The sequence below is a fragment of the Cellulosimicrobium sp. XJ-DQ-B-000 genome, from assembly GCF_031119065.1.
Classification (GTDB): Bacteria; Actinomycetota; Actinomycetes; order Actinomycetales; family Cellulomonadaceae; genus Cellulosimicrobium; species Cellulosimicrobium funkei.
This window is the reverse complement of the sequence record NZ_JAVHYN010000010.1, coordinates 1-56,350: the sequence shown is the minus strand read 5'-3', so window position 1 is coordinate 56,350 and position 56,350 is coordinate 1. Positions and strand designations below refer to the sequence as shown.

Genomic DNA, 56,350 nt, shown 5'->3' with positions numbered 1-56,350 from the left:
AGAAGCCGAGCGCCGCCGTCCTGCACACGCGGCTCGCCTCGGCGGCGGACACGCAGGCCGCCGAGCACCTGGCCGACGCGGTCGCCGAGCGGCTCGGGCTGCACGCGATGCACGGGAAGGACGTCGTCGAGGTCGCGGTCGTCGAGACGTCGAAGGGCGAGGCGGTGGACCGGCTGCGGGACGTCGTCGGGCAGGACGCCGGGCGCCCCGACGCGCGCACGCGCGTGCTCTACGCGGGCGACGACACGACCGACGAGACGGCGTTCGCCGTGCTCGGCCCGGGCGACCTGGGCGTCAAGGTGGGCGACGGCGACACGCTCGCCGAGCAGCGCGTGCCCGACGCCGACGCGCTCGCCGCGGTGCTCGACCTCCTCGCGGACCTCCTGGAGCGCCGGGAGGCCTGATCCCGGGGCAGGCTCCGCCGGGCGCGCGTCCGGCGGGCCCTGCCGCCCGCACCGAACCGCTACCGGATCGTGACCGACGCTGTGACGAAGCACTCAGGACCGGGAGTAGGATCGGGTCCACGATGACGTCGGGTCCCCTGCCCGTTCCGGAGGGGGTCCGACTTCTTCTGTGTCGTCGAAGACACGCTCGTCCGCCATCGCGAACAGCTACGTCGACGTGGCACGTCACTGCACAACGGATCGTCCGGCACGTACCTGCCGGTGGAGGGATGTACCAGTCATGGCTACGGTCACCTACGACCACGCAACCCGCGTCTACCCCGGGACCGAGCGTCCTGCCGTGGACCAGCTCAACCTGCACATCGAGGACGGCGAGTTCCTCGTCCTCGTCGGCCCCTCGGGCTGTGGCAAGTCGACCTCGCTCCGCATGCTCGCGGGCCTCGAGGACGTCAACGGCGGACACATCTACATCGGCGACCGCGACGTCACGGACGTCCAGCCGAAGGACCGCGACATCGCGATGGTGTTCCAGAACTACGCGCTGTACCCGCACATGTCCGTCGCGGACAACATGGGCTTCGCGCTGAAGATCGCCGGCACGCCGAAGGCGGAGATCCGCCAGCGCGTCGAGGAGGCCGCGAAGATCCTCGACCTCACCGAGTACCTCGACCGCAAGCCGAAGGCGCTCTCCGGTGGTCAGCGCCAGCGCGTCGCGATGGGCCGTGCGATCGTCCGTCAGCCGCAGGTGTTCCTCATGGACGAGCCGCTGTCGAACCTCGACGCCAAGCTCCGCGTCCAGACGCGCACCCAGATCGCGTCGCTCCAGCGCCGCCTCGGTGTCACGACGGTCTACGTCACGCACGACCAGACCGAGGCCCTCACCATGGGCGACCGCATCGCGGTCCTCAAGGACGGCCTGCTCCAGCAGGTCGGCACGCCGCGCGAGATGTACGACACGCCGGCCAACGTCTTCGTCGCGGGCTTCATCGGCTCGCCGGCGATGAACATCGGCACGTTCGCGGTCAGCAACGGCGTCGCCGAGGTCGGCCCCGCGCGCATCGCGCTCGAGCGCGAGACGGCCGCCAAGATCACCGAGGCCGACAACGGCAAGGTGACGATCGGCTTCCGTCCCGAGGCCCTCGACGTCGTGTCGCAGGCCAACGAGGCTGCGTTCCCGGTCGAGGTCAACATCGTCGAGGAGCTCGGCTCCGACGCGTTCGTCTACGGCACGCTCAAGGGTGACCTGGCCTCGCAGGCCGACGTCCACTCGGGCGCCGGCGACAACCAGGTCATCGTCCGCGTCGACCCGCGCAACGTCCCGGCCAAGGGCGAGCGCATCTACGTGACGATCCGCCCGGGTCAGTCGCACGTCTTCGGTGCCGCCTCGGGTCAGCGCATCAGCTGACACCCCGCACCACCGCCGCAGGGCGGGCCCTCCCGGTCGGGAGGGCCCGCCCTGCGGCGTTCCGGGCTCGCGACGGCGAGGCGCGCCCTCCCGCCGACCCGCCGGGTCCGTGCCCTTGACAGGGTCATGGGGGACCTCAAGACTGCTTTTGCACACACGACGCCAAAAGTCGTCTGTTCGTCACCCAAATCGACAACGCTGTCAATTGGAGCCTCATGCAGATCCCGTCCCCCTCCCCGCGCGCCCGGCGCCTCGGCGCGGCGCTGGCCACCGGCGCGCTCGTCGCGACCGCGCTCGCCACCGCGCCGGCCGTCGCAGCGCCCGTCGGGCCCGCGCCGTCCGCGGGTCCGTCGACCACCGCCGCCGTCACGTGCGACGCGGACGACGGCCTCCCCGACTCCAAGATCTCGATCCAGCTCTACACGCACGTGGGCGAGCTCGGCGGCTCGGGGACCCCGTCACCGGAGACCCTCGACCGCGTGCTCGGCGAGGTGGCCGCGGCCGGGTTCACGAACGTCGAGCCGTACAACCAGCCCTACGCGATGCCGGTCGACGACTACCGGGCGATCCTCGACCGGCACGGCCTCCAGGTGTCGTCGAGCCACGGCAGCACGGACCGGGCCACGTGGCCCGCGACGGTCGCGTACGCCGTCGCGCTGGGCCAGGACTACATCGGGACCGGCGGCATGGCGGGCGGCTACGGCACCTACGACGAGGCGGTCGCCACCGCGGCGTACGTGAACGAGCTCGGGAAGTACGCGCACGAGAACGGCGCGAACAAGATCGTGCTGCACAACCACCAGAGCGAGTTCACCACGCGGTACACCCACCCGGGGACGGGCGAGACGGTCAGTGCCTGGGAGGTCATCGAGGAGAACACCGACCCGCGCTACGTCACGTTCGAGCTCGACGTCGGCTGGGCCGCCGACGCCGGCCTCGACGTCCCGGCGTGGATCGAGGAGCACGGGGACCGCATCGAGCTGCTCCACATCAAGGACGCCGTGAACGTCGACGCGCCGGGCGACATGCGGCAGGTCGCGCTCGGCCGCGGCGAGCTCGACCTCCCGGCGATCATCGCCGCGGCCGAGCCCTACGTCGAGTACTTCACCTACGAGTGGGACTGGGCACCGTCGTTCGAGACCTCCGCGGAGTCCTACCAGTACCTGCGCTGCTTCCGGTCCGACGACGGGGGCGGCGAGGAGGACGAGGACTCGCTCGCCCTGGGCCGGCCCGTGACGGCCTCCAGCATCGACGAGGCCGGCCACGAGCCCGAGAAGGCGGTCGACGGCAACGCCGGGACCCGCTGGAGCAGCGCGTGGAGCGAGCCCGAGTGGATCGCGGTGGACCTCGGCGCGAGCTACGACCTGAGCCGCGTCGTCGTCGACTGGGAGACGGCGTACGGGTCGGGCTACGAGGTCCAGACGTCCCCCGACGGCGAGACCTGGACCACGGTCCGCACCGTCACCGACGGTGACGGCGGGTTCGACGACCTGGAGATCACCGGGACGGGCCGGCACGTGCGGCTCTACCTCACCGAGCGCGCGACGCAGTGGGGCTTCTCCCTCTACGAGCTCGAGGTCTACGGCGCACCGGCCGGACAGCTCGACCTCGACGTCGAGGTGCAGGCCCGCTGCCTCGCCGGCCAGGCGTACGTCGCCGTCCGGGCGACGAACGGCGAGGACCAGCCCGTCGACGTGACGCTCGCGACGCCGTACGGCACCCGCGAGGTCGCCGACGTCGCCCCGGGCGCGAACGCGTACCAGTCGTTCGCGGTGCGCTCCACCTCCGTCGAGAACGGGTCGGTGACCGTCACCGGCACCGCGACGGTCGACGGCGAGGACGTCACGTCGACGGTCGAGGTCGACCACGACGCGGTCGCCTGCGCCTGACCTGCAGCACCTCGTCGCGGGGCGGGTCCGACCTCACGGGTCGGGCCCGCCCCGCCCGGGCCCCACGACCATGGACAATGGACCCGTGACGGTGCACAACCTGCAGATCACCGCGTCGGCCCCCGACCCGGCGCTCCTCGACCTGCCCTGGGACGTCCCGCTCGAGGAATGGCCGGCGGAGACGCTCGCCGCCCTCCCCCGCGGCATCTCGCGGCACATCGTGCGGTTCGTCCGCCTCTCCGGGCGGGTGATCGCGATCAAGGAGATCGGCGAGACGGTCGCGTACCGCGAGTACGAGCTGCTGCGGCAGCTCCGCCGGCTCGAGGTGCCGAGCGTCGTCCCGGTGGGCGTCATCACCGGACGCCAGGACGCGAACGGCGAGCGGCTCGAGGCCGTGCTCATCACCGAGCACCTCCAGTTCTCGCTCCCCTACCGCGCGCTGTTCAGCCAGTCGCTGCGGCCGGACACGGCCACGCGCCTCATCGACGCGCTCGCCGTCCTCCTCGTGCGCCTGCACCTCGTGGGCTTCTACTGGGGCGACGTGTCGCTGTCGAACACGCTGTTCCGGCGCGACGCGGAGACGTTCGCCGCCTTCCTCGTGGACGCCGAGACGGGTGACCTGCACCGCGAGCTCTCCCCCGGCCAGCGCTCGTACGACGTCGACCTCGCGCGCACGAACATCATCGGCGAGCTCATGGACCTCGCCGCCGGCGAGCTGCTCGACGAGGACGTGGACGAGGTCGCGATCGGCGACGCGCTCGTCGCGCGCTACGAGGAGCTGTGGGAGGCGCTGACGACGTCCGAGTCGTTCGACGCGAACGAGCGGTGGCGCGTCGCGGCCCGCATCGAGCACCTCAACAACCTCGGGTTCGACGTCGACGAGCTCGCGATCACGACCGACATCGACGGCACGACCGTGCAGATCCAGCCGAAGGTCGTGGACGCGGGGCACCACTCGCGACGCCTGCTGCGCCTCACCGGCCTCGACGTGCAGGAGAACCAGGCCCGCCGTCTGCTCAACGACCTGGACTCGTTCCGCGCGGCGGCCGAGCGGCAGAACGACGACGAGGAGTTCGTCGCGCACGACTGGCTGAGCGGCGTGTTCGAGCCCACGATCCAGGCCGTGCCGCGGAACCTGCGCCGCAAGCTCGAGCCGGCGCAGCTCTTCCACGAGATCCTCGACCACCGCTGGTTCATCTCGGAGCGCGCCGGTCGCGACGTGCCGATGGCGGAGGCGACGCAGTCGTACGTGGAGAACGTCCTGCGCCACCGCCCGGACGAGAAGGCGATCCTCGGCCTCGCGCCGGGCGAGAAGGACCCCGAGTACTACGGCTGACGGACGCGCGTCGCCCCGCCGTCCGAGGACCGGCGGGGCGACGCGTGACGGTGAGTGCTGCCGGGCGCGCCGGCGTCAGGCCTCGCGCCGCAGGCGCGCGACCTCGTAGAGCGAGATGCCCGTCGCGACGGCGGCGTTGAGCGACTCCGTGTCCGACCCGATGGGGATGGACGCGACGACGTCGCACGCCTCGCGCACGAGGCGGGACAGGCCCTTGCCCTCCGACCCCGCGACGACGACGAGCGGCTCGGTGGCGAGCTCGAGGTCGCCGATCGCCGTGGTGCCGCCCGCGTCGAGCCCGACGACGAAGCACCCCGCCTTCTTCAGCTCACCGAGCGCGCGCACGAGGTTGGTCGCCCGGGCGACCGGGACGCGCGCGGCGGCACCCGCCGAGACCTTCCACGCGGACGCGGTGACGCCCGCGGCGCGGCGCTCGGGCACGAGGACGCCGTGCGCGCCGAACGCGCCCGCGGAGCGGAGCACCGCGCCGAGGTTGCGCGGGTCCGTGACGCCGTCGAGCGCGACGACGAGCGGCGGCCGCCCCGACTCCTCGGCGGCGTCGAGCAGGTCGTCGACGTCCGCGTACTCGTACGGCGGGACCTTGATCGCGACGCCCTGGTGCACGGCCCCGTCGGTGAGACGGTCGAGCTCGGGCTTGCCCACCTCGAGGAGGTCGTAGCCGCGGCCCGCGACGATGTCGACGATCTCGCGCGTGCGGTCGTCGGCGTCGAGGCGCGACGCGAGGTAGACCACCTCGACGGGGATGCGCGCGCGCAGCGCCTCCAGGACCGAGTTGCGACCCGCGACGACCTCCTGGACCGACCCGCGGCCCTTGGGGCCGCCACCGCGCGAGGCCCCGCCGCGCGACGTGCCGGCACGCTCGGTGCCGCGCGCCGGGCCGCCGCGCCCGGTCGCGCGCTTCTCGTCGGCCACCTTGCGCTTGTGCGCCGCGTGGTAGACGCGGTCCTCGGCCTTCGGGGTCGGCCCGCGGCCCTCGAGGCCCTTGCGCCGCTGCCCGCCCGAGCCGACGGTCGCGCCCTTCTTGCTTCCGGGCTTGCGGGTCGCGCCGCGTCGTTGTGAGTTGCCAGCCATGGTGCACCGATCGTGTCGTCGTTCAGGTCAGTTCAGGTCAGTCCACGTCGGGTTCGGCGCCCGGCGTGCGTGTCTCGCTCCTGGGTCCAGTGTCCCCCAGACACCCCGCCGAGGGGGAACCGTGGTCGTCACCAGGGTTCTCCCGCGCGCTACCAGAGCTCTACCTCGCGTTACCGGAGCTCTATCTCGTGCTACCGGAGCTCTGTCTCGTGCGCCGGCGGGTGGTTCCCGGCCGTCGTCCGGTGGGCGTCAGGCGAGGGTCCAGCGCGCGCCGTCGGCCGAGTCCTCGACCGCGACGCCTGCCGCGGCGAGCCGGTCGCGGATCGCGTCGGCCGTCGCGAAGTCCCGCGACGCGCGCGCCTCGGCCCGCGCCGCGAGCTCCGCGCCCACGACGGCGTCGAGCACCGCCGCGTAGCGCGAGTCGCCGCGGTCGGCCCACTGCGCGTCGCCCGGGTCGAGCCCGAGCACGTCGAGCATCGCGCGCACCGCCACGAGGTGGTGGCGCGCGACGGCGTCCGCGGCCGTCGTCCGGTCCGCGAGCGCCGCGTTGCCCGCGCGCAGGTGCTCGTGCACGACGGCCAGCGCCGCCGGCACGTTGAGGTCGTCGTCCATCGCCGCGGTGAAGGCGGTCGGGAGCTCGGCGTCGCGCACGTCGTCGACCCCGCCCACCCGCTCGGTCGCCCGCTCGACGAAGCCCGCCAGCCGCTCCCACGTCGCCTCGGCCTCGACGACCGTGGCGGGCGTCCACTCGAGCATCGAGCGGTACTGCACGGACGCGAGCGCGTAGCGCAGCACGGCGGGGCTCGTGGTCGCGAGGACCTCGCGCACGAGCAGCCCGTTGCCGAGCGACTTGCTCATCTTGGCGCCGCCCTGCGTGACCCACGCGCTGTGCAGCCAGTGCTGCGCGAACCCGTAGCCCGCGGCGCGCGACTGGGCCTGCTCGTTCTCGTGGTGGGGGAAGCGCAGGTCGAGGCCGCCCCCGTGGAGGTCGAACGTGTCGCCGAGGTAGCGGCGCGCCATGGCGGAGCACTCGAGGTGCCAGCCCGGACGGCCGCGCCCGAACGGCGTGTCCCACGACGCGGTCTCCGGCTCGCCCGGCTTGGGGGCCTTCCAGAGCGCGAAGTCGCGCGGGTCGCGCTTGGCGGCGGCCTCCTCGGCGTCGGCGGGGACGTCGTCGGGCACGGGGTTGAGGTCCTCGAGGCGCTGGTTGGTGAGCGCGCCGTACTCGGGCCAGGACCGCACGTCGAACCACACGTCGCCGGGGCCCGTGGTGTAGGCGTGGCCGCGCTCGACTAGGCGCTGCATGAGCTCCACCATGTCCGGGACGTGGCCCGTCGCGCGCGGCTCGTACGTGGGGGGCAGCACGCCCAGGGCGTCGTACGCGGCGGTGAACGCGCGCTCGTACGTCGCGGCCCAGGCCCACCAGGGCTCGCCCGCGTCGGCGGACTTCGCGAGGATCTTGTCGTCGATGTCGGTGACGTTGCGGATGAGCGTCACCCGCGCGCCGCCGCGCCGGAGCCAGCGCACGAGGACGTCGAACGCGACGGCCGAGCGCATGTGCCCGATGTGGGGGGCGGCCTGGACGGTGGCGCCGCACAGGTAGATGCCGACCTCGCCCGGGGTCAGGGGGACGAAGTCGCGCACGTCCCGCGTGGCGGTGTCGAACAGGCGAAGGGTCACGCCGCAAGGGTACCGGGGACGCACCGTCGCGGCCGAAGCGGCGCCGTGGCGACTCCCGGTCCGTCCTCGCCGCGTCAGCCGAAGCTCTTGCCCTCGCCGCGGTACGTCGGGACCACGTCGACCACCTCGTCGCCGCGCACGAGGTGCACGCGGTCGAACCGCTCCATGGCCTCGCCGGCCTTGCCGTGGCGGAACCAGACGCGGTCTCCCACGCCCAGGTCGGGCGCCCCGGCGCCGCGCGACCGGTGCAGCGGCGTCTGCACCTCGCCCGCACCCTCGCGGCCCGTGAGCGACCATCCCGGCGTCACGACGCGCGGCAGCCGGCTGCGGGTCGCCGGGCCGGACGCGACGTACCCGCCGCCGAACGCCGTCGCCCAGCCCGGGCCCGGGACGCGCACGACGTCGAGGCCGAAGAACGCCGACGGCCGGGGCCGGAACGCGCGGTACTCGTCGAACAGGCCCGGGACGTACAGGCCCGACCCGGCCGTCACCTCGGTCACGACCGCGTCGGCGGACGACGTCTCGAGCGACCCCGTGCCGCCCGAGTTCACGAGCTCGAGGTCGTGCCCGACGACGTCCCGCACCGCCGCGACGACCTCGCCGCGCCGCTCGCCCAGCTCGAGCACCGAGAGCCGCTTGACCGCGCGGACGGCGAGGCTGGAGTCCGGCATCCCGGCGACCTGCGCCTCGTAGAACATGAGGCCCCGCAGCGCGAGACCGGGCGTCGAGACGACCCGGGCGGCGAGCGACGCGACGTCGCGCGCACCGTGCAGGGGCGAGCGGCGCGTGCCCAGGTGGACCGTCACGAGACCGAGGCCCACGCGCAGCGACGCGTCCACGTCGAGGCACACCCGCACGGGCGGCTCGTCCCCGGTGCCGGTCTCGGCGAGCGCGTGGCGCACGAGCTCCAGGTGCGCGGCGTCGTCGACCATGAGCGTGACCTCGCGCCGGCCGGCCTCGTGGCGGGCGAGCGCCGCGAGCGCCCCGCGGTCGACCGACGGGTAGCCCACGAGGACGTCGTGGACGCCCGACTCGACGAGCCACAGCGCCTCGCGCACCGAGTACGCCATGACGCCCTGGAAGCCCCGCTCGCCCGCACGCGCGACGAGGGAGCGCACCCGCACGGACTTCGACGCGACCCGCACGGGGACCCCGCCCGCGCGCGCGAGCAGCTCGTCGGCGTTGGCGTCGAACCGGTCGAGGTCGACGACGGCGAGCGGGCCGTCGAGCGTCGCGGTCGCGCGGGTCAGGCGGGCCAGGAGCGACGGCGTCGCGCCCCGCTCGTCACGGTCCTGCGGGCCCGCGCCCTGGTCCGCCCCCGGTGCCGTGTGGGTCGTCATGGGGAGAACGTACGCCACCCGTCGGGCGTGAGACAGTACGACCTGTGAGCAGCGACGACGCCCTCTCCTGGACCAACTGGGCCCGCACGGCCTCCGCGACGCCGCGCCGTCGGGCCTCGCCGCGCGACGAGGCGGAGCTGGGCGGCCTCGTCGCCCGCGCCGCGGCGGAGGGGATGCCCGTCCGCGCGGTGGGCGCCGGACACTCGTTCACCCCGGCCGCCGTGACGGACGGCCTGCTGCTCGACCTCGACCGGCTGAGCCTCGTCGAGCGCATCGCACGCGGCGGGGCGGACGGCACCGACGGCGACGCGATCCTCGTGACCGTCGGGGCGGGCATCCGCCTGCACCGGCTCAACGAGGCCCTCGCCGCCGCGGGGCTCGCGATGCGCAACCTCGGCGACATCGACAGGCAGTCGGTCGCGGGCGCGATCTCGACCGGCACGCACGGCACCGGGGCACGCCTCGGCGGCCTGGCGACGCAGGTGCGCGGCGTCCGCGTGGTCGGGGCCGACGGCGAGGTGCGCGAGGCGTCGCCCGGGCACGAGCCGGGCCTGTTCGAGGTCAGCCGGCTCGGGCTGGGGGTCACGGGCATCCTGTCCGCGGTGACGCTCGAGGTGGTCCCGGCGTTCCTCCTGCGCGCGCAGGAGGAGCCGTGGCCGCTCGACCGCGTGCTCGAGCGGCTCGGCACGCCAGACGACCCCGACGGGCTCGTCGGCGGCAACGACCACTTCGAGTTCTACTGGTTCCCCCACACGCGCCGGGCGCTGACCAAGCGCAACAACCGCCTCGCGCCCGACGAGGAGGCCGTCGAGCTGGAACGCCTGCGCACCACCGGACCCGGCCCGGTCGCGCGGGCGCGCACGTGGGTCGACGAGGAGCTCCTGTCGAACGGGGCGTTCGAGCTCGTGAACCGGCTCGCGACCGCGGTCCCGCGCGTCACGCCGCGCCTCAACGCGGTCTCCGCGCGGGCGCTCGCGCCGCGTACGTACGTCGCGCCGTCGCACCACGTGTTCGTCACGTCGCGCCGCGTCCGGTTCCGCGAGATGGAGTACGCCGTGCCGCGCGAGCACCTCGTCGACGTGCTGTCGAGCATCGACGCGTGGCTCGACCGGTCCGGCGAGCACGTGCCGTTCCCCGTCGAGGTCCGGTTCGCGGCGCCCGACGACGTGTGGCTCTCCACGGCCCACGGGCGCGAGACCGCCTACGTCGCCGTGCACCAGTACGCGCGCCTGCCGCACGAGCGGTACTTCGACGCCGTCGAGCGCATCGTCGCCGAGGTGGGTGGCCGCCCGCACTGGGGCAAGATGCACGGCCTGGCGGCGGACCGGTTCCGGGAGCTCTACCCGCGGTTCGACGACGCCGTCGCCGTCCGCGACGCGACGGACCCCGAGGGCGTGTTCGCGAACGGCTACACCGACCGCGTGCTCGGCCCGGCCCCGGCCGCGCGGCGCTGACCGGCGACGTCCCGGACCCGTCAGGGGACGGGACGTCGTCCGTCCGTCAGGGGACGGGCTCGGGACCGTGCTCCCGCACCGGCGAGCCGTCGGGCCGCACCATCATCGACAGCACGTACTCGGCGAGCGCGTGGAAGCTGCGGACCGCCGTCTCGTCGTCCTGCTCGACGAGCCACGCGATCTCGATCCCGTCGATGTACCCCGCGACGACCCGGGACAGGAACCCCATGTCCATCGTGTAGCTGACGTTCCCCCGCTCGGCCACGTTCTCGAGGAACCCGCGCGTCATCGCCCAGGTCTGCTCGAGGTGCGTGTGCGCGACGGAGCGCAGCGCGCGGCTGCGCACGCCCGCCGTCGCGAACTCGAACGTGAGGAGCCGCATGTGACGACGCGGCGTCAGCCCGCTCCACAGGCCGTCGGCGGCGGCGTGGGCGAGCGCCACGACGTCGCCGTCGACGTCGAGCGCGGACCGGACGGGCTCGGAGGCCACGAGCGCGAGGCTGTTGCCCATCGCCTGGAGGAGCTCGTCCTTGTCCTCGAAGCAGTAGTGCACGACGCCGAGCGAGACCCCGGCCTCGGCCGCGACGCCGCGGATGGTCACGGCCTCGACGCCCTCGCGGACGGCGATGGTCATCGCGGCGTCGACGAGCTGGGCTCGGCGTTCCTCGACGGACATTCGGTTCATGTGCGATTCATCCCATGTGTCGTTCTTGGGAAAGTCAAACACATCGATGCGCTTCCAGCGATCGTAGAGGCAGGTGGCGGGCCTGGCACGCCGGACGGGAGCGGGCGAGAATGACGAGCCGGACCAGCCCCGGCCCCACCCCCGACGAAGGACTCCCGTGCCCCGACCGCGCCTGCCCCGCTCCCCCTGGACGCTCGCCCTCACGGCGGCCGTCGCGCTCGCCCTCGCGGCCTGCGGCGGGCCCGAGGACGCCGCCGGCGGCACGGAGCCGGTCGTGCACGACGTCCCAGAGATCCCGGTCCAGGTGACCGCGCCCCCGGACTGGGAGCGCGGCACGCGCGACGGCGCGTTCCTGCTGCGCGCGCCGAGCGGCACGGGTTCCGAGGTCTTCCGGGCGAACGTCGTCGTCACCGGCAAGCAGTCGGCGCAGACCGTCGACGAGGCGGGCGCCGCGACGACGGCGGCGGTCGCCTCGATCCCCGGCTGGGTGCCCGATCCCGACGGGCAGGGCCCCACGACCCTCGCCGGGCTGCCCGCCTACCGCGTGGCCGGGACGTACGACGCCGCGGGCACCGCCGTCGCGCAGGAGATCGTGGCCGTGCGGACGGGCGACGGGCCGGACGCGTGGGTCGTCGACCTCACGGCGTCGTACGCCGTCGACGACGCCGACGGCGCCGCGCAGGCGCGCGCGATCCTCGAGAGCGTCCAGGTCGCGCCCGCGGGCTGACGTCAGGCGGGCGGCGCGACCCGGACCACGAGGGCCGTGGCGACCGCCGCGACGCCCTCGCCGCGCCCGGTGAGGCCCAGCCCGTCGGTCGTGGTCGCCGTGAGGGTCACCGGGGCGCCCGCGGCCGCCCCGAGCGCCGCCTCCGCCTCCGCGCGGCGCGGCCCGAGGCGCGGCCGGTTGCCGATCACCTGGACGGCCACGTTCCCGATCTCGAACCCCGCGGCCCGCACCCGGCGCGCGGCCTCCGCGAGCAGGCTCGCACCGCTCGCGCCCGCCCACTCGGGCGCGCTCGTGCCGAAGTTCGAGCCGAGGTCGCCGAGGCCGGTGGCCGAGAACAGCGCGTCCGCGGCGGCGTGCGCCGCGACGTCGGCGTCGGAGTGCCCGGCGAGCCCGCGCTCGCCCGGCCAGTGCAGACCGCCCAGCCACAGCGCTCGATCCTCGCCCTCGGTCGCGAACGCGTGGACGTCCACCCCGATGCCCGTGCGCGGGAGCGCCGGGACGGGGCCCGCGGCGGCCGGTGCGGTGGTGGGCGTCTCGGCCGGTGTCCCGGTGGAGCCTGCAGGGGTGGTCATCGGTCCTCCCGGAGCGTGAGCGCCGCGACCCGGAGGTCGTGCGCGGTGGTGATCTTGGCCGCCGCGGCGTCGCCGGGCACCACGTGGACCGGGACGCCGAGCGCCTCGACCAGCCCGGCGTCGTCGGTCGCGGCGACGGACTCGTCGTCCGCGCGGTGCGCCGCTGCCGCGTGCGCGCGGGCCAGGAGCTCGCCCTCGAACCCCTGCGGGGTCTGGACGGCGCGCAGCGCGCTCCGGTCGACCGTCTCGACCACGGGCTCCGCGCCGGACGCGTCTTCCGCGCCCGCGGGGGCGACGCGCTTGATCGTGTCCGTGACGGGGAGCCCCGGCACGACGGCCCCGTGGCCCGCGCGCACGGCCGCGACGACGCGGCGGACCAGCGACGGCGGCGCGAGGGGCCGTGCGGCGTCGTGGACGAGCACGACGTCGGCGGGCACGTCGCCCTCCGAGAGGTCGCGGCCGGCCCGGAGACCGGCCGCCACGGAGGCCTGACGGGTCCCCGCGCCCTCGACCACCCGGACCGGCCGGTCGACCGCGGGGTCGTCGGCCAGGAGCGTCGCGACGTGGTCGCGCAGCCCGGGCGGCGCGGTCACGACGAGCGCGTCCACGACCCCGGACGCACACAGCCGCCGGGCAGCGTGCGCCACGAGCGGGAGGCCGTCGAGCTCGACGAGGGCCTTGGGCAGGTCCAGCCCGAGGCGGGTCCCGGAGCCTGCGGCGGTGAGGACGGCGAGAGTCGGCACGCGCACACGCTACCGGGCACGACGACGGGGAGGGCGCCGTCCGTACGGACGGCGCCCTCCCCGGTGGTCTGTGGCGCTGACTGCGCGGGCCGCGGCCCGGGACGTCAGGAGGCGAGCACCTCGTCGAGGATCGCCTCGGCCTTGTCCTCCTCGGTGTGCTCGGCCAGCGCGAGCTCCGAGACGAGGATCTGCCGTGCCTTCGAGAGCATGCGCTTCTCGCCGGCGGACAGACCGCGGTCGGCGTCGCGGCGGGAGAGGTCGCGCACGACCTCGGCGACCTTGATCACGTCGCCCGACGCGAGCTTCTCGAGGTTCGCCTTGTACCGGCGCGACCAGTTGGTCGGCTCCTCGGTGTAGGGTGCACGAAGCACCTCGAACACGCGGTCGAGACCCTCCTGGCCGACGACGTCACGCACGCCGACGAGGTCGACGTTCTCGGCTGGGACTTCGATGGTCAGGTCGCCCTGCGCGACCTTGAGCTTGAGGTAGATCTTGTCCTCTCCGCGGATGGTGCGCGTCTTGATCTCCTCGATCAGTGCGGCTCCGTGGTGCGGGTAGACAACGGTCTCGCCTACTGTGAACGTCATCTGCAGATGTCCCCTTTCGCGGTGGTCCACCTTACCACGCGGAAGGGCGGAAATCCGAGCCCCTGCGCCCCTTGACAAGCCCGTCACCAGCACGTTCGCCCAGGTCAGAGCCGTGTCAGCGCGCCTGACGAATCTCGAGGAGGGGCCCCATCGGCCCCTGGCGAGCGCCCCGCGGGCCCTTTCAGGACCCCCACCTCGCACGACGACCACCGTCCCGGCGCCCCCGGAGCCACGTGACGCCGCTCACGCCACGGTCGCGAGCCGGCCGTTCCGGCCGCCCTCGCCCTCCCGACGCACTAGGCTGGGCGCGGAATCCCGTCCCCCTTCTTGCAGCCCTGGAGTGCACGTGACCCGCATCCCGACCCCCCGAGCCTCGACCCGTGCGGAGTCCCGAGCGACCGGCCGTGCGCGCGCCTGGGCCGTGCCCCTCCTGGTCGCCGGTGTGGCCCTCGCGTCCGCCTGCTCCCCCATCGAGACGAACCGCCCGTACTCCCCCTCCGACGGCCTGCGGGTCGACCTCACCAGCGAGCTGCGCGGGCTCAACCTGCTCGTCGTGAGCGCGGAGGACGGCGAGCCGGGCGCCCTCGTCGGGGCCTTCGCCAACGACTCGACGGAGGACGTGGAGTTCGACGTGACGCCCGAGGGCGGCGCGCCGGTGACGATCCCCGTCGCGGCCGGCGAGACGGTCTACCTCGGCGCCGAGGACGGCTTCGACGCGCAGATCGGCCGCGTCGACGCGGCCCCCGGCGCGATGCTGCCCGTCACGGTGAGCACGACGACGGGCGAGGAGCAGACCCTCTCCCTCCCCGTCCTCGACGGCACCCTCGAGGAGTACGCGCACCTCCTGCCGTGACCGCCCAGGTCGCGCCGGAAATCGGCTCGGCTCGTGTCACCGCCCGGCGCTAGCCTTCGCGTGCCGCCCCACCACCCTGGTCGGGGCCTCGTACCGAAGGAACCCTGGTGACCCTCCCCCGCTCCACCCGCCGGCCGCTCGTCCTCGTCGTGAGCGCCGTCGCCCTCGCCCTGACCGCGTCGGGCTGCGGCGCGATCCTCGACGAGATCTCCGGGCCCGCCGACGCCCAGCGCGACGAGCCCGGCGGCGAGGTGACCGAGGCGTCGGACGCCGACGTCTTCTCGGTCCAGGTCGGCGACTGCATCGTCTCCTCGAAGCTGGACGACGCGGACCTCGTCGAGTCCGTGCCCGTCGTGCCGTGCTCGGAGCCGCACGACGCCGAGGTCTACGCCGAGACCGAGCTCCCCGCGGGCGACTACCCCGGTGACGAGGCCGTGACCACGAGCGCCGAGGAGTTCTGCTACGGCGCGTTCGAGCCGTTCGTGGGGCTCCCCTACGAGGAGTCGGCGCACGAGTACTGGTACTTCACGCCGCGCGCGGACGGCTGGAACCGGCAGGGCGACCGCGTGGTCCAGTGCGTCCTCGACACGAACGGCACCGACGTCACGGGCTCGCTCCAGGGCAGCGCCACCTGATCCCCTGATCCGTCCCGCACGCCCGACGGCGCCCCTCCCCGCGTGGGGAGGAGCGCCGTCGGGCGTCGGGCCGGGGCCGTGACGGACGGGCTGAGGTCACCCGAAGCGGCCGGAGATGTAGTCCTCGGTGGCCTGCTGCGTGGGCGAGGAGAACATCGTCGCGGTGTCGTCCATCTCGATGAGGCGCCCGGGCTTGCCGGTGCCCGCGATGTTGAAGAACGCGGTGCGGTCGCTCACGCGCGCCGCCTGCTGCATGTTGTGCGTGACGATGACGATCGTGTACTCGTCCTTGAGCTCGGCGATGAGGTCCTCGATCGCGAGCGTGGAGATCGGGTCGAGCGCCGAGCACGGCTCGTCCATGAGGAGCACCTGGGGCTTGACGGCGATCGCGCGCGCGATGCACAGGCGCTGCTGCTGGCCGCCGGAGAGGCCCGAGCCCGGGCGGTCGAGGCGGTCCTTCACCTCGTTCCACAGGTTCGCGCCGCGCAGCGACGACTCGACGAGGTCCTCGGCGTCGGACTTCGAGATGCGCTTGTTGTTGAGCTTCACCCCCGCGAGCACGTTCTCCTTGATGGACATCGTGGGGAACGGGTTCGGCCGCTGGAAGACCATGCCGACCTGGCGGCGGACGGCGACCGGGTCGACGTCGTCGCCGTAGAGGTCGACGCCCTCCATCGCGACGGTCCCCTCGACGCGCGCGCCGGGGATCACCTCGTGCATGCGGTTGAGCGTCCGCAGGAACGTCGACTTGCCGCAGCCGGACGGGCCGATGAAGGCCGTCACGGACTGGGGTTCGATCGTCATGCCGACGTCCTGCACCGCGAGGAAGTCGCCGTAGTAGATGTTGAGGTCCTTGACGTCGATGCGCTGTGCCATCGGGGCTGTCCTGTTCTAGCGGAGGGTCTTGGGCGCGAACCAGCGGGTGACGAGTCGCCCGACGAGGTTGAGCAGCATGACGATGAGGATCAGCGTCAGGGCGGCCGCCCAGGCCCGGTCGTAGTTGATGTCGGGGAGGCACACGGCGTCGGTGACGTTGCTGCAGGGCACCAGGCCCTGGCTGTACTGCCGGTAGACGTACACCGGGAGCGTCATCATGCGGCCCTCGAAGAGGTTGCCGTTGATCGAGTCGACGACGCCGACCGTGATGAGGAGCGGCGCCGTCTCGCCGATCACGCGCGCGACGGCGAGCATGACGCCCGTCGTGATGCCGGCGATCGACGTGCGGAGCACGACCCGCACGACCGTGAGCCACTTGGGCACGCCGAGCGCGTAGGCGGCCTCGCGCAGCTCGTTCGGCACGAGCCGGAGCATCTCCTCGCACGAGCGCACGACGACCGGGATCATGAGGACGGACAGCGCGACCGAGCCGACGATGCCCATGCGCACCCCCGGCCCGAACAGCACCGCGAAGAGCGCGTACGCGAAGAGGCCCGCGACGATCGACGGGATGCCGGTCATGACGTCGACGAAGAACGTCACCGCGCGCGCGAGCGGCCCGCGCCCGTACTCGACGAGGTAGATCGCGGCGAGCAGGCCGATCGGCACCGAGATCACCGCGGCGCCGAGGGTGATGAGGAGCGTGCCGAGGATCGCGTGGTAGATGCCGCCCGCGTCCATGCCGCCGAAGACGCCGCGCATGGAGTGCGTGAGGAAGTAGACGTCGAACCGCTCCATGCCGTGCACGACGACGGTCCACGCGACGGACACGAGGGGCACCATCGCGAGGGCGAACGCGCCCCACATGAGGACCGTCATGGTGCGGTCCTTGCGGCGACGTCCGGCGTCCGCGCCGCGCAGGAGCGCGCGCACGGACGCGGTGCGCTCCGGGTCCGGTGCGGAGGCCCCGCGCGCGGGGCTGGTGCTGAGGGCGCTCATCAGTTGGCTCCCGAGAAGTCCTTGCGCCGCGCGACGATCGCGCGGGCGCCCATGTTGACGAGCAGGGTGATGACGAACAGCGCGAGGCCCGTCGCGATGAGGGCGCTCACCCCGAGCGGGTTCGCCTCGGGGAAGTCCGCCGCGATGTTCGCGGCGATCGTCTGCTGCTGCCCCGCCTGCAGGATCTTGAACGAGTAGAGGAGCCCGGGCGAGAGGATCATGAGCACGGCCATCGTCTCGCCGAGCGCGCGCCCGAGGCCGAGCATCGCGGCCGAGATGACGCCCGACCGCCCGAACGGGATGACCGCGGTGCGGATCATCTCCCAGCGCGTCGCACCGAGGGCGAGCGCGGCCTCCTCGTGGAGCTTCGGCGTCTGGAGGAACACCTCGCGGCTCACGGCCGTGATGATCGGCAGGATCATCACGGCGAGCACGAGCGCGACGGTGAGCAGGACGCGACCGGTCGGCGACGCCGGGCCGGCGAACAGCGGGAACCACCCGAGGGTGTCGGCGAGCCAGGACCACACCGGCACGACGACCGGCGGGAGGACGAGCGAGCCCCACAGGCCGTAGACGACGCTGGGGATCGCCGCGAGCAGGTCGACGACGTAGCCCAGGGTCGAGGCGAGCCGGCGGGGCGCGTAGTGGGAGATGAACAGCGCGATGCCCATCGCGACGGGCGTCGCGAGCACGAGCGAGAGCGCCGCCGCGAGCAGCGTGCCGAAGATCAGCGGCCCCACGAACGACAGCAGCGACGCGCCCTCGGGGAACCACGCGACCTGCTCGCTCAGCTCGGCCCCGCCCGCGCTGAGCGCGGGCCACGCCCGCAGCAGCAGGAAGATCGCGACCGCGGCCAGCACGGCGAGGATGAGCGCGCCGGCGCCCGTCGCGGTCCAGCGGAACGCGCGGTTCACACCACGGTCGCTGTTGCGGGCGCGGCGGCGCGAGGTGCCCGCGCGTCGCACGGGCTCGGACGAGCCGCCCGGCGCGGGGCCCGGCGTCGTGGGTGGGGCTGTGGTGGTCACTCTCGTGCTCCCGGTGTGCTGTCCTGCGGCGTACGGTCTGGTCGCGGGTCGGGGGCGACGGGGCCCGCAGGCCCCGCCGCCCCCCGGCGCCCGGCGGTCGTCAGCCGGCGGCGCCGACCGTGATGGCCTCGACGGCCGCGTGGACGTCCGTGCGCAGGTCCTCCGAGATCGGCGCGCTGCCCGCGGCCGACGCGGAGGCCGACTGGCCCTCCTCGCTCGAGACGTAGGTGAGGAACGCCTTGACGAGGTCGCCCGTCGCCTCGTCCTCGTAGTTGAGGCACGCCACCGCGTACGAGACGAGCACCAGCGGGTAGGCGCCGGCCTCGGTCGTGGTGCGGTCCAGCTCGACCGCGATGTCGTGCTCGTGCCGGCCCTCGACGCGCGGCGACGCGTCGACGACCTTGGCCGCGGCCTCCGGGGAGTAGGCGACCCACTCCTCGCCGACCTTGATCTTCGCGGTGCCGAGGTCGCCGGCCTTCGAGGCGTCGGCGTAGCCGATCGTGCCCTCGCCGCCCTGGACGGTCTGCACGACGCCGGACGTGCCCTGCGCGGACTCGCCGCCCTGCGTCGGCCAGTCGCCGCTCGGCTCGTGGCCCCACGCGTCGCCCGCGGTCGCGGCGAGGTACTCGGTGAAGTTCTCGGTGGTGCCCGACTCGTCGGAGCGGTGGACGGGCGTGATCGCCACGTCGGGGAGCGTCGCGTCGGGGTTGTCGGCGGCGATCTCCGGCGCGTTCCACTGCGTGATGGTGCCGTTGAAGATGCCCGCGATCGTGGCCGGGGCGAGGTTCAGCTCGGCGACGTCCGGCAGGTTGTAGATGATCGCGATCGGGCTGACGTAGACGGGGAGGTCGATCGCGCCGTCGGGGCCGCACACGGCCTGCGACTGGGTGATCTCCTCCTCCTTGAGCACCGCGTCGGAGCCGGCGAACGCGACGCCGCCCTCGAGGAACTGGGTGCGGCCGCCGCCGGAGCCGACCGGGTCGTAGTTGACCGTGACGTCGGGGTTCGCGCTCTGGAACCCGGCGCGCCACGCCTCCATCGCGGACTCCTGCGAGCTCGCGCCCGCACCGTTGAGCTCACCGCTGAGGTCGCTCGCGGTCTCGGACGAGCCCTCGGAGGAACCGCCGGTGGAGCCGTCGGCGCCGCCGACGGGGTCGTCCGACCCGCACGCGGCGAGGGTCAGGGCGAGCGCGCCGACCGCGACGGCGGATCCTGCACGGGAGAATCGGCTGAGCTTCACTCTTCGTTCCATCCTGTTCACGCGTCTCGTGCCACCAGCGAGCGCCGGTGACGATCCCGACGCTAGGAGCGCCGGGTGACGCGTTCCCCGAGAGCGGGTGAACGACGGATGAACAGTGCACAGACCTTCCGTGCCGGGCTGCCGGCTCGCGCGGCGGGCCCCGCGGCGTCGGACGACGACGGCCCCGGCGCGTCCGCGAGGGACGCGCCGGGGCCGTCGTCGTACCGGCAGCCGTGCCGGTCGTCCGCCGGTCGTCCGTGCCGGACGGGACCGCCGGGTCAGGCCTGCCCGACGCCGTCGGCGATCTTGTAGCCGAGGCCCCGCACCGTGAGGAGGTAGCGCGGGCTCGCGGGCTCGGGCTCGATCTTCGACCGGATGCGCTTGACGTGGACGTCGAGGGTCTTGGTGTCCCCCACGTAGTCCGTGCCCCACACCCGGTCGATGAGCTGCCCGCGCGTGAGCACGCGACCGGCGTTGCGCAGGAGCAGCTCGAGGAGCTCGAACTCCTTGAGCGGGAACGGCACGACCTCGCCGTCCACGCTCACGGTGTGCCGCTCGACGTCCATGCGGACGGGACCGACCTCGAGCGCGCTCTCCGCGACCGGTTCGGCGCCGGCCTCCCCGCCCTTGCGCCGCAGCACGGCGCGCACGCGCGCGAGCAGCTCGCGGAACGAGTACGGCTTGGTCACGTAGTCGTCCGCGCCCAGCTCCAGGCCCACGACCTTGTCGATCTCCGAGTCCTTCGCCGTGAGCATGATGACGGGGACGTCGCCGCGCTGGCGCAGCTCCCGGCACACCTCCGTGCCGCTCAGGCCGGGGAGCATGAGGTCGAGCAGGACGAGGTCCGCGCCGTCGGCGTCGTACCGCTCCAGCGCCTCCGTGCCCGTCGCCGCCTCGACGACGTCGAAGCCCTCGCGCCGCAGCTGGTACGTCAGCGGGTCGCGGTACGACTCCTCGTCCTCCACCACCAGGATGCGCGTCACGCGCCTACCTCCTTGTTCGGTGCGCCCGCGTCCGGGGCGCCGTCGTCCGACGCGTGCTCGTGCGGCACACGCTCGTGCTCGTCCGGTGCGCGACCCTCCGTCGCGTGCCCGTCGGGTGCCTGCTCCGCCACCCGGTCGGTCACCGCGCCGCGCGTCCGCGCGGCCGGGACGTTCGCCGCCGGGATGCGGAGCGTGAAGGTCGACCCGCGGCCCGGCTCGGACCACATCGTCACCTCGCCGCCGTGGTCGGCGGCGACGTGCTTGACGATGCTCAGCCCGAGGCCGGTGCCCCCGGTGTCGCGCGAGCGCGCCGGGTCGACGCGGTAGAACCGCTCGAAGACCCGCGCCTGCTCGTCGGCCGCGATCCCGATGCCCTGGTCCACGACGGCGATCTCGACGAGGTCGCCCGACCGCGTCACGCCGACGCCGACGCGCGTGTTCTCGCCCGAGTAGGCGACCGCGTTGTCGAGGAGGTTGCGCACCGCGGTGACGAGCAGGTTGTGGTCGCCGTAGACCGCGGCGTCCAGCTCGCCGCCCGTCGTGAGCACGATGCCCTTGCCCTGCGCGGTCGTGCGGGCGCGGTCGACGGCCTCCTCGACCACGCCGCGCACCGGCACGACCGTCACCTCCTGCAGGGCTCCCGCGACCTGGAGCCGCGACAGCTCGATGATCTCCTGGACGAGCGCGGACAGGCGCGTCGCCTCGGACTGCATGCGTGCGGCGAACCGGCGCACCGCCACCGGGTCGTCCGCGGCGTCCTGGACGGTCTCCGCGAGCAGCGCGAGCGCGCCCACCGGCGTCTTCAGCTCGTGGGACACGTTGACGACGAAGTCGCGGCGGATCGCCTCGACGCGCCGCGCCTCCGTCCGGTCCTCCGCGAGCACGAGCACGTGGTGCGGGCCCACCTGGGCCACGCGCACCTGGAGCATCACCGTGCCCCGGCCGACGGGGCCGCGCGGGAGCTCGAGCTCCTCGTCGCGGATCACGCCGTCCCGGCGCACGTCGTCGATCATGTCGCGGATCGCGGCGTGCGCGATCGCGTCGCCGCGCACGACCCCCAGCGCGTACGCGGGCGGGCTGGCACGCACGACCTCCCCCTCGCCGTCGAGCACGACGGCGGCGGACCGCAGCACGGCCAGCACCCGGACGAGTCCCTCGTCGAGCTCCGGCGCGGTCTCCTCGCGCGCGGCGCGCTGCTGCCGCTCGCTCACGCGGAACGCGATCGCGGCGATCACGCCGACGACGATGCCCACGACACCGGCGAGCAGCACGGTCACGCCCTCGATCAGACTCTCGGCTTGCACCCGTCCAGCGTACGGTCGCGCACGCTCCCTCCCGGCCCCACCGGACCTTGGGCGGGCCCGAGCCGCCAAGAGTTCACCTGACGGCGCACTGGTGTTCACCGGCCGGTCGACCACGCCTGCGAGCGTGTCAGGAGCCGACGGCGTGCCCGGGCGCCTCCCGGCGCGTCGGGGCGCACGCCGTCACGGACCGGACCGACCGGTCACGACGAGAGGGAAGCGATGCGGGAGATCTTCGAGGCCGAGCTGAAGCAGGTCGGCGACGACCTGGCCGAGATGAGCCGGCTGGTGGAGTCGGCCGTGAACCGCGCCGGGCAGGCGCTCCTCACGGCGGACCTGCAGCTCGCGCAGTCGGTGATCGGCGACGACCACACGATCGACGCCCTCGAGCGCGAGCTCGACGAGCGCTGCGTGCTGCTGCTCGCGCAGCAGCAGCCCGTCGCGACCGACCTGCGGGTCGTCGTCAGCGCGCTGCGCATGAGCGCCACCCTGGAGCGCATGGGCGACCTCGCGCGCCACATCGCGCAGGTCGCGCGCGGCCGCTACCCCGGCCGCGCGATCGAGCCGTCGCTGCACCGCACGTTCGAGCAGATGCACGACGCGGCCGTCCGCGTCGCGCGGCGCACGACCACGCTCCTCACGACGCGCGACCTCACCGTCGCCGCGAACATCGAGCGTGACGACGACCTGCTCGACAAGCTGCACCAGGACACGTTCAGCGCGCTGCTCGACGGCACGTGGACGGGCACGCCGCAGGAGACTGTCGACGTCACGCTCGTGGGCCGCTACTACGAGCGCTTCGGCGACCACGGGGTGTCGATCGCCAAGCGCGTGACGTACCTCGTGACCGGCGAGTTCGCCGACGACCGCGGTGCCCCGGCGGGCACGACGCGCGCGACCGCCTGACCCGCCGCCGGGAGCACCCGCTCGACCGACGCAGACGACCGTGGCCCGTCCGGATCTCCGGACGGGCCACGGTCGTGCGTGGGGTGGGGCCGGTCAGCGGCCCTGGTTCGCGACCGCCGCGGCGGCCTCGGCGGCGGCCTCGGGGTCGAGGTAGCGGCCGCCCTTCGTGACGGGCTTGAGGTCCTCGTCGAGCTCGTAGAGCAGCGGGATGCCGGTCGGGATGTTGAGCGCGGCGATGTCCTCGTCGGAGATGCCGTCGAGGTGCTTGACGATCGCGCGCAGCGAGTTGCCGTGCGCGGCGACCAGCACGGTCTTGCCCGCCTTGAGGTCGGGGACGACCTCGCCGTCCCAGTACGGCAGGGCGCGCTCGAGCACGTCCTTGAGGCACTCGGTGCGCACGACGGGGGCGTCGGCGTAGCGCGGGTCGGTGTCCTGCGAGAACTCGGAGCCGAGCTCGATCTCGGGCGGCGGGACGTCGTAGGAGCGGCGCCAGAGCATGAACTGCTCCTCGCCGAACTCCTCGAGCGTCTGCTTCTTGTTCTTGCCCTGGAGCGCACCGTAGTGCCGCTCGTTGAGGCGCCACGACCGCTTCACGGGGATCCAGTGGCGGTCGGCCGCGTCGAGCGCGAGGTTCGCCGTCGTGATGGCGCGGCGCAGGAGCGAGGTGTGCACGACGTCGGGCAGGACGCCGGCCTCCGTGAGGAGCTGACCGCCGCGCTTCGCCTCCTCGGTGCCCTTCTCCGACAGGGCGACGTCCACCCAGCCGGTGAACAGGTTCTTGGCGTTCCATTCGCTCTCGCCGTGGCGGAGCAGCACGAGGGTGTAGGTCATGCCTCCATCCTGCCGCACGGCCCGGCGCCGCGGCACGCGCGTCCCACGTGGTGGTGACCGTCGCCGCGCGGCGTGGGACGAAGGTCCGGCCGTCCCGGGCCGCCCGAGCAGCGCCGCGCCACGGCCGGGGGCGCGGCCGGGAATCAGCGCGCCGCCGCGCACGTTCTCTCCCGCATGCCGATCGACGGAGAGTACGCACCGAGCCCGAGCACCTGGTCCCGCGAGCAGGCGGAGGCCTACGAGTCGTCCGGCGGGACGCGCAGCACGACCATGAACGGGATGCCCGTCGTCGTCCTCACGACGCTCGGGCGCCGCAGCGGCAAGGTCCGCAAGACCCCGCTCATGCGGGTCGAGCACGACGGCGCGTACGCGGTCGTCGCGTCGCTCGGCGGCGCGCCGAAGCACCCGGTCTGGTACCTCAACGTGCTCGCGCACCCGCGGGTCGAGCTGCAGGACGGTCCCGAGCGCCACGACTACGTCGCGCGCGAGGTCCACGGCGAGGAGAAGGCGCTGTGGTGGGAGCGCGCGGTCGCGGCCTACCCGCCGTACGCCGACTACCAGGAGAAGACGTCGCGGGAGATCCCCGTCCTCGTGCTGGAGCGCGCGAGCGACTGACCCGCCGCGCGGCCCGTGCCGGTCCGCACGGTCAGCGCGCCGCGCGGACCTTGCGCGCCTGCGCGTAGACGTCGAGCATCCGGACCGCCGCGACGCCCCACCCGAACCGCTCCCCCGCGCGTCGGGCGCCCTCGCCGAGGGTCGCGAGGCGGGCGTCGTCGGCGAGCAGGTCCGCGAGGACGCGCGCCCAGGTCGCCGGGTCGTGGTCGGGCACGAGGGCGCCGGAGACCTGGTCCTCCACCACGGTCCGCAGCCCGCCGACGGCGGCCGCGACCACGGGCGTGCCGCTCGCCTCAGCCTCGGCCGCGACGAGCCCGAACGTCTCGTTGTGCGAGGGGACCGCGACGACGTCGGCCGCCCGGTACCAGCGCACGAGCTCGTCGCGCGGGACGGGCGGGCGCACCACGAGCCGGTCGCTCACGCCCACCTGGTAGGCGAGCGCCTCGAGCTCGCGGACGGCCGTCGGGCGGCCGCTGGGGCCGCCGAGCACGACGAGCGTCGGCACGGGCTCCCCGCGCGCGGCGAGGACGCCGAGCGCCCGGACGAGCACGTCCGGGCCCTTGAGCGGCTGCACGCGCCCGGCGAAGAGGACGAGGCCGCCGTCGGCGGGCAGACCCAGCTCGGCCCGCAGCGCGCGTCGCCGCTCGCGGCGCGCCCGGGCGTCGCCGGTCGTGGCGCCCGGCGCCGGGGAGAACAGATCGAGGTCGACGCCCGGCGGCACGACGTGCACGCGCGCCGGGTCGGCCGCGTAGTCGCGCACGAGGTCCTGCGCCTCCGCGTCCGTGCTCGCGACGAGCGCGTCCGCCTCCGCGACGACCTGCTCCTCGCCGATGATGCGCCCGAGCGGCTCGGGCGCGTCACCCGGCGCGAGCGCCGCGTTCTTCACGCGCGCGAGCGTGTGCATGGTGTGGACGAGCGGGACGTCCCAGCGATCGGCGGCGAGCCACCCGACCTGCCCCGAGAGCCAGTAGTGCGTGTGCACGACGTCGTACCAGCCCTCGCGATGCCGGGCCTCGGCCCGGAGCACCCCGGCCGTGAACGCGCAGAGCTGGCCCGGGAGGTCGTTCTTGTCGAGCCCCTCGAAGGGCCCGGCGGCGACGTGGCGCACCGTCACGCCGTCGGACACCTCGACCACGGGCGGCTGGCTCGACGCCGTCGCGCGCGTGAAGATCTCGACCTGCGTGCCGCGGCGCGCGAGCGCGTGCGCGAGCTCGGTCACGTACACGTTCATGCCGCCCGCGTCGCCGGTGCCCGGCTGGTCGAGCGGCGACGTGTGCACCGAGAGCATCGCGACCCGCAGCGGGTCCGACGGGGCGGGGGCGGTTCCGCCCGGCAGGTCGAGCGTCGTCACGGCGAGTCAGGCCTCCACGACGCACGCCGGGGCCGGGAGCGCGAGCACGTCGAGCACCTGGGCGGCGCCGTCCGAGCGGCGCACGCGCAGGAGCGCGAGGTTCGACGTCGGGGCGTCCGGGCCGGCCGCGGCGGGCCGCTCGACGAGCGGGTCGTCGTTCTGGTTCGCCACGACGACGAGGTCGTGCAGCGGCGCGTCGACGTCCCCCTGGTCGGTCTCGGCGGCCGACCCCGCGCCGGTCGCGGCCCCGAGGATCGCGAAGTGGCGCGGCCACGCGCCGCCCACGGGCGAGTCGGCGAGGTGGCGCAGCGTGGGCACGCCGCCGTCCGGCCCCGGCTCGACCGCGTGCACCGCGAGCACGTCGGCGCCGCGCACCGCGGCGAGGACACGCGTGCCGTCCGCGGTGACCGCGACGTGCGAGGGGTAGTTCCCGCCGTCGGCCGGAGCCGCGGCGTGCGTGACGTCGTAGCGCGCGACGACGTCGTACGTGCGCACGCCGTCCGGCCCGTCCACCGGGGAGAGCAGGAACAGCGCCGGGTCCAGCTCGCCGACGACGACGAGGTGCCCCGACGGCAGCGCCGCGAGGTGGCGCGGGCCCGTGCCGGGCGGGAAGGTCGCGACGACGCGGGCCGTCGAGCCGTCGGGCGCGGCCGGGTCGTGCCGGCGCAGCTCGTCGGTGCCGAGGTCGACGACGAGCACCGCGCCGCTGCCGTCGTCCGCCGCGCCGAGGTGCGCGAGGGGCGCGACGAAGTGCGCGTGCGGCCCCTCCTGGCGGTCGGCGACCGGGCCGGTCCCCGCGTGCCCCTGCCGGCGCGGGCCGGCGTCGGGCGCGGTCGCCTCGAACGCGCCGTCGTCCGTCGTCGGCACGACCGTGAGGACGCCGTCGCCGTAGTTGGCGACGAGCACGTCACCGCTCACGGCGACGTGGCACGGGTACGAGCCGCCCGTGGCGACCGGGCCACCCCGGGGGGTGAGGGCGCCGTCGGGCCCGACGGCGAACGCCGCGACCGAGCCGGTCTCCGTCTCCCCCACCGCGTAGAGCGTGTCGCCGTCGAGCGCCAGGAACGACGGCGCCCCCGACGCGGCGGCGAGCGTGCCGCCCCCGAAGGAGCCGGTGCCCGCGGCCGGGTCGACGTCGAGCTCGACGCGCCACACGCCCTCCGCGCCGCTCGGGTGCGGGTAGGTGCCGATCCAGAGGGCGCGGGTCGCGGAGGTCATGCCCCGAGCCTAGTTCTCCGCGCGGGCGGCTCGGCACGAGCGCCCCGGCGCACGAGAAGGGCGCCCGGCCGACGTGTCGTCGGCCGGGCGCCCCGGTGCTCGGTGAGACGACGCGTCAGTGCGCGGCGTCGTACGCGGTCTGGATCTCCTGGGAGATGCGCCCGCGGTCGTTGACCGTGTAGCCGTTGGCACGGGCCCACTCGCGGACCTCGGTCGCACGGGCCGAGCCGGACGAACGACCGCCGCCGCTGCGGCGGGCCGGCCGGGCCGAGCTCGTGCGGGACGAGACCTTGCGCGCGTTGCCGACCCACGAGGCAAAGGCGTCGCGCAGCTCTTGGGCATTCTTCGTGCTGAGGTCGATCTCGTAGGAGACGCCGTCGAGTGCGAACGTGACGGTCTCGTCGGCCGCACCCCCGTCGAGATCGTCGACGAGAATTACCTGGACTTTCTGGGCCACTGTGGTTTCCTCACGCTTCACAGGAATTGCTGTCGTCGTCAGGATGCCACCGCGAATGGCGAGGGTCAATTGAACACGCCGCGCCGACGGAACGTGCGCGCCGTACCTGACGGGCAATTCTTGGACGGCGGTCCATCATTTCGGGACGCCGCCCGACGGCCTTCCGCGGAGATCAGGAGTCGTGCGCGGGAGCAGCATTCCCGCGCGCGGCGGATTCCTGTTCCGCGTCCAGGCGCGCCAGCGCGGCGCGCTCGTTGCGGTCCGCGCGCACGATCGCGCGCATCGCGACATAGAAGAGCACGCCGACGCCGATCGACGGGATCAGCGCCGCGAGGGTGGGCCAGATGTCCATGCTGTCGGTCCTAGTTCTCGGCCGCGCTACTGCGCGGGCTTCACGAGCGGGAAGAGGATGGTCTCGCGGATGCCGAGACCGGTGAGCGCCATGAGCAGGCGGTCGATGCCCAGGCCCATCCCGCCGGACGGGGGCATCGCGTACTCCATCGCGGTGAGGAAGTCCTCGTCGATGCGCATGGCCTCCTCGTCACCGGCCGCGGCGAGCAGGGCCTGCGCCTCGAACCGCTGCCGCTGGACCACCGGGTCCACGAGCTCGGAGTACGCCGTCGCGAGCTCGACGCCGCGCACGTAGAGGTCCCACTTCTCGACCTGCCCGCGCACCGTGCGGTGGTCGCGCGTCAGCGGCGAGGTCTCGACCGGGAAGTCCCGCACGAACGTCGGTGCGACCAGATGGTCTCCCACGAGGTGCTCCCACAGGCCTTCGACGAGCTTTCCGTGATTGACGTTCTTCGGGTCGAAGGAGAGCTCGTGCTTGTCCGCGAACGCCCGCAGCGTCTCGACCGACGTCTCGGGGGTGATGTGCTCGCCCAGCGCGTCCGAGAGCGAGTCGTACATCTTCAGCTGGGTCCATTCCCCGCCGAGGTCGTACTCCGTGCCGTCGGCGAGCGTCACGAGCGTCGTGCCGAGAGCGTCCTGAGCCGCGCGCTGGACGAGGTTCTGGGTGAGCACGGCCATCGTGTCGTAGTCGCCGTAGGCCTCGTACGCCTCGAGCATCGCGAATTCCGGCGAGTGCGTGGAGTCCACGCCCTCGTTACGGAAGTTGCGGTTGATCTCGAACACCTTCTCGACGCCGCCGACGGCCGCGCGCTTGAGGAACAGCTCGGGCGCGATGCGCAGGAACAGGTCGATGTCGAACGCATTCATGTGCGTCTCGAACTGGCGCGCGGCGGCACCCTCCGGACGCGTCTGGAGCATCGGGGTCTCGACCTCGACGAAACCGCGCTCCCAGAAGTTCTCGCGGATCGAGCGCACGACGGCGGCGCGCAGGCGCACGGTGTCGCGTGCAGCCGGGCGGGCGATGAGGTCGACGTAGCGCTGGCGCACGCGCGCCTCCTCCGAGAGCTCCTTGTGGAGCACCGGGAGGGGACGCAGCGCCTTCGCGGCGATCTGCCACGCGTCCGCGAACACGCTCAGCTCGCCGCGGCGCGAGCTGATGACGCGGCCGTGCGCGAACAGGTGGTCGCCGAGGTCGACGTCGGACTTGAACGCCGCGAGCGACTCCTCCCCGACCACGGCCTGGCTGAGCATGACCTGCAGGCGGTTCCCCTCGCCGTCCTGCAGCGTGGCGAAGCACAGCTTGCCGGTGTTGCGCAGGTACACCACGCGGCCGGCGACGCCGACCTCGTCCTGCGTCTCCTCGCCCGTCTCCAGGTGCGCGTACGCGGCACGGACCTCGGCGATCGTGGTCGTGCGCGGCACCGAGACGGGGTAGGGCTCGTCGCCGCGCGCGAGGATCCGCTCGCGCTTCTCGCGGCGGACCTGCATCTGCTCGGGCACGTCGTCGACGTGGTCCTCGGGCTCGGGCACGGCAGGAGAGGGGGTTCCGGCGGGGGAGGTCACCCCTGGATTCTACCGACGCTCCCGCGTCCCCGAGATAGAGCCGTGGTCCGCCGGGGTAGAGCCGTGGTCGTGACCAGGGCTCTACCTCGCGGGACCGGGGCTCTACCTCGCGGGACCGGGGCTCTCCCTCGGCGGGAGGGTGGGGAGGAGGTCGAGCGCGAGGTCGAGGATCGGGGCCGAGTGGGTGAGCGCGCCGACGGACAGGTAGTCGACGCCCGTGCCCGCGACCTCGCGCGCGCGGTCCAGCGTGAGGTTGCCCGTCGCCTCGAGCTCCACCTTCGCCGGGACGCCGTCCGTCCCCTCGCGCGCCCGCACGGCCGCGACCGTGTCGGCGAGCACCGACGTCGGCATGTTGTCCAGGAGCAGGAAGTCGGCGCCCGCCGACAGCGCCTCGAGCGCCTGCGCCGTGGTGTCGGCCTCGACCTGCACGAGCACGTCGGGGAACGCGCTGCGGATCGCCTCGATCGCGGCGCTCACCGACCCCGCGGCCACGACGTGGTTGTCCTTGACCATCGCGACGTCGTACAGGCCCATGCGCTTGTTCGTGCCGCCGCCCGCGCGGACCGCGTACTTCTCCAGCGCGCGCAGCCCGGGGGTCGTCTTGCGGGTGTCGAGCACCTGGGCGCCGGTGCCGGCGAGCTCGCGCGCCCACGCGCGCGTCGCCGTCGCGACGCCCGACGCGCGGCTCGCGAGGTTGAGCAGCGTGCGCTCCGCCGTGAGCAGCACCTGGACGGGGCCGGTCAGCGCGGCGAGGACGCGGCCGCGGCCCACGGCCTCGCCGTCGGACGCGGCGAACGTCACCTCGACGGGCGGGAGGCCGAACCGCTGAGCGACCTGTCGCGTCACCTCCTCGACCACCACGAGGCCCGCGACGACCCCGTCCGCGCGCGCCACGAGGTGCGCGGTCCCGGTGGCCGACGCCGGCACGGTCGCCTGGGTGGTCACGTCGCGCCCGGGCACGGGGCCCAGGTCCTCGTCGAGCGCCCGCGCGACGGTCTCGGCGATCCACGCCGGGTCGAGCCCGGGCTCCACGCGGGACGGGACGGCGGGCGGCGCTCCGCCGTCGGCGGGACGGGCGGGCACGGGCTCGGCAGGGCTGCTCACGGTCCCCCACGCTATCCGCTCGCGTGCCCGCAGCGCGCCGGTGCCCGGCGGCTCCCGGCCGCCGCCCGCTCACGCCGTCGCGCAGGACCGCGATCGTGCAGGACGGCGATCGTGCGAGCCCGCGGTCGTGCAGGCCCGCGGTCGCGAGGTCGCGCGCCGCGCCTCAGCGGACGAGCAGGGTCCCGTCCGCGCCGAGCGAGACGAGCACGCGCCGCTCCCACGCGGGGTCGCTCGCCGGGAAGTCGGTGCGGAAGTGGCCGCCGCGGCTCTCGGTGCGCAGGGCCGCCGCGGCGGTGAGCGCGGTCGCGACCTGGTGCACGTTCGTCGTCTCCCACTCCGCGGCCTGCGGCTGCGCGACGACGTCGCTCGCCTCGTGCGCGTCGGTGCGGACCGCGGCGAGGCGGGCGGCGGCGGCCGCGAGCCCGTCGCCGTCGCGCAGGACGCCCGGGCCCGCGGACGCGATGGACTGGATGCGCGAGCGCGCGGCCGCCGCCACGAGGGCCGACGGCCCAAGACGGTCGACGGGCTCGCCCACCTCGAGCTCGCCCGCGGCCACGCGCTCCGTGATCTGCCGCGCCGCCCGGTGGGCGAAGACGAGCCCCTCGAGCAGCGAGTTCGACGCGAGGCGGTTCGCGCCGTGCACGCCTGTGCACGCGACCTCGCCGATCGCGTAGAGGCCGTCGACGGTGGAGCGACCGTGCAGGTCCGTCACGACGCCGCCCGAGTGGTAGTGCTGGGCCGGCGCCACGGGGACGGGCTCCTCGGTCCAGTCGAGCCCGTTCTCGGCGAGCCGCTCGGTGATCGTCGGGAAGCGCGCGCGCAGGAACTCGGCGCCGAGGTGCCGGGCGTCGAGCAGCACGTGGTCCGAGCCGGTCGCGGCCATCTGCCGCACGATCGCGTGCGCCACGACGTCGCGCGGCGCGAGCTCGGCCATGGGGTGCTGCGCGGGCATGAACCGGTGGCCGTCGGTGTCGAGGAGGATCGCGCCCTCGCCGCGCACGGCCTCGGAGATGAGCGGGAGCTGCCCCTTGGCGCCGAGGCCGAGCCACAGCACCGTGGGGTGGAACTGCACGAACTCGAGGTCGCCGAGCGTCGCGCCCGCGCGCAGCGCCGCGGCGATGCCGTCGCCCGTGGCCTGCGGCGGGTTGGTCGACGAGCGGAACACCTGCCCCACTCCCCCGGTGGCGAGCACGACGGCGCGCGCGAGGACCGCACCGACGCCGTCGCGCGAGCCCTCGCCGCGCACGTGGAGGGTCACGCCGCACGCGCGGGGGGCCCGCTCGCCCGAGGCGTCGGTCGTCAGCACGTCGAGCACGAGCGCGTTCTCGATGACCTCGATGCCCGGGTCCCTGCGTACGGCCTCGAGCTGCGCGACGAGCGCCCGCGAGATCTCCGCGCCCGTGGCGTCGCCGCCCGCGTGCGCGATCCGGTCGGCGTGGTGCCCGCCCTCGCGGGTGAGGGCGATGTCTCCGTTCGCCGCCCGGTCGAAGTTCGCGCCGCGCGCGACGAGCTCGCGCACGCGTGCGGGGCCCTCGGTGACGAGCACCTCGACGGCCGCCGGGTCGCACACGCCGGCCCCTGCGACGAGCGTGTCCGCGAGGTGCGCCTCGGGCGAGTCCTCGGGGTCGAGCGCGGCCGCGATGCCGCCCTGCGCCCAGACCGTCGACCCCGACGACAGCTCGCCCTTGGTGACGAGCAGGACGTGGGGCACGCGCGTGCGCAGCTCGAGCGCGGCGGTGAGGCCGGCGATGCCCGAGCCGACGACCACGACGTCCGCCGTCGTCGTCCACCCCGGTGCGGGGGCGGCGAGGGACCGGGCGAGGTGGGGCGCGGACGCCCCGCCGGACCGGGTCACGCGGGGCGCACCGCGGAGGCCACGCCGCCGTCGTCGACCGCGCCGCGGAACGGGGCGAACGGCAGGCCGCTCGCCTCGAGGCCGTGGCCCGCGGGCACGAGCCCGGGCTCGTCGGAGAGCTCGACGATGCGGTTCTGCTCGTCCACGAAGACGACGTTCGGCAGGTAGGTGCGCGCGTCGGCGTCGTCGAGCATGCCGTAGGCGATGAGGATGACGACGTCGCCCGGACTCACGAGGTGCGCGGCGGCGCCGTTGATGCAGATCTGGCCCGCACCGCGCTCGCCCGGGATGACGTAGGTCGTCAGGCGCGCGCCGTTGGTGACGTCCACGACGTCGACCTGCTGGCCCGGGTAGAGGTCCGCGGCGTCGAGCAGGTCGGCGTCCACGGTGATCGAGCCGACGTAGTGCAGGTCGGCCTGCGTCACCGTCGCGCGGTGGATCTTGCCGATCATCATGGGTCGCTGCAGCGACGCCGGACGTCGCGGCGGGCTCGGCGGGGTCTGCGCGGTCACGCGGTTCCTCCAGGTGCGGGGGCACGGCCCGCGGGGTCCGCCGCCCGGGTCGCGGGCGGCACGATCTCGACGGCCGTGTTGTCGATGAGACGCGTGGTGCCCACGCGTGCCGCCACCAGGAGGAGCCCGGGGCCGACGGCGCCGGGCGCCAGGTCCTCCACGGTAGCGGGATCGACGAGCACCACGTAATCGACGTCAACGCCGTCGGTGGCCTCCAGGATTCCCCGCGCGGCGGCGAGCACGGACGGCGCGCCCTCCCCCGCGGCCGCGGCGTCCCGCCCGGCGCGCAGCGCGCGGCTCAGCGCGAGCGCGTGCTCGTGCTCGGCCGGGGAGAGGTACGCGTTGCGCGACGACCGCGCGAGGCCGTCCGCCTCGCGCACGGTCTCGACCGCCAGGACCTCCACGTCGAGGTCGAGGTCGGCGACCATGCGGCGCACGGCGAGCAGCTGCTGCGCGTCCTTCGCCCCGAACACGGCGACGTCCGGGCGCACGAGGTGGAGCAGCTTGAGCACGACCGTGAGCACGCCGTCGAAGTGCCCCGGCCGCGACGCGCCCTCCAGCACCGTCCCGATGCGCCCCGACGTCACCCGCACGATCGGGCCGTCGGCCGAGCCCAGGTCGGGGTAGAGCTCGTCGACGGGCGGCGCGAACACGACGTCGACCACCGCGTCCGGGCCCGCCGCGGCGAGCAGCGCCACGTCGGCCGCGACGTCGCGCGGGTAGCGCTCGTAGTCCTCGCCGGGGCCGAACTGCAGCGGGTTGACGAAGTCCGTCACGACGACCTGGCCGTCGGAGCCCGCCTCCGCGCGCGCCCGGCGCACGAGCTCGAGGTGCCCGGCGTGCAGCGCACCCATGGTCATGACGACGACGCGGCGACCGTGCGGGTGCTCGGCGCGCCACGCGTCGAGCGCGGTGCGCAGCGCGGCGCGCGTCGTCACGACGGCCGGGGTCCCGGCTGCGGGGGGCCCGGCGTCCGGGCGGGGGGTGCTCGTCATGCTCGTCCTTCGTCGTGCGGGTCCTGCGGGTCGGGCCGGTCCTGCTGGTCGTGCCGGTCCTGCGGGTCGGGCGCGGGCGCGTCGAGCGCGTCGAGGAGCTCGCGGGCCGCGCGCTCGCCGAGCCGGCCGCCCGCGAGCGCGCGGTGCGTCGCGGCGCGGCTCAGCGCCCGGTACGACGGCGGCACGTCCACCGCGTCGCTCGTCGCGGCGAGCGCGTCCAGGGCGGCGAGGTGCTCGCGGACCGTGCCGACGTCGCCCCGCGCCACCGGCCCGGTGAGCCCGAGGAGCGCCCCGGCGCCCGCGCCCGTCCCCGACTCGGCACCCGCGTCGGCGCCTCGCGTCGCGCCGTCGAGGGCGGCCGCGAGGAGCGGCGCGAGCGCGCGCCCGGGCCGGTCGACGCCCGCGGCCTCGAGCGCCTGCGCGGCCTGCGCGACGAGCACGACGAGGTGGTTCGCGCCGTGCGCGAGGGCCGCGTGGTAGAGCCCGCGCGACTCCTCCGCGACGACGACCGGCTCCCCGCCGAGCTCGACGACGAGCGCCTGCCCGATCGGCAGGACCGGGCCGGGCGCGGTGACGGCGAACGTCGTGCCCTCCAGCCGCGCGAGGTCGAGCGACGTGCCGGTGAACGTCATGGCGGGGTGCAGCGCGAGCGGGATGGCGCCGGCGGCGCGCGCCGGGTCGAGGACGGCCGTGCCGTAGCGGCCCGACGTGTGCACGACGATCTGGCCGGGCTGCCACGCCCCCGTGTCGGCGAGGCCGCGGACCAGGGCCGGGAGCGCGTCGTCGGGCACGGCGAGGAGCACGAGCTCGGCACGCTCCACGACCTGCGGGACCTCGAGGACGGGCACCCCCGCGAGGAGCGTCTCGATGCGGTCGCGCGACGCGTCGGACACGCCGCTCGCGCCCACGACCGCGTGGCCGACGGCACGCAGGGCGCTGCCGAGGACCGCGCCGACACGGCCTGCCCCGACGACGCCGACCCCGAGCCGCCCGGGACGGCGAGCCCCCTCCGCGGCGCTCACGCGTTCTCCTCGAGCGGGACGTCGTCGCGGCGCATCCAGAGCTCCGGCCCCGCGTGCGCGCGGGCCTCGCGGGCGCGCTCGGCCTGGGTGTCGAGGAGGCGGGCGGCGTCGCCCGCGTCGAGGTGCCGCACCTGGGGCGAGACCGGCCCGGGCGTCGAGTGCACGGTGAACGACGCGACGTCGAGCCGGCGCTGCAGCGGCCCCTGCTCGAGCCCGAGCGACTGCGTGCGCTCGTGGGGCACGACGACGAGGGTGCGGAAGACGCGCCCGCCGCGCAGCAGGAGCGCGCGGTCGGTGACGCTGAAGCCGTTCCGCCGCCACGCGACGAGGTCCAGCAGGCGCGCGCGGCGCGGGGACGCGACGAAGTGCTGCCCGGCGTCGAGGCCGGACAGGCCCTCGTCGAGCAGGCTGCGGGGGTCGGGCGTGCCGAGGTCCGGCAGCACGAGCCACAGGGCCGCGAGCGCCTCGTCGCGCGTGCCGACGGGCAGGAGCACGCTCGTGCTGTCCGTCCCGTCGGTGCTGACGCCGTAGCCCGCGACGTTGACGTCGACGCGCCACCAGTCAGGACCGCGCCAGAACGGTCCCTGCCGCAGCCGCACGGCCTGGACGCGGCCGGGCGGGATCGTCTGCGAGCGGGTCTCCAGCAGGCCGTGGCGCAGGCGGATGCCGTCGGGCGAGATGGCGGACCGGAAGCCGAACTCCCCCGTGAACCGGGAGAACAGGAACCCGCCGAAGCCGAGCACGGCGGGCAGCGCGCTGAACAGGATCCCGATCTCGCGCGTGCCGACGACGACGCCCGCGATGCCGAGCACACCGAGGACGAGACCGACCGTCGCGCCCGACCGCACGAGCGAGGCGACGAGCCGCCCCGGCCCGACGGCGGTCACCGGCTGCTCGGGCGCCTCGGCGACGAACGACGGCGCGTCCGTCGCGGGGACCGTGACCTCTCCGGCCGGCGTGCCGACGGCGCCGGGCGCACCCGGGACTGCGGGCGCACCGGGGACGCCGGGCGCCGTCGCGGCGGCCGGGCGCTCGCGCGCGACCCGCAGGCCCGCGGCGCGCGCGAGGAGGTCGTTGCGCAGCCGGTTCGCCTCCGCCTCCTTGAGGAAGCCGAGCTTCACGCCCGAGTCCGCTCCCCCGGCGACCTCGAGCTTGAGCTCCGCGAGCCCGAAGAACCGGGCGAGGAGCGGCTGCACGACGTCGACCGCCTGGAGCCGGTCGAGCCGCGCCTTGCGCTGCTGCCGGAACAGCACGCCGGTGCGCAGGTGCACCGACTCGTCGTCGACCGCGTAGCTCGTCATGCGCCACGCGACCGCCGAGTAGCCGAGCCCCACGAGGCCCACCACGAGGATGCCGAGGAGGATCATCCACCAGCGGTCGCCCTCGAGGAGGTTCTCCCCCTCGGGCAGCCCGTTGAGCGTCTGCTGGCCGACGACGACCAGGAGCACCGCGATGACGGTCCAGCCCCGCACGAGCGGGGTGACCGGGTGCACCCGGTGCCACACGAGGTCGTCGGTGGCCGGTGCGTCGTTCACAGGCCCGCCAGCCTCGCCTCGCCGCGCGACGCGAGCCGGTCGCGCAGACGCTCCGCCTCGGCGGGCTCGAGACCGTCGATCGTCGCGTCGGTCGACGCGGACGCCGTGTGGAGCTGGACCTGGGCGATGCCGAGCTTGCGCGCGAGCGGCCCGGCCTGGACGTCGACGTACTGCATGCGGCCGTAGGGCACGACGACGAGCGTGCGGAACATGATGCCGTGGCGGATCAGGAGGTCGTCGTCACGCTCCGCGTAGCCGATCGCGCGGACCTGGCGCGGCACGAGGACGGCCGCCCACAGGCCCAGGAGCGCGAGCACGCCGAGCACGAGCCACTGCCACCAGTGCGGGAAGAGGATCGCGAGCACGACCACGGCGACGGCCGGGACCGCGAGCGTGATGCCCACGGACAGCAGGCGCGCCGTGACGAGCCGCGGCGACACGCGCGTCCACTCGATGCCGGGCGGGTCGAAGGGGCCGGTGCCGCGGGGGTCCTGGTCCCGTGCAGGGTCGGTCATGCGTCGATTCTCCCATCCCGTCCCGGTGCGGACCGGGTCGTGCGCAGGCCGGGGCGGAGGGCGCGTCTCAGGCGGGCGTGCCCGCGCCCGGAGTCTCCGGGTCCTCGCGCGTCACCGAGCCCTCGCGGCCCTCCCGGCCCTCGCCGCGGTCGTCGGGCGGGAGCTGGCAGAACCGCTCGGCCACGAGCCCGACGACGGCCAGCACCACCGCGCACGCGGCGGCCGCCCCGGCCGCGAGGGCCCGGTCGCGGAACGCGTCGATCGAGAGGTCGGGCAGGGCGGCGAGCACCTGCGCGCCGTACCAGCCCGTCAGCAGCGCGCCCGTGAGCGCGGCCGCCTTCGCGAGGACGAACGTGCGCGCCGCACGGATCGCGTCGAGCGACGGACGCTTGCCCTGCTGGTACGCGCGCACCGTCCAGCCCGCCCAGAACACCGCCGCCGCGAGCGCGAGGACGGTGACGTCCACGATCCACGGCACCGCCGGCAGGAGCGTGCCGCGGCTCTGGAGCAGGCGCACGACGAACCACCCGCCGACGGCGGTCGCGACCGCCACGAGCAGCAGGGTGCGGACGGAGGTGCGCCGCATCAGCGCTCGTCGTCGCGACCGTCGCCGGACACCGGCCCGAACGGCGGCCACGGGTCGTTCGCCGGGAGCCCCGCGTCCGCGAGCGGGCCGGGGGCAGACGCCGGTCCACCGCTCGAGACCGGCGCGAACGGCACCGACCGGATGATGTCGTCACCGGACGACGCGGCGTCCGCGGGCGGCTGCGGGTGCGCGGGCTGCGCGGACGGCTGCTGCGGCGCGGCCGGCACGGGCTCGGGCGCGTGGACCGGCGGGAAGACCGGGTGCGCGGGTGCGCCGTGCTCGGGGAAGCGCGCCGCGTCCTGAGCCGGGGCGGGCCCGGCGTCCGGGGCGTGCCCGGCGTCGGGCGACGACGGCACGGGGTGCGACGGCGGCCGGTTCGACGGCCCGGGGAACGGGGCGACGGGGACGCCTGCGTCCTCGCGCGGGTCGAACGAGCCGTCGGGGACGATCGGCAGGGCCGCCCCCTCGGGCGCGACGCCCTCGGAGACGGGCGCGAAGACCGGCCGTGCCGGGAGCGCCTCGCTCGGCGTCACGGTCTGCGGGAGACCGGCCGGCTGCGGCACGACCGCGGCCTGCGGCGGAGCGGCCGGGGGCGCGGGCTCCGGTGCGAGCGGCTGCGGCGGCTCCGCCTGCCGGACGTGCGGCGGCTGCTGCGGCGCGGGCTGCTGCGGGGCCGCGGGCTGCTGTGCGAGGGGCTCCTGCGCGAGCGGCTGCTGCGGCGCCGGGTGCGCCTCGTGCGGCGGCACGGGCTGCTGCGGTGCCGACTGCTGCGGTGCCGACTGCTGCGGTGCCGGGTGCTGCGGTGCCGGCGCGCCGTCGGGGGCAGGCACGTCGCCGCCGGGCGTCACGGGACCGTCGTACGGGGCGACGGGACCGGTGTGCGCCTGCTGGTAGGGGTCGGGCACGTCGACGGGCGCGGGCGGCGGCGCGGCGTCCGTGCTGCCCGTGGTGACGGGCACGGCGCCCGTCGGGTCCGGAGCAGGGTCCGTCAGCCAGTCGAGCGCGAGCCACCGGATGCCGCCGCGGTCGGGCGCGGTCGCGGCGAGGGCCGCGACCGGACCGCCCCCGAGGCCCGGGAGCACCGCGTCCGGATCGATCTGCGACCACGGCTCGAGCACGAACGCCCGCTCGTGCGCGCGGGGGTGCGGCAGCTCCAGGTCGTCGGCGACGGCCGTCAGCGTGCCGTAGACGACGAGGTCGACGTCGAGCGTGCGGGGACCCCAGCGCTCGTCGCGCACCCGGCCGTGCGCCTGCTCGACCGCCTGGCACGCGTGCAGCAGGTCGCGCGCCGACAGGCGCGTGCGCGCGAGGAGGACGGTGTTGAGGTAGTCCGGCTGGTCGGGGCCGCCCACGGCCTCCGTCCGGGCCAGCGGCGAGACCTCCGTGATCTCGAGACCGGAGATCCGGTCGAGGTCCGTGATCGCGTCGCGCAGCGTCTGCTGGGCGTCGCCCAGGTTCGCGCCCAGCGCGAGCACGACCTCGACGAACCCGGCGGGCACGTCGTCCATCCGGTCGTGCTCGACGGGCGCGGCCACCTCCGCGGCGTCGTGCGCCCCGCCGTGGGCCTCGTCGCGCGCCGGGGCGGGCTCGGCCGCGGCGCCGTACGGCAGGGGCTCGGCCTCGGGAGCGGCGCGCTCGACGGGCGCGGCGTCGCCGGGGACGGTCTGCTGCTCGCCCGACGGCGCGCCGGGCGCGACCGGCGGCGCGTCGTGGTGCAGCACGTGCTCGGCGGGGCCGGCCGCGGCCACCGACCCCGCGACGAGCTCGTCGTACGACGCCGCCTGCTGCGGGTGCGGTGCCGCGTCGTCGTGCGCCGGCTCGTCGACGTCGTCGTGCGGGGGCTCCGCGTACGGCGCCTCCCCGTACGGCGCCTCGCCGTACGGTGCCTCCACGTGGGTCTGCTGCTCGGGACGGGCGTCGCCGGGGACGGCGTCGTCCCGGACGGCGGGCGCCTCGCGGGTCGCGTCGAGCGCGTCCTCCGGGGACCCGGCCGCCGTCGCACCGGGCTCGGCCGAGGTCCGCGCGTCCTCGCCCGGGGCACCGGCCGAGCCCGGGAGGATGCTGGGCGGCATGACCTCGGGCGCGGGGGCGAGCGGGGTCCGGTCGTCGGGCGCGGGGACGTCGCCGACGCCGTGGATGAGCGCGGGGGCGACCGATCCGACCGGGATCGGCCCGACGGGCTGCGCGTCGCGCGACCCCTGCTCCCCGCGGCGCGACAGCGGCGCGACGACGGGGACGACCACGCGGTCGCGACGGATGACGACCTCGACGTCCTCGAACGGGACCGTGATCGGCGCCTGCGGCTTGTGCACCGCGACGTCGACCGCGACGACGTCGTCGTGCGTGAGGATCGTCGCGGCGATGCGCTCGGCGACGGTCTCGACGAGGTCGGCGGGCGATCCGGCGAGGACCGCGACGACGTCCTCGGCGACGCCCGCGTAGCTGACCGTCCGGGACAGGTCGTCGCCGCTCGCGGCGGCGCGCGTGTCGAGGTGGAGCACGACGTCGGCCCGGAAGAGCTGGCCCTGCGCCTTCTCGTGCTCGAAGACGCCGTGGTGGCCCGTCGCGCTCAGGCCCGTGAGGCGGATCCGGTCGAACGGCCGTCCGTCCGCGTCGAGGACCGCTCCTGCGAACGCTGTGGTCACGTCGTGCTCCCGTCCGGTGCTGCGTCGTCGCCCACGGGGGCGGGTCGTCGTCACCGTGTCTCGTTGCGTGTGTCGTGCTGCGCCGGGCCGCCCCGCGCCGCGGGGCCCCTCGCCCATCCTGCTAGGTCGTGGGCCGCGCCGTCGAGTCGCTCCCGGCCCTCGGTCGATCCGTCGGCTCCGCCGCGGCGCCGTCCCCGGGACCCACGACCTCGTCGCGGGCCCGGCCCCAGGCGGCGGCGACCCGCACGGCGTCGGCGGACGCCCGGACCGCGTGGACCCGCACGCACCACGCGCCCGACGCCGCGGCGAGGGTCGTGACCGCGGCGGTCGCGTCGTCGCGCAGGAGCGGCGGGACGGGCCGCCCGTCGGAGCGCGCGAGGAGGTGCCCGAGGAACCGCTTGCGGGACGCGCCCACGAGGACGGGCAGGCCCAGCGCCTCGAGCTCGCGCAGGCGCGCGAGCAGCGGCCAGTTCGACGACCCGGCCTTCGAGAAACCGAGACCCGGGTCGAGCACGACCTGCTCGCGCCGCACGCCCGCCGCGAGGAGCACGTCCACGCGCGCGGCAAGCTCGTCGCGCACGTCCGTGACGACGTCGTCGTAGTCCTCGAGGTCGTCCATGACGTCAGCGTGCCCGCGCCAGTGCATGCAGACGTAGGCGACGCCCGTGCGCGCGACGACGTCGGCCATCGCCGGGTCGGCGAGACCGCCGGAGACGTCGTTGACGAGCCGGGCGCCCGCCGCGACCGCGCGCTCCGCGACGACCGCGCGCGTCGTGTCGACGCTGACGACCGCCCCCTCGGCCGCGAGCGCGGAGATCACGGGGAGCACGCGCGCGAGCTCCGCCTCGACGGGCACCCGGCCCGCCCCGGGGCGGGTCGACTCCCCGCCGACGTCGAGGATGTCCGCGCCCTCGCCCAGCAGCTCGCGCCCGTGGGCGATCGCGGCGTCCGGCTCGAACCACTCGCCGCCGTCGGAGAACGAGTCGGGCGTGACGTTGACGACGCCCATGACGAGCGTGCGTCCGACGTCCGCGAGCTCCTCGAGCCCCGCGACCACGAACCGGTCCACGGGCCTAGCGCCCCAGGATGAGGCTCATCGCCTCGGCCCGCGTCGCGCCGTCTCGCATCTGGCCCCGCACCGCCGACGTGACGGTGCGCGCGCCGGGCTTGCGCACGCCGCGCATCGACATGCACAGGTGCTCGCACTCGACGACGACGATCGCGCCGCGCGGCTTGAGGTGCTCCACGAGCGCGTCCGCGACCTGCGACGTGAGCCGCTCCTGCACCTGCGGGCGGCGCGCGTACACCTCGACGAGGCGCGCGAGCTTCGACAGGCCCGTGATGCGGCCGTCCACGTTGGGGATGTACCCGACGTGCGCGACGCCGTGGAAGGGCACGAGGTGGTGCTCGCACGTCGAGTACACCTCGATGTCCTTGACGAGCACCATCTCCTCGTGGCCGAGGTCGAAGGTCGTCGTCAGGACGTCCGCGGCCTCCTGGCGCAGGCCCGCGAAGATCTCGCGGTACGCGCGCGCCACGCGGGCCGGCGTCTCGCGCAGCCCCTCGCGCTCCGGGTCCTCGCCGACGGCGAGCAGCAGCTCGCGGACGGCGGCCTCCGCGCGGTCCTGGTCGTACGGCGGGACGTCCGCGGGGGCGCGCAGGCCCTCCGCCGACCGGGCCGGCGTGATCGCTCCCGTGCCCGCCGAGGCGTCCGTGGGGGTGCCCATCAGTCCTGCCCCGGCTCGCGCACGTCCGTGACGTCCGTGGTCGTGTCGCGGCCGAGCGCGCGGTCCAGCGGGCTGTCCGCGGGCACCTCGCCGATCCGCTCCGGGGGGAGCTCGTCGTTCGCGGCCGCGGCCTCGTCCTGCGGGATCACGGGCGCGCCGTTCTGTGCCGCCTTCTCGGCGTCGGTGAGCACGGGCCCGCGCTGGGAGACGGCCCGCTGCTCGCTCGAGAGCCAGACGTCGCGCGGGGCGCGCTTCTCGACGGGGGAGAACACGCGCGCGAGCTCGGCCTGGTTCAGCGTCTCCTTCTCGAGGAGCTCGAGCACGAGGGCGTCGAGCACGTCGCGGTACTGCGTGAGCACCTCCCACGCCTCGTCGTGCGCGGCCTCGACGAGCTTGCGGACCTCGTGGTCCACCGTGCCCGCGACCGACTCCGAGTAGTCGCGCTGGTGGCCCATGTCGCGGCCGAGGAACGGCTCGCCCGAGCCGGAGCCGAGCTTGATCGCGCCGACGCGCTCGCTCATGCCGTACTCGGTGACCATCTTCCGCGCGATGGCGGTCGCCTTCTCGATGTCGTTCGAGGCGCCCGTCGTCGGGTCGTGGAACACGAGCTCCTCGGCGACGCGGCCGCCCATCGCGTACGCGAGCTGGTCGAGCAGCTCGTTGCGCGTCGTGGAGTACTTGTCCTCGGTCGGCATGACCATCGTGTACCCGAGGGCCCGGCCGCGCGGAAGGATCGTCACCTTCGTGACGGGGTCCGTGTAGCGCATGGCCGCCGCGACGAGGGCGTGGCCGCCCTCGTGGTACGCGGTGATCTTCTGCTCCTTGACGTTCATGACGCGCGTGCGCTTCTGCGGACCGGCGATCACGCGGTCGATCGCCTCGTCGAGCGCCCGGTCGTCGATGAGCTGCGCCCCGCTGCGGGCGGTGAGGAGCGCCGCCTCGTTGAGCACGTTCGCGAGGTCGGCACCGGTGAAGCCGGGCGTGCGACGCGCGACGGCCGCCAGGTCGATCTCGGGAACGATCGGCTTGCCCGCCGCGTGCACCCGCAGGATCGCCTCGCGACCCTTGAGGTCGGGCGCCTCGACCGCGATCTGGCGGTCGAAGCGGCCCGGGCGCAGGAGCGCCGGGTCGAGGATGTCGGGGCGGTTGGTCGCGGCGATGAGGATGACGTTCGTCTTGACGTCGAAGCCGTCCATCTCCACGAGGAGCTGGTTGAGCGTCTGCTCGCGCTCGTCGTGTCCGCCGCCCATGCCGGCGCCGCGGTGGCGGCCGACGGCGTCGATCTCGTCGACGAAGATGATCGCGGGCGAGTTCTCCTTGGCCTGGTTGAACAGGTCGCGGACACGGCTCGCGCCGACGCCGACGAACATCTCGACGAAGTCCGAGCCGGAGATCGAGTAGAACGGCACGCCCGCCTCGCCGGCGACGGCGCGCGCGAGCAGCGTCTTGCCCGTGCCGGGAGGGCCGTAGAGCAGGACGCCCTTGGGGATCTTCGCGCCGACGGCCTGGAACTTCTCCGAGTCGGAGAGGAACTCCTTGATCTCGTGGAGCTCCTCGACCGCCTCGTCGGCGCCCGCGACGTCCGCGAACGTCACCTGCGGGGTGTCCTTCGAGACGAGCTTGGCGCGCGACTTGCCGAAGCCCATGACGCGCGAGCCGCCGCCCTGCATGCGCGACAGCAGGAACCAGAACAGCACGCCGATGATGAGGAACGGGATGAGCAGCCCGAGCAGCGAGGACCAGAACGAGGGCTGCGCGACCTCGGAGTTGTACCCGTCCTTCGGCTCCGCGGCGACGACGGCGTCGACGACCGCCTCGCCCTGCGGCTGGACGTAGTAGAACTCGACGTTCTTGCCCTTGTTCTCCTCGGTGTCCGTGCCCTCGTCGGCCACGTAGTCCTCGGACAGCGTGAGACGCACGCGCTGGTCGCCGTCCACGATGAGAGCCTGCTCGACCGTGTCGCCCGAGAGCAGCTCGAGGCCCGCGGACGTGTCGATGCGCTGGACCGTGGGGCGCGACAACGTCGCGAACGCGATCCACAGGATCACGAGGCCCAGGACGATCCAGACGATCGGCCCACTGAGAATCTTCTTGATGTTCATCGGCGACGGGGCGTGCGCCCCGGATCCCTCCGCTCGCGCAAGTGTTCGGGCTCGAAACTACACTCTGGACCTTGGCGCCTGCTGGGGATCTTCCCCCTGTTCGCCCAGGGCGTGGTCCGTACTTCCTGAGCAGCTCCCTGGGCGGTCCGGGCGGGCTCGTGGCCCGCCGCCGCCCGGCTCAGCTCGAGTAGACGTGCGGCGCGAGCGTCCCGACGAACGGCAGGTTGCGGTACTTCTCCGCGTAGTCGAGGCCGTAGCCCACGACGAACTCGTTGGGGATGTCGAAGCCGACGTAGCGCACGTCGACCTCGGTCTTCGCCGCGTCGGGCTTGCGGAGCATCGCCGCGATCTCGACCGACGCCGGGCCGCGCGAGCGGAGGTTCGACAGCAGCCACGAGAGCGTGAGGCCCGAGTCGATGATGTCCTCGACGATGAGCACGTTGCGGCCGGTGAGGTCCGCGTCGAGGTCCTTGAGGATGCGCACGACGCCCGACGACTTGGTGCCCGAGCCGTACGACGACACGGCCATCCAGTCCATCTCGACGTGGCTGTGCAGGCGGCGCGCCAGGTCCGCCATGACCATGACGGCGCCCTTGAGCACGCCGACGAGCAGGAGGTCCTTGCCCGCGTAGTCACGGTCGATCTGCGCGGCGATCTCGTCGAGCCGCGCACCGAGCTGGTCCTCGGTGAGCAGGATGTTCTCGAGGTCGCCTGCGACGTCCGATGCTTCCACGGGGGTCACTCCTGAGCTGGGGGGAGGGGGGAGGTGCCGGCCCGGCGCGTTGGCCCCGGGCCCAGGGAAAGCCTGCCACACGCGCGCGACGCCCTGCGGTCGCCCGGGAGGTGCACCGGGCCCTGGCCGCGCCACGCGGTGACGAGCGCGTCGAGCGCGTCGACGTGGACGGCGAACAGGTCGCTCCCCGGGCACCCCGCGCGCAGCGCCGCGGACCGCAGCGCACGACGCCGCAGCGCCGGGTGCGCGGCGGCGAGCGGGCCGACGTCGAGCACGACCGTCGCGCGGGACGCCGCTCCCCCGCCGGGGCCGAGGTCCGCGCCGGGGGCGGGGTCCGCGCCGGGTGGGACGAGGGCCGCCGCGAGGAGGTCGGCCGCGAGCGCGTCGAGGAGGTCGGCGTCGTCGCGCAGGAGGTCGGCGCTGCGCGCGAGCGCGGGCACCGCGCCCGGGCCGAGGACGTCGACGAGCACCGGCACGACCCGCCCGCGGACCTGCGAGCGCAGCGGCGCGCCCGTGTTCGTGGGGTCGTCCCACCAGTCGAGCCCGAGCGTGCGGCACACCGCCTCGGTCTGCGTGCGCCGCAGGGCGAGGAACGGGCGCCGGTACGCCCCGCGCCGCGGCGCCATGCCCGCGAGCGAGCGCGCCCCCGCCCCGCGGGCGAGGCCGAGCAGCACCGTCTCGGCCTGGTCGTCGAGCGTGTGGCCCAGGAGCACCGCGCCGGCGCCGTGGGCCGCCGCGACGTCGTCGAGCGCGGCGTACCGGGCCGTCCGGGCGTGGGCCTCCGGGCCGTCGCCCGCCGTCGGGACGACGACGCGGCGCACCTCCACCGGGTCGAGCCCCAGGTCGCGGCACCGCTCGGCGGCGGCCGCCGCGACGGCGGCGCTGCCGTCCTGGAGCCCGTGGTCCACGACGACGGCGCCCGCCCGCAGCCCGAGGCGCGGCGCCACGAACGCGGTGGCGGCCGCGAGCGCCGTCGAGTCGGCGCCGCCGGAGCAGGCGACGAGCACCGTCGCCCCCGGGGGAAGGTCGGCGAGCACGCCGCGCACGGCGTGGCGCGCGGCGGCGACGACCGGCGCCGGACCGCCCACGGCTCAGCCGTGCACGCGGCGCACCCAGGCGCGCGCGTCGGCGATCTCGCGGGCCGTGGGCAGGTTCTCCGGGGAGGCCCACACGGCGTTGAAGCCGTCGCGCCCGACGTCCTTCTCGACGGCGCGGACGAACGCCGCCCCGTCGCGGTACTGGGCGATCTTGGCGTCCATGCCGAGCAGGCGCCGCAGCACCACGTCGAGGCCGGAGCTGCCCTCGCCGTCGCGCCGCGCGTCGAACTTGCGCCGGATGCTGCGCACGGTGCGCACGGTGCGGGGCCCGACGGCGTCCATCGCGACGTCCGCGTGGCCTTCCAGGAGCGCCATGACGGCCGTGACGTCGGCGAGCCGGTCCTGCTCCTCGGGCGTGAGGAGGCCGTCGAGGAGGGTCGTGCCCTCGCCGCGCACCGCGTGCAGGACGGCGCGCCCCACCGCGACGAGCTTGTCGCGCAGGCGGGCCTCGGCGAGGCGTCGCGACGACGCGGAGAGCTCGGTGAGGAGGTCGCCCGCGCGCGTGCGCAGGTGGTCCGCGAGCCACGGCGCCGCCGCGAACTGGAGGGCGTGCGTCTGCTCGTGCAGGCACACCCAGAGGCGGAAGTCGGCGGGCCGCAGGTCGAGCGCGCGCTCGACCTGGAGCACGTTGGGCGCGACGAGCACGAGCCGGCCGGGGCCCGCCCCTGCCGCGGCCTGCCCGCTGTACGGGTCGAACTGGCCGAGGACGCGGCTCGAGAGGACCGCGAGGACCGAGCCGACCTGCGCCGCGCCGACGAGGGCGGTCGCCTGCGGCACGCGCCCGCTCTCCCCCACGAGCGCCTCGGTGACGCCCGTGGTGAGCGACGCCATGATCTCGGTGTTGGCGCGCGCCCAGCGGGGCCGGTCCACGACGTGCACCGTGCCCAGCGTCTCCGGGGTCCCCGCGACGGGCGTCATGCGGGTCACGTCGAGCACGTGCGGGACGGCCTCCCCCGCCGCGGTGCGCAGCCCCTCGACGAGGTCGGCCAGCTCGGCGCGCGACGCCTGGGGCCCCGGGCGCGCGAGGCGCCCGGCGATCTGCGCGGCGGCGGACCAGTCGACGACCGACCGGTCGCCGCGCGACGGGCCGTGGGGTCGGCCGTCCTGCTCGACGAGAGTCACCGGCCCACGGTAACCCGCTCGCCCGGCCGACGGGTTCGAGGACGCCCGGAGGATATACTCTCGGGATATACAACGGGAGGTCGGCATGGTGCGCACGACGGTGTTCCGCAGCAACAGGACGCAGGCGGTCCGGCTGCCCAAGGCGGTCGCGCTGCCCGACGACGTCCGGGAGGTGGACGTCCGGGCCATCGGCCGGTCACGGGTCATCACCCCGGCCGGCTCCGGGTGGGACGAGTGGTTCGAGCACGGCCTGCGCGTCGGTCCCGGCTTCCTCGCCGACCGCGACCAGGGCACCGCGGACGAGCGCGAGGCCCTGTGAGCACCCTCTACCTGCTCGACACGAACGTGCTCGTCGCCCTCCTCCGCGGGCACGGCGCGGCCGCGCGTCCGAGGCTGCGCGAGGCAGAGGGGCGCGTCGCCGTCTCGACCGCGAGCGAGATGGAGCTGGAGTACGGCGTGGAGCGCTCGCAGGACCCGGCCCGCAACCGGCAGGCGGTCGACGAGCTGCTGTCGCTCGTCGACGTGCTGCCCTTCGACAGCCTGGCGGCGATGCACGCCGGCAGGGTCCGCGCCGTCCTCGCGGCCCGCGGCACCCCTGTCGGCCCGTACGACGCGCTCCTCGCCGGGCACGCCCGGTCGCTCGGGCTCGTGCTGGTGACCAACAACGTCCGCGAGTTCTCCCGCGTGCCCGGCCTCGAGGTCGAGGACTGGCTGGCGGACGCGACGCACGGCCCCTGAACCGGGAGCCCTCCCCCAGACGTGGCGCGGCCCGTCAGGCGCTGCAGCCGCACTCCGCGAGCGACGCGACGAAGTCGTCGAGGATCAGGCGCGCGCCGTAGGTGCCGCCGTCCGGGACGGCGTCGGCCATGAGGGAGAACACGAGGAGGCGGTCGTCCGCGGTGACGACCGTCCCGGCGAGCGACGTGACGTTCGGCAGGCTGCCGGTCTTCGCGCGCACGACGCCGCGGCCCGCGTTGGCGAGGTAGCGCTCGTCGAGCGTCCCGGACAGCCCCGCGACGGGCAGGCCCACCGCGCCGGGCCGCAGCCGCGGGTGCGCAGGGTCGGCCAGGAGGCCCACGACCTCGTCGAGCTGTGCGGGCGTGACGACGGAGCCGTCGCCGAGCCCGGACAGGTCCGCGAGCGTCGCGCCCGTGAGGTCGACGCCGAGGCCCTCGACCGCCGCCCGCACGGCCTGGGTCGCGCCGGCACCCGAGCCGGGCAGGCCCGCGTCGAGCGCGACGACCCGGCCGACGACCTCGGTGATGGTGTTGTCCGAGTGCTGGAGCAGGTACGCGACGACGTCGCCGAGCGGGGCGGACTCCACCTCGCCCACCGTGCGACCCTCGCTCGGCGCCGGCGCTCGCACGACGTCCCCGGAGACGGTGACGCCCTCCTGCGCGAGCGCGGCCACGAACGCGTCGGCCGCGGCGAGGGCCGGGTCCTCCGCGCGCGGCGCGTACTCCTCGTCGGTGAGGCGCGCGATGTTCACCGCGAGCGCCGCGACGGGCGCGACGTAGCCGTTGCGCACGCTGGCCGGGTCGACGGTCGGCGCGACCGCGGGCCCGGTGAACAGCGTGTCGTCGAGGCGCAGCGAGATCGTCGTGCGTCCCGTCAGCCGCAGCTCGCCCGCGACCTGCGCGGCCAGGTCGCCGAGCCCGGCCCGGCCGTTGACCGCCGTCGGGTCCCCGGCACCCGCCGCGAGCATCATGTCGCCCCCGCCCACGAGGTACACCGTCTCCTGCCCCTCGAGGACGGCCCGGGTGGGCAGCGTGGTGTGCGCTCCCGGCGAGGTGAGCGCCGCCGCGGCGGTGAACGTCTTGAGGGTCGACGCCGGGACGTGCCCCACGCTCTCGCCGGCGGCGCCCAGCACGTCGCCCGTCACCGCGTCGGTCACGAGGACGCCCACGCGCGGGCCGAGCCGCGTGTCCGCGACGAGCCCGTCCACGAGCGCCTGCACCGCGCCGGTCGCGGGGACGGGCGCCGCGTCGTCGAGCGCCGGCAGCTCCACCTCGAGCGGCGGGGCGGCGGCCGCACCCGGCGCCTGCGGGAACGGCGGCGGCTCCGGGACGGGCGGCTCGAGCGTCAGCACGCCGGGGACGACGTCGTACGCGTCCGCCACGGCGTACCCGCCCGCGAGCGCGAGCACCACGCCGACGGCCACGCCCGTGCGCGTCGCCCAGCCCATACCTCTCCCTCGGTCCGCCCCGGCCGCCGGGGCGCGTCGTCCTCGTGCCCGTCCCGACCGGTCGCCGGTCGCCCGACCCGCCCCCCGGGCCCGCGGGCACGTGCGCATTATCACTCACGGCGTCGCCCGCCCAGGGCCGTACGGACTCTTGTGGGCGGACGTCCCGTGTCACACTAGTTCCCGCACGACGGCGTCGTCCGTCGATCATCCGACACCAGCCACCGCCCGAGCGCCGCGGTGCCGGTACGACTGGAGGAAGCAGTGGAGTTCGACGTCACGATCGAGATCCCCAAGGGGCAGCGCAACAAGTACGAGGTGGACCACGCGACCGGTCGCATCCGCCTCGACCGCATGCTCTTCACCTCGACCCGCTACCCCGACGACTACGGGTTCATCGAGGGGACGCTCGGCGAGGACGGCGACCCGCTGGACGCCCTCGTGCTGCTCGAGGAGCCCACGTTCCCGGGCTGCCTGATCCGCTGCCGCGCGCTAGGCATGTTCCGCATGCGCGACGAGGCCGGCGGCGACGACAAGGTGCTGTGCGTCCCGACGGGCGACCAGCGTGCCGCGTGGCGCCAGGACATCGACGACGTGTCCGACTTCCACCGCCTGGAGATCCAGCACTTCTTCGAGGTCTACAAAGACCTGGAGCCCGGCAAGTCCGTCGAGGGCGCGCACTGGGTCGGCCGCGCCGACGCCGAGGCCGAGATCGAGCGCTCCCTGCAGCGCGCCATCGACTCCGGGTACCACACGCCGGGCCACTGACCGGCTCGTCCCCCCGTACGACGGCGGCCGTCCACCTCACGAGGTGGGCGGCCGCCGTCGCGCGTCGCGGGCTACGGTCGGCCCGCGTACGGCATCGCGTCGGCCCAGCGCATCGCGACCTCGTGCACGGGGCTGCCGGGCTGCCGCGCCTCGATCATCATCCCGCCGCCGGTGTACATCGCGACGTGGCGGATGGTCGACGGGTTCGACGTGTCGTTGGCGTAGAAGATGAGGTCGCCGGGCCGGAGCCGGTCGTAGGAGATCTTCTGCACGCGCTGGTACTGCGAGCGCGACGTCCGGGTGATGTCGACGCCCGCGGCGGCCCACGCGCGGGACGTGAGGCCCGAGCAGTCGTAGCCCGGCCCGGTGCCGCCGAACACGTACGGCGCGCCGATCTTCGTGCGCGCCCACGCGACGGCGGCCTGACCCTGGGCGCCGTTCCCCACGCCCGTGCCGGGCGGCGGCGTGACCACGGGCGGCGGGGCGGGAGCAGGCGGAGGCGCCGGAGCCGGGGCAGGCGCTGGGGCGGGAGCCGGCGCCGGGGCGGGAGCGGGGGCCGGAGCCGGTGCCGGTGCCGGGACGGGAGCCGGGTTCTGCGCGGCCGGGGCGGACGGCGCGGCCGGGGCGGCCGGGGCGGACGGGGCGGACGGCGCCGCCGCCGGCGTCCCCGCAGCGGGCGGCGCGACCCGCTCCCGGGCCGCGCTCTCGCGCGCGCTCGCGGCCTGCGCGTCGAGCGCGTCCTGGCGCTCCCGCTCGACGTCGACGCTCGTGGCCCGGGCCTGCGCGAGCTCGGCGAGCAGCGTCTCCCGGCGCGCCGCGGACTCCTGCACGGCCTCGTCGAGCGCCCCGGAGGAGACCTGGGCGGCGGCCAGCGCGTCGCGCGCGCGGTCCTCGACCTCGGCCTGGTGCGCGAGCGCCGCGTCGGCCCGCGCGCGGGCCGTCCCGGCGACGGCGCGCGCCGTCGCGTGCGTCTCGACCGCACGGCCGGCGGTGCGGCCCGCGACGCGCTCGGCGTTCTCGCGCGCGACGACCTGCTCGACGCCGTCCGCGTCCAGGACCGTCCGCAGCGCGTCGAGCTCCGTCGAGCCCTGGCGTGACGCGCGGAAGAGGGCGCCGACGGAGGCCCGCGCGTCGGACTCGCCCGACCGGGCCGTCGCGAGCGCCGCCTGGGCGTCGCGCACCTCCGCGTCGGCGGCCTCGAGCTCGCCCTGCGCCGCGGCGTACTCCTCCGCCGCCGTCTCGACGGCCGCGACCGCGGACGCGTGCCGGTCGCGCAGCGCCGCGAGCTCCCGCTCGACCGTCGCCACGTCCCGTGACGCGCCGTCGGCGGCCTCGCGCGCGGCGCGCACGTCGTCGTCCGACGGCGCGGACGACGCGGTCGGGGCGAGGCCCACGCCGAGCGCGAGCACGAGCGCTCCGGCGGCCCCCGCCACGGCGACACGACGGCACGGCGCGCTCCGGGTCACGCGGTTCATCAACCCCTCCTCGGCGTGTCTCGTTGACAGCACTCGCACGAGTCTGCCCGGGACGCCCGCTTCGCGCGATCCGAGCAGTCGCGGACTTCTCACAATGTGGTCTCGCATGCTGAGAAGGGCCTACCGGGTTGCCGACGACGCGCCTAGCCTCGGCCTCATGTCCCGTCGAATGTGTCGCTGACCCGAGCGCACGTTCGCCTGCCCGCGAGCCGTCGTCGACGACGCCCTCGCCGCGGCATCCCGTCCCGCGTGCGCCTCTCGCCGCGGTCGACGACCCCGTCCCCGCCGCACCCGCCCCGGTGCACCCTCACGCCGCCGTCCCACCCCACCCGCAGGAGAGCAACCATGAGCACCGACACCGACACCGCCCCCGCCTGGTCCTTCGAGACGCGCCAGGTCCACGCCGGCCAGACCGCCGACCCGACGACCGGCGCCCGCGCGCTCCCGATCTACCAGACCACGTCGTTCGTCTTCCCGGACGCCTCGGTCGCAGCCGACCGGTTCGCGCTCAAGGACCTCGGCCCGATCTACACGCGCATCGGCAACCCGACGCAGGAGGTCGTGGAGAACCGCATCGCCTCGCTCGAGGGCGGCGTCGGCGCGCTGCTCCTCGCGTCCGGGCAGGCCGCGACGACGTTCGCGATCCTCAACGTCGCCGAGGCGGGCGACCACGTCGTCGCCTCCCCGAGCCTGTACGGCGGCACCTACAACCTCCTGCAGTACTCGCTCGCCAAGCTCGGAGTCGAGACGACGTTCGTCGCCGACCCGCACGACCCGCAGGCCTGGCGCGACGCCGTGCGCCCGAACACCAAGCTGTTCTTCGGCGAGACGATCCCGAACCCGCAGGCCGACGTCCTCGACATCGAGGCCGTCGCGGCGGTCGCGCACGAGGTCGGTGTCCCGCTGATCGTCGACAACACGGTCGCCACGCCCTACCTGCTGCGCCCGCTCGAGCACGGGGCGGACGTCGTCGTGCACTCCGCGACGAAGTACCTCGGCGGCCACGGCTCCGCGATCGGCGGCGTGATCGTCGACGGCGGCACGTTCGACTACGCGGCGCACCCGGAGCGGTTCCCGAACTACAACACGCCCGACCCCTCGTACAACGGTCTCGTCTACGCGCGCGACCTCGGCGTGGGCGGCATCCTCGGTGCCAACCTCGCGTACGTGCTCAAGGCGCGCGTCCAGCTCCTGCGCGACCTGGGCTCGGCGATCTCGCCCTTCAACGCGTTCCTCATCGCGCAGGGCATCGAGACGCTGTCGCTCCGCGTCGAGCGCCACGTCGCCAACGCGCAGAAGGTCGCCGAGTGGCTCGAGGCGCGCGACGACGTCCGGACCGTCCACTACGCGGGCCTGCCCTCGAGCCCGTGGCACGCGAACGCGCAGAAGTACCTGCCGCGCGGCGCGGGCGCGGTCCTCGCGTTCGAGCTCGACGGCGGCAGCGAGGCCGGGCAGGCGTTCGTCTCCGCGCTGCAGCTCCACTCGAACGTGGCGAACATCGGCGACGTCCGGTCGCTCGTCATCCACCCGGCGTCGACGACGCACGCCCAGCTCAGCCCCGAGGAGCAGGCGAAGTCCGGCGTGACGCCGGGCCTGGTCCGCCTCGCGGTCGGCATCGAGCACGTCGACGACATCCTCGCCGACCTCGAGCTCGGGTTCACCGCCGCCAAGTCGGCGCTGGGCTCCTGACCGGCCGACGACGGGCGCGGCGATGACGGATCTGGACAGCCGGGGCGCCCTGGGCGCCCCGGCCGTACAGTGGCCGACGGTGACCCCGGTGAACGACGAGCTCCTCTCCCCCGCCCCCGACGCCCGCTCCGGCGCGCGGCCGGGTGACTCGTCGACGCACGGCGTGGCGCCGTCGCGCGCGCGGGTCAAGGCCCCGGTGCCGGCGACCGGGGCGTGGCGCGAGGGCGACCCGGCGGGCCGGCGACGCTTCGCCGACGTCGGCACGTTCGACCTCGAGTCCGGCGCCCGCCTGCCCGACGTCCGGGTCGCGTACGAGACGTGGGGCACGCTCGCGCCCGACGGGTCGAACGCCGTCCTCGTGCTGCACGCCCTCACCGGCGACTCGCACGTGAGCGGCCCCGCCGGCCCGGGGCACGTCACCGCGGGCTGGTGGGAGTCGCTCGTCGGGCCCGGCGCCCCGATCGACACCGACCGCTGGTTCGTCGTCGCGCCCAACGTGCTCGGCGGCTGCCAGGGCACCACCGGACCGGCGTCGACCGCGCCCGACGGCCGCCCGTGGGGCAGCCGGTTCCCGCGCGTCACGACGCGCGACCAGGTCGCGGTCGAGATCGAGCTCGCCCGGACGCTCGGCGTCACCTCGTGGGCGTTCGTCGTCGGCGCCTCGATGGGCGGGCACCGCGTGCTGGAGTGGGCGCTCCTCGGGCCCGAGGCCGGGGTCGACGTCGTCTCGCTCGCCGCGATCGCGACCGCCGCCCAGACCACGGGCGACCAGATCGCCTGGGCCCACCCGCAGCTCGGCGCTGTCCGCGCCGACCCGGGCTTCCGCGGCGGCGACTACTACGACGCCGCGGACGGCGACGGCCCGCACGTCGGGCTCGGCATCGCCCGGCAGATCGCGCACGCGACCTACCGGTCCGCGCGCGAGCTCGACGACCGCTTCGGCCGGCTGCCGCAGGGCGGCGAGGACCCGTTCACCGACGGCCGCTACGCCGTGCAGTCCTACCTCGACCACCACGGGGACAAGCTCGCGCGGCGGTTCGACGCGAACTCGTACGTCGTGCTCACCGAGTCGATGCTCACGCACGACCTCGGGCGCGACCGCGGTGGCGTCGAGGCGGCGCTCGCGCAGATCACCGCGCACGCGCTCGTCGTCGCCGTCGACACGGACCGGCTGTTCCTCCCCGCCGACTGCGCGCGCATCGCCGCCGGCATCCCCGGCGCCGAGCCCCTGCGGACGCTCACGAGCGACTTCGGGCACGACGGCTTCCTCATCGAGTTCGACCAGCTCGGACCGATCGTCGCCGACTTCCTCGGCGAGCGGGCGCGCGTGCGCGACTGACGCACTCCCCGTCGAGGCAGGTCCTGGGGGGATCCTCCCGAGCGGGCCCCGTGGTCGGAGGACGGGCCGGACCGTAGGTTGGTCCCATGCTCGCCGCCTACGCCGACCGCACCGACCCCGACGACCCCCTGGCCGGCCTCGTCGTCGGGGACCGCCCCGAGCCCGCGTCCCGCGAGCACTGGACCACGGTCGACGTGCGCGCCGCGTCGCTCAACCACCACGACCTCTGGTCGCTGCGCGGCGTCGGGCTGCCCGCCGACCGCCTGCCCATGATCCTCGGGACCGACGCCGCGGGCGTCGCCCCCGACGGCTCCGAGGTCGTCGTGCACGCCGTGGTCGGTGCGGACGGGCACGGTGTCGGGCCCACCGAGCGTCGATCCCTGCTGTCCGAGCGGTACCCGGGCACGCTCGCGGAGCGCGTCGCCGTCCCGACCCACAACCTCGTCCCCAAGCCGCCCGAGCTGACCTTCGTCGAGGCCGCGTGCGTCCCGACGGCGTGGCTCACGGCCTACCGCATGCTCTTCACCGCCGGTGGCGCCGCCCCCGGGGACCGCGTCCTCGTGCAGGGCGCGGGCGGCGGGGTCGCGACGGCGGCCGTCGCGCTCGGCGCCGCCGCGGGGCTCGAGACGTGGGTGACCTCCCGCTCCGCGGCGAAGCGCGCCGGAGCGGCCCGCCTCGGGGCGGCGGCGACGTTCGAGCCCGGCGCCCGCCTGCCCGCGCCCGTCGACGTCGTCGTCGAGACGGTCGGGCAGGCCACGTGGAGCCACTCGCTGCGGTCCGTGCGACCGGGCGGCACCGTCGTCGTGGCGGGCGCCACGAGCGGCGACGCGTCGCCCGCCGAGCTCACACGCGTGTTCTTCCACGAGATCCGCGTGCAGGGCGTGACCATGGGCTCGCGCGACGACCTCGCCGCGCTCCTGCGGTTCCTCGCACGGAGCGAGGTGCGCCCCGTCGTCGACCAGGTGCTCCCCCTCGACCGCGCGCGCGACGGCCTCGCGCGGCTCGCGGCCGGCGACCACTTCGGCAAGGTGGTGCTCACGCCGTGACGTCCGCGGCCTGGGCCCCCGACGTGCTCGGGGCAGAGTTCGAGCAGCGCACCGTCGAGCTGGAGCCCGACGACGAGGGCGACGTCGTCGTCACGGTCGTCCGGCACGTCCCGCCGACGGACGAGCCCCTGCGCCCCGCGCGCGCGGTGCTCTACCTCCACGGCTGGAGCGACTACTTCTTCCAGACCGAGCTCGCCCAGACCTGGCACGGCCTCGGCGCGGCGTTCTACGCCGTCGACCTGCGCAAGTACGGTCGCAGCCTGCGCCCGCACCAGACCCCCGGGTACGCGGACCACCTCGAGGAGTACGACGCCGACATCGCCGCCGCGCTGGACGTCGTGCGGGAGGACCTCGGGGCGCACGTCGCGATCATGCTCATGGGGCACTCGACCGGCGGTCTCGTCGCGGCGCTGTGGGCGCACCGGCACCCCGGCGTCGTGCGTGGCCTGGTGCTCAACAGCCCGTGGCTGGAGCTGCAGGGGTCGTCGGTCGCGCGGACCGTCTCCGGCCCCGCGATCCGCCAGCTCGCCCGCTTCCAGCCCCGTGCCCCGCTCCCCAACGTCGATCCCGGCTACTACGCCCGGACGCTCCGGGACCGGGAGGACGGCACGTGGACCATCGACGACGCGTGGCGCCCCGTCCCGTCGTTCCCCGTCCGCGCGGGATGGCTGCGCGCGATCATCTCCGGCCACGCGCGCGTCGCGGCCGGCCTGGCGATCGACTGCCCCGTGCTCGTGCTGCTCGCCGAGAGGTCGCTGTTCAGCACGCGGTGGACGGAGGACATGCGCGCCGCAGACATCGTGCTCGACGTCGAGCCGCTCGCCCGCCGGGCCTCGCACCTGGGTAGCGTCGTCACCCTGGTACGTATCCCTGGCGGCATGCACGACCTGTCGCTCTCGGCACCGGAGCCCCGGGCACGCTTCTACGCGGAGATCGTTCGGTGGTCGGCGGCGTACGGCTGGTCCTGAGCGACACTCGTCCGCTCTCACATCCTCGTTCGCCCGTCCGTGCGGGCCGACGACGTCCCAGGACGTGCAGGCACCGGCGCGTCCGTCGCGTGGTGAGGGGGCATGCGGAAATGCCGAAGGCCCACCCCGTGTGGGGTGGGCCTTCGGTGAAGGGTTGTCCGGCGGCGTCCTACTCTCCCACCCCGTCTCCAGGGCAGTACCATCGGCGCTGAAGG

General features: G+C 75.0%; 53 protein-coding genes (1 of these 53 cut by a window edge). 17 read left to right on the top strand and 36 right to left on the bottom strand.

Translation table 11 applies throughout. The annotated features are described in order from the left end of the window. The 4 genes from otsB to RDI86_RS13435 form a co-directional block, all read left to right on the top strand. A protein-coding gene (gene otsB / locus RDI86_RS13450; protein WP_251177686.1) for a trehalose-phosphatase crosses the window boundary here: on the top strand, nt 1-404 show its final stretch. 451 nt of this gene lie to the left of the window's left edge; the window shows 404 of its 855 coding nt (coding positions 452-855); its start codon lies off the left edge, out of view; its stop codon occupies nt 402-404. Between the two features lie 280 nt (nt 405-684). Beyond that, nucleotides 685-1,809, top strand: coding sequence for an ABC transporter ATP-binding protein (locus RDI86_RS13445; RefSeq protein ID WP_043660349.1), 1,125 nt, complete (start codon nt 685-687; stop codon nt 1,807-1,809). Nucleotides 1,810-2,024: 215 nt separating this feature from the next. Further along, nucleotides 2,025-3,698 (top strand): discoidin domain-containing protein, encoded by a 1,674-nt coding sequence (locus tag RDI86_RS13440; RefSeq protein WP_168944573.1) that lies wholly within the window; start codon nt 2,025-2,027, stop codon nt 3,696-3,698. A 70-nt stretch (nt 3,699-3,768) separates the two neighbouring features. Next, on the top strand, nt 3,769-5,034 hold the full coding sequence (locus tag RDI86_RS13435) for a DUF4032 domain-containing protein (RefSeq protein ID WP_034654006.1): 1,266 nt from the start codon (nt 3,769-3,771) through the stop codon (nt 5,032-5,034). Between the two features lie 75 nt (nt 5,035-5,109). On the opposite strand, the gene rlmB is transcribed toward RDI86_RS13435, so the two are convergent. The 3 genes from rlmB to RDI86_RS13420 all read right to left on the bottom strand — a co-directional run bounded on the left by rlmB (nt 5,110) and on the right by RDI86_RS13420 (nt 9,146). Continuing rightward, the gene (gene rlmB, locus RDI86_RS13430) at nt 5,110-6,126 is read right to left on the bottom strand and encodes a 23S rRNA (guanosine(2251)-2'-O)-methyltransferase RlmB (RefSeq protein ID WP_034654007.1); all 1,017 of its coding nucleotides are present in this window, start codon (nt 6,124-6,126) and stop codon (nt 5,110-5,112) included. Nucleotides 6,127-6,375: 249 nt separating this feature from the next. Further along, entirely contained in the window at nt 6,376-7,806 is a 1,431-nt protein-coding gene (cysS, locus tag RDI86_RS13425; protein WP_076406166.1) for a cysteine--tRNA ligase, read from the bottom strand. 74 nt (nt 7,807-7,880) lie between these two features. Further along, on the bottom strand, nt 7,881-9,146 hold the full coding sequence (locus tag RDI86_RS13420; RefSeq protein ID WP_168944574.1) for an alanine racemase: 1,266 nt from the start codon (nt 9,144-9,146) through the stop codon (nt 7,881-7,883). 44 nt (nt 9,147-9,190) lie between these two features. Between RDI86_RS13420 and RDI86_RS13415 the strand changes: the two genes are divergently transcribed. Continuing rightward, on the top strand, nt 9,191-10,600 hold the full coding sequence (locus tag RDI86_RS13415) for a D-arabinono-1,4-lactone oxidase (RefSeq protein ID WP_076406164.1): 1,410 nt from the start codon (nt 9,191-9,193) through the stop codon (nt 10,598-10,600). Nucleotides 10,601-10,646: 46 nt separating this feature from the next. Here the strand turns inward: RDI86_RS13415 and RDI86_RS13410 are convergent, their stop codons facing one another. Continuing rightward, complete coding sequence (locus tag RDI86_RS13410) at nt 10,647-11,285, bottom strand: TetR/AcrR family transcriptional regulator (RefSeq protein ID WP_044144577.1); 639 nt, start codon at nt 11,283-11,285, stop codon at nt 10,647-10,649. A 157-nt stretch (nt 11,286-11,442) separates the two neighbouring features. On the opposite strand from RDI86_RS13410, the gene RDI86_RS13405 reads away from it, so the two are divergent. After that, nucleotides 11,443-12,012, top strand: a complete 570-nt coding sequence (locus RDI86_RS13405; protein ID WP_308821571.1) for an LpqN/LpqT family lipoprotein — start codon at nt 11,443-11,445, stop codon at nt 12,010-12,012. A gap of 2 nt (nt 12,013-12,014) precedes the next feature. On the opposite strand, the gene ispF is transcribed toward RDI86_RS13405, so the two are convergent. The 3 genes from ispF to RDI86_RS13390 all read right to left on the bottom strand — a co-directional run bounded on the left by ispF (nt 12,015) and on the right by RDI86_RS13390 (nt 13,914). Beyond that, on the bottom strand, nt 12,015-12,584 hold the full coding sequence (gene ispF, locus RDI86_RS13400) for a 2-C-methyl-D-erythritol 2,4-cyclodiphosphate synthase (protein WP_082774772.1): 570 nt from the start codon (nt 12,582-12,584) through the stop codon (nt 12,015-12,017). Continuing rightward, nucleotides 12,581-13,327, bottom strand: coding sequence for a 2-C-methyl-D-erythritol 4-phosphate cytidylyltransferase (gene ispD, locus RDI86_RS13395; RefSeq protein ID WP_076406334.1), 747 nt, complete (start codon nt 13,325-13,327; stop codon nt 12,581-12,583). Before ispD ends, ispF begins: the two co-directional genes overlap by 4 nt. 104 nt (nt 13,328-13,431) lie before the next feature. Further along, nucleotides 13,432-13,914 carry a CarD family transcriptional regulator gene (locus RDI86_RS13390; RefSeq protein WP_031315710.1) on the bottom strand — a complete coding sequence of 161 codons (483 nt, stop codon included), beginning with the start codon at nt 13,912-13,914 and terminating at the stop codon, nt 13,432-13,434. Nucleotides 13,915-14,356: 442 nt separating this feature from the next. On the opposite strand from RDI86_RS13390, the gene RDI86_RS13385 reads away from it, so the two are divergent. Beyond that, a complete protein-coding gene (locus RDI86_RS13385; protein WP_228485069.1) occupies nt 14,357-14,767 on the top strand; it encodes a hypothetical protein in 411 nt (136 codons plus the stop codon). A gap of 107 nt (nt 14,768-14,874) precedes the next feature. Then, entirely contained in the window at nt 14,875-15,402 is a 528-nt protein-coding gene (locus tag RDI86_RS13380) for a septum formation family protein (RefSeq protein WP_021481982.1), read from the top strand. Between the two features lie 96 nt (nt 15,403-15,498). Here RDI86_RS13380 and pstB read toward each other — a convergent pair whose 3' ends face one another. From pstB to RDI86_RS13350, 6 genes are all read right to left on the bottom strand, one after another. Beyond that, complete coding sequence (pstB, locus tag RDI86_RS13375) at nt 15,499-16,278, bottom strand: phosphate ABC transporter ATP-binding protein PstB (protein ID WP_021481981.1); 780 nt, start codon at nt 16,276-16,278, stop codon at nt 15,499-15,501. 15 nt (nt 16,279-16,293) lie between these two features. Then, nucleotides 16,294-17,277 carry a phosphate ABC transporter permease PstA gene (gene pstA, locus RDI86_RS13370; RefSeq protein ID WP_021481980.1) on the bottom strand — a complete coding sequence of 328 codons (984 nt, stop codon included), beginning with the start codon at nt 17,275-17,277 and terminating at the stop codon, nt 16,294-16,296. Further along, the gene (gene pstC / locus RDI86_RS13365) at nt 17,277-18,302 is read right to left on the bottom strand and encodes a phosphate ABC transporter permease subunit PstC (protein ID WP_082774769.1); all 1,026 of its coding nucleotides are present in this window, start codon (nt 18,300-18,302) and stop codon (nt 17,277-17,279) included. The genes pstA and pstC overlap by 1 nt, the downstream gene beginning before the upstream one ends. Nucleotides 18,303-18,402: 100 nt before the next feature. Then, complete coding sequence (pstS, locus tag RDI86_RS13360) at nt 18,403-19,542, bottom strand: phosphate ABC transporter substrate-binding protein PstS (protein WP_240696727.1); 1,140 nt, start codon at nt 19,540-19,542, stop codon at nt 18,403-18,405. Nucleotides 19,543-19,820: 278 nt separating this feature from the next. After that, entirely contained in the window at nt 19,821-20,525 is a 705-nt protein-coding gene (locus RDI86_RS13355) for a response regulator transcription factor (RefSeq protein WP_076406159.1), read from the bottom strand. Further along, nucleotides 20,522-21,829, bottom strand: coding sequence for a cell wall metabolism sensor histidine kinase WalK (locus RDI86_RS13350; RefSeq protein ID WP_244550495.1), 1,308 nt, complete (start codon nt 21,827-21,829; stop codon nt 20,522-20,524). Before RDI86_RS13350 ends, RDI86_RS13355 begins: the two co-directional genes overlap by 4 nt. Nucleotides 21,830-22,048: 219 nt before the next feature. Here RDI86_RS13350 and phoU point away from each other — a divergent pair, with 219 nt between their 5' ends. Further along, the gene (gene phoU / locus RDI86_RS13345; protein ID WP_021482507.1) at nt 22,049-22,732 is read left to right on the top strand and encodes a phosphate signaling complex protein PhoU; all 684 of its coding nucleotides are present in this window, start codon (nt 22,049-22,051) and stop codon (nt 22,730-22,732) included. 93 nt (nt 22,733-22,825) lie between these two features. On the opposite strand, the gene RDI86_RS13340 is transcribed toward phoU, so the two are convergent. Continuing rightward, the gene (locus RDI86_RS13340) at nt 22,826-23,563 is read right to left on the bottom strand and encodes a phosphoglyceromutase (RefSeq protein ID WP_021482508.1); all 738 of its coding nucleotides are present in this window, start codon (nt 23,561-23,563) and stop codon (nt 22,826-22,828) included. Nucleotides 23,564-23,737: 174 nt separating this feature from the next. On the opposite strand from RDI86_RS13340, the gene RDI86_RS13335 reads away from it, so the two are divergent. Beyond that, nucleotides 23,738-24,178 (top strand): nitroreductase family deazaflavin-dependent oxidoreductase, encoded by a 441-nt coding sequence (locus RDI86_RS13335; protein WP_061269058.1) that lies wholly within the window; start codon nt 23,738-23,740, stop codon nt 24,176-24,178. 31 nt (nt 24,179-24,209) lie between these two features. On the opposite strand, the gene mshA is transcribed toward RDI86_RS13335, so the two are convergent. The 20 genes from mshA to RDI86_RS13235 form a co-directional block, all read right to left on the bottom strand. Then, on the bottom strand, nt 24,210-25,466 hold the full coding sequence (gene mshA, locus RDI86_RS13330) for a D-inositol-3-phosphate glycosyltransferase (RefSeq protein ID WP_308821574.1): 1,257 nt from the start codon (nt 25,464-25,466) through the stop codon (nt 24,210-24,212). Nucleotides 25,467-25,535: 69 nt separating this feature from the next. Further along, the gene (locus RDI86_RS13325; protein ID WP_308821570.1) at nt 25,536-26,747 is read right to left on the bottom strand and encodes a beta-propeller fold lactonase family protein; all 1,212 of its coding nucleotides are present in this window, start codon (nt 26,745-26,747) and stop codon (nt 25,536-25,538) included. A gap of 115 nt (nt 26,748-26,862) precedes the next feature. Continuing rightward, nucleotides 26,863-27,204 (bottom strand): Lsr2 family protein, encoded by a 342-nt coding sequence (locus RDI86_RS13320; protein WP_021483784.1) that lies wholly within the window; start codon nt 27,202-27,204, stop codon nt 26,863-26,865. A 172-nt stretch (nt 27,205-27,376) separates the two neighbouring features. Next, entirely contained in the window at nt 27,377-27,556 is a 180-nt protein-coding gene (locus tag RDI86_RS13315) for a hypothetical protein (RefSeq protein WP_021483783.1), read from the bottom strand. A gap of 26 nt (nt 27,557-27,582) precedes the next feature. Next, entirely contained in the window at nt 27,583-29,118 is a 1,536-nt protein-coding gene (lysS, locus tag RDI86_RS13310; RefSeq protein ID WP_051027899.1) for a lysine--tRNA ligase, read from the bottom strand. 102 nt (nt 29,119-29,220) lie between these two features. Further along, complete coding sequence (nadC, locus tag RDI86_RS13305) at nt 29,221-30,150, bottom strand: carboxylating nicotinate-nucleotide diphosphorylase (RefSeq protein ID WP_083711991.1); 930 nt, start codon at nt 30,148-30,150, stop codon at nt 29,221-29,223. A 235-nt stretch (nt 30,151-30,385) separates the two neighbouring features. Further along, entirely contained in the window at nt 30,386-32,077 is a 1,692-nt protein-coding gene (locus RDI86_RS13300) for an L-aspartate oxidase (RefSeq protein WP_308821569.1), read from the bottom strand. Beyond that, nucleotides 32,074-32,532, bottom strand: a complete 459-nt coding sequence (gene panD / locus RDI86_RS13295) for an aspartate 1-decarboxylase (protein ID WP_051028700.1) — start codon at nt 32,530-32,532, stop codon at nt 32,074-32,076. The genes RDI86_RS13300 and panD overlap by 4 nt, the downstream gene beginning before the upstream one ends. A 53-nt stretch (nt 32,533-32,585) precedes the next feature. Then, on the bottom strand, nt 32,586-33,584 hold the full coding sequence (gene panC, locus RDI86_RS13290; protein WP_308821568.1) for a pantoate--beta-alanine ligase: 999 nt from the start codon (nt 33,582-33,584) through the stop codon (nt 32,586-32,588). Continuing rightward, nucleotides 33,581-34,606, bottom strand: coding sequence for a Rossmann-like and DUF2520 domain-containing protein (locus RDI86_RS13285; protein ID WP_168944582.1), 1,026 nt, complete (start codon nt 34,604-34,606; stop codon nt 33,581-33,583). Before RDI86_RS13285 ends, panC begins: the two co-directional genes overlap by 4 nt. Next, on the bottom strand, nt 34,603-36,141 hold the full coding sequence (locus RDI86_RS13280) for a PH domain-containing protein (RefSeq protein WP_168944583.1): 1,539 nt from the start codon (nt 36,139-36,141) through the stop codon (nt 34,603-34,605). Before RDI86_RS13280 ends, RDI86_RS13285 begins: the two co-directional genes overlap by 4 nt. After that, nucleotides 36,138-36,656, bottom strand: coding sequence for a PH domain-containing protein (locus RDI86_RS13275; RefSeq protein WP_043660504.1), 519 nt, complete (start codon nt 36,654-36,656; stop codon nt 36,138-36,140). Before RDI86_RS13275 ends, RDI86_RS13280 begins: the two co-directional genes overlap by 4 nt. Before the next feature lie 67 nt (nt 36,657-36,723). Beyond that, entirely contained in the window at nt 36,724-37,242 is a 519-nt protein-coding gene (locus tag RDI86_RS13270; protein ID WP_061269263.1) for a DUF3180 domain-containing protein, read from the bottom strand. Continuing rightward, nucleotides 37,242-39,887 (bottom strand): 2-amino-4-hydroxy-6-hydroxymethyldihydropteridine diphosphokinase, encoded by a 2,646-nt coding sequence (folK, locus tag RDI86_RS13265; RefSeq protein ID WP_308821567.1) that lies wholly within the window; start codon nt 39,885-39,887, stop codon nt 37,242-37,244. Before folK ends, RDI86_RS13270 begins: the two co-directional genes overlap by 1 nt. 121 nt (nt 39,888-40,008) lie before the next feature. Beyond that, on the bottom strand, nt 40,009-40,896 hold the full coding sequence (gene folP / locus RDI86_RS13260) for a dihydropteroate synthase (RefSeq protein ID WP_082774821.1): 888 nt from the start codon (nt 40,894-40,896) through the stop codon (nt 40,009-40,011). Nucleotides 40,897-40,960: 64 nt separating this feature from the next. Then, nucleotides 40,961-41,614 carry a GTP cyclohydrolase I FolE gene (gene folE, locus RDI86_RS13255; protein WP_308821566.1) on the bottom strand — a complete coding sequence of 218 codons (654 nt, stop codon included), beginning with the start codon at nt 41,612-41,614 and terminating at the stop codon, nt 40,961-40,963. Then, on the bottom strand, nt 41,614-43,716 hold the full coding sequence (gene ftsH, locus RDI86_RS13250; protein WP_043659730.1) for an ATP-dependent zinc metalloprotease FtsH: 2,103 nt from the start codon (nt 43,714-43,716) through the stop codon (nt 41,614-41,616). The genes folE and ftsH overlap by 1 nt, the downstream gene beginning before the upstream one ends. A gap of 178 nt (nt 43,717-43,894) precedes the next feature. After that, entirely contained in the window at nt 43,895-44,449 is a 555-nt protein-coding gene (gene hpt, locus RDI86_RS13245; RefSeq protein ID WP_021479810.1) for a hypoxanthine phosphoribosyltransferase, read from the bottom strand. Nucleotides 44,450-44,454: 5 nt separating this feature from the next. Further along, nucleotides 44,455-45,537, bottom strand: coding sequence for a tRNA lysidine(34) synthetase TilS (gene tilS, locus RDI86_RS13240; RefSeq protein ID WP_308821565.1), 1,083 nt, complete (start codon nt 45,535-45,537; stop codon nt 44,455-44,457). Nucleotides 45,538-45,540: 3 nt separating this feature from the next. Then, a complete protein-coding gene (locus RDI86_RS13235; RefSeq protein ID WP_232322706.1) occupies nt 45,541-46,668 on the bottom strand; it encodes a zinc-dependent metalloprotease in 1,128 nt (375 codons plus the stop codon). Between the two features lie 85 nt (nt 46,669-46,753). Between RDI86_RS13235 and vapB the strand changes: the two genes are divergently transcribed. Both vapB and RDI86_RS13225 read left to right on the top strand, forming a co-directional pair. Beyond that, nucleotides 46,754-46,987: a type II toxin-antitoxin system VapB family antitoxin gene (vapB, locus tag RDI86_RS13230; RefSeq protein ID WP_009863886.1), complete on the top strand. Its 234-nt coding sequence runs from the start codon at nt 46,754-46,756 to the stop codon at nt 46,985-46,987. Next, nucleotides 46,984-47,406, top strand: a complete 423-nt coding sequence (locus RDI86_RS13225) for a PIN domain-containing protein (protein ID WP_009863887.1) — start codon at nt 46,984-46,986, stop codon at nt 47,404-47,406. The genes vapB and RDI86_RS13225 overlap by 4 nt, the downstream gene beginning before the upstream one ends. 34 nt (nt 47,407-47,440) lie before the next feature. Here the strand turns inward: RDI86_RS13225 and dacB are convergent, their stop codons facing one another. Then, on the bottom strand, nt 47,441-48,853 hold the full coding sequence (gene dacB / locus RDI86_RS13220; protein WP_061269268.1) for a D-alanyl-D-alanine carboxypeptidase/D-alanyl-D-alanine-endopeptidase: 1,413 nt from the start codon (nt 48,851-48,853) through the stop codon (nt 47,441-47,443). A 261-nt stretch (nt 48,854-49,114) separates the two neighbouring features. On the opposite strand from dacB, the gene RDI86_RS13215 reads away from it, so the two are divergent. Next, a complete protein-coding gene (locus RDI86_RS13215) occupies nt 49,115-49,618 on the top strand; it encodes an inorganic diphosphatase (protein WP_034655165.1) in 504 nt (167 codons plus the stop codon). A gap of 71 nt (nt 49,619-49,689) precedes the next feature. Here RDI86_RS13215 and RDI86_RS13210 read toward each other — a convergent pair whose 3' ends face one another. Further along, nucleotides 49,690-51,093, bottom strand: coding sequence for a C40 family peptidase (locus RDI86_RS13210; RefSeq protein ID WP_308821564.1), 1,404 nt, complete (start codon nt 51,091-51,093; stop codon nt 49,690-49,692). Nucleotides 51,094-51,438: 345 nt separating this feature from the next. On the opposite strand from RDI86_RS13210, the gene RDI86_RS13205 reads away from it, so the two are divergent. From RDI86_RS13205 to RDI86_RS13190, 4 genes are all read left to right on the top strand, one after another. Further along, nucleotides 51,439-52,782, top strand: a complete 1,344-nt coding sequence (locus RDI86_RS13205) for a bifunctional o-acetylhomoserine/o-acetylserine sulfhydrylase (protein ID WP_308821563.1) — start codon at nt 51,439-51,441, stop codon at nt 52,780-52,782. A gap of 79 nt (nt 52,783-52,861) precedes the next feature. Further along, complete coding sequence (locus RDI86_RS13200) at nt 52,862-54,121, top strand: homoserine O-acetyltransferase (protein WP_374990536.1); 1,260 nt, start codon at nt 52,862-52,864, stop codon at nt 54,119-54,121. Between the two features lie 86 nt (nt 54,122-54,207). Continuing rightward, on the top strand, nt 54,208-55,167 hold the full coding sequence (locus RDI86_RS13195; protein ID WP_061269467.1) for a zinc-binding dehydrogenase: 960 nt from the start codon (nt 54,208-54,210) through the stop codon (nt 55,165-55,167). Continuing rightward, nucleotides 55,164-56,135 (top strand): alpha/beta hydrolase, encoded by a 972-nt coding sequence (locus RDI86_RS13190; RefSeq protein ID WP_308821562.1) that lies wholly within the window; start codon nt 55,164-55,166, stop codon nt 56,133-56,135. Before RDI86_RS13195 ends, RDI86_RS13190 begins: the two co-directional genes overlap by 4 nt. Nucleotides 56,136-56,350: the final 215 nt, after the last annotated feature.

Excerpts from the sequence above, each read along its gene's own strand:
- folE (WP_308821566.1), bottom strand. The coding sequence starts at position 41,614 with ATGGGCACCCCCACGGACGCCTCGGCGGGCACGGGAGCGATCACGCCG.
- ispF (WP_082774772.1), bottom strand. The coding sequence starts at position 12,584 with ATGACCACCCCTGCAGGCTCCACCGGGACACCGGCCGAGACGCCCACC.
- RDI86_RS13315 (WP_021483783.1), bottom strand. The coding sequence starts at position 27,556 with ATGGACATCTGGCCCACCCTCGCGGCGCTGATCCCGTCGATCGGCGTC.
- vapB (WP_009863886.1), top strand. The coding sequence starts at position 46,754 with ATGGTGCGCACGACGGTGTTCCGCAGCAACAGGACGCAGGCGGTCCGG.
- RDI86_RS13340 (WP_021482508.1), bottom strand. The coding sequence starts at position 23,563 with ATGACCTACACCCTCGTGCTGCTCCGCCACGGCGAGAGCGAATGGAAC.
- RDI86_RS13410 (WP_044144577.1), bottom strand. The coding sequence starts at position 11,285 with ATGAACCGAATGTCCGTCGAGGAACGCCGAGCCCAGCTCGTCGACGCC.
- RDI86_RS13275 (WP_043660504.1), bottom strand. The coding sequence starts at position 36,656 with ATGACCGACCCTGCACGGGACCAGGACCCCCGCGGCACCGGCCCCTTC.
- RDI86_RS13445 (WP_043660349.1), top strand. The coding sequence starts at position 685 with ATGGCTACGGTCACCTACGACCACGCAACCCGCGTCTACCCCGGGACC.
- RDI86_RS13390 (WP_031315710.1), bottom strand. The coding sequence starts at position 13,914 with ATGACGTTCACAGTAGGCGAGACCGTTGTCTACCCGCACCACGGAGCC.
- RDI86_RS13270 (WP_061269263.1), bottom strand. The coding sequence starts at position 37,242 with ATGCGGCGCACCTCCGTCCGCACCCTGCTGCTCGTGGCGGTCGCGACC.
- RDI86_RS13205 (WP_308821563.1), top strand. The coding sequence starts at position 51,439 with ATGAGCACCGACACCGACACCGCCCCCGCCTGGTCCTTCGAGACGCGC.
- mshA (WP_308821574.1), bottom strand. The coding sequence starts at position 25,466 with ATGCTCTCGGTGCACACGTCGCCGCTCGACCAGCCGGGCACCGGCGAC.
- RDI86_RS13210 (WP_308821564.1), bottom strand. The coding sequence starts at position 51,093 with ATGAACCGCGTGACCCGGAGCGCGCCGTGCCGTCGTGTCGCCGTGGCG.
- RDI86_RS13195 (WP_061269467.1), top strand. The coding sequence starts at position 54,208 with ATGCTCGCCGCCTACGCCGACCGCACCGACCCCGACGACCCCCTGGCC.
- panD (WP_051028700.1), bottom strand. The coding sequence starts at position 32,532 with ATGATGATCGGCAAGATCCACCGCGCGACGGTGACGCAGGCCGACCTG.
- RDI86_RS13435 (WP_034654006.1), top strand. The coding sequence starts at position 3,769 with ATGGACAATGGACCCGTGACGGTGCACAACCTGCAGATCACCGCGTCG.
- rlmB (WP_034654007.1), bottom strand. The coding sequence starts at position 6,126 with ATGGCTGGCAACTCACAACGACGCGGCGCGACCCGCAAGCCCGGAAGC.
- RDI86_RS13325 (WP_308821570.1), bottom strand. The coding sequence starts at position 26,747 with ATGACCTCCGCGACCCGCGCCCTCTGGATCGGCACCTACCCGCACCCG.
- RDI86_RS13420 (WP_168944574.1), bottom strand. The coding sequence starts at position 9,146 with ATGACGACCCACACGGCACCGGGGGCGGACCAGGGCGCGGGCCCGCAG.
- phoU (WP_021482507.1), top strand. The coding sequence starts at position 22,049 with ATGCGGGAGATCTTCGAGGCCGAGCTGAAGCAGGTCGGCGACGACCTG.
- folP (WP_082774821.1), bottom strand. The coding sequence starts at position 40,896 with ATGGGCGTCGTCAACGTCACGCCCGACTCGTTCTCCGACGGCGGCGAG.
- RDI86_RS13335 (WP_061269058.1), top strand. The coding sequence starts at position 23,738 with ATGCCGATCGACGGAGAGTACGCACCGAGCCCGAGCACCTGGTCCCGC.
- pstA (WP_021481980.1), bottom strand. The coding sequence starts at position 17,277 with ATGAGCGCCCTCAGCACCAGCCCCGCGCGCGGGGCCTCCGCACCGGAC.
- panC (WP_308821568.1), bottom strand. The coding sequence starts at position 33,584 with ATGACGAGCACCCCCCGCCCGGACGCCGGGCCCCCCGCAGCCGGGACC.
- ftsH (WP_043659730.1), bottom strand. The coding sequence starts at position 43,716 with ATGAACATCAAGAAGATTCTCAGTGGGCCGATCGTCTGGATCGTCCTG.
- RDI86_RS13440 (WP_168944573.1), top strand. The coding sequence starts at position 2,025 with ATGCAGATCCCGTCCCCCTCCCCGCGCGCCCGGCGCCTCGGCGCGGCG.
- pstB (WP_021481981.1), bottom strand. The coding sequence starts at position 16,278 with ATGGCACAGCGCATCGACGTCAAGGACCTCAACATCTACTACGGCGAC.
- dacB (WP_061269268.1), bottom strand. The coding sequence starts at position 48,853 with ATGGGCTGGGCGACGCGCACGGGCGTGGCCGTCGGCGTGGTGCTCGCG.